This window comes from uncultured Gilvimarinus sp. (genome assembly GCF_963975215.1).
GTDB lineage: Bacteria > Pseudomonadota > Gammaproteobacteria > Pseudomonadales > Cellvibrionaceae > Gilvimarinus.
Map to the genome: position 1 here is coordinate 1 of NZ_CAXBFW010000008.1, position 57671 is coordinate 57671.

The 57671-nt window shown below is 52.6% G+C and carries 46 protein-coding genes (1 of these 46 running past the window's edge); 32 read left to right on the top strand and 14 right to left on the bottom strand.

Annotation, left to right across the window (positions count from 1 at the left end; all coding sequences use genetic code 11):
• The first annotated feature begins 333 nt into the window (after positions 1-333).
• Positions 334-765, top strand: coding sequence for a cytochrome c5 family protein (locus AAC019_RS07425; RefSeq protein ID WP_339898012.1), 432 nt, complete (start codon positions 334-336; stop codon positions 763-765).
• Positions 766-889: 124 nt separating this feature from the next.
• Here the strand turns inward: AAC019_RS07425 and rep are convergent, their stop codons facing one another.
• The gene (gene rep / locus AAC019_RS07430; RefSeq protein WP_339898013.1) at positions 890-2899 is read right to left on the bottom strand and encodes a DNA helicase Rep; all 2010 of its coding nucleotides are present in this window, start codon (positions 2897-2899) and stop codon (positions 890-892) included.
• A gap of 279 nt (positions 2900-3178) precedes the next feature.
• Between rep and AAC019_RS07435 the strand changes: the two genes are divergently transcribed.
• Positions 3179-4924, top strand: coding sequence for an EAL domain-containing protein (locus tag AAC019_RS07435; protein WP_339898014.1), 1746 nt, complete (start codon positions 3179-3181; stop codon positions 4922-4924).
• Here AAC019_RS07435 and AAC019_RS07440 read toward each other — a convergent pair.
• Complete coding sequence (locus AAC019_RS07440; RefSeq protein WP_339898015.1) at positions 4921-6429, bottom strand: YifB family Mg chelatase-like AAA ATPase; 1509 nt, start codon at positions 6427-6429, stop codon at positions 4921-4923. The two genes, AAC019_RS07435 and AAC019_RS07440, sit on opposite strands and share 4 nt — an antisense overlap.
• A 78-nt stretch (positions 6430-6507) precedes the next feature.
• The gene (locus AAC019_RS07445) at positions 6508-6753 is read right to left on the bottom strand and encodes an accessory factor UbiK family protein (RefSeq protein ID WP_339898016.1); all 246 of its coding nucleotides are present in this window, start codon (positions 6751-6753) and stop codon (positions 6508-6510) included.
• A 455-nt stretch (positions 6754-7208) separates the two neighbouring features.
• On the opposite strand from AAC019_RS07445, the gene AAC019_RS07450 reads away from it, so the two are divergent.
• The 3 genes from AAC019_RS07450 to AAC019_RS07460 all read left to right on the top strand — a co-directional run bounded on the left by AAC019_RS07450 (position 7209) and on the right by AAC019_RS07460 (position 9422).
• The gene (locus AAC019_RS07450) at positions 7209-7547 is read left to right on the top strand and encodes a P-II family nitrogen regulator (protein ID WP_339616972.1); all 339 of its coding nucleotides are present in this window, start codon (positions 7209-7211) and stop codon (positions 7545-7547) included.
• A 51-nt stretch (positions 7548-7598) separates the two neighbouring features.
• Positions 7599-8867: an ammonium transporter gene (locus tag AAC019_RS07455; RefSeq protein ID WP_339898017.1), complete on the top strand. Its 1269-nt coding sequence runs from the start codon at positions 7599-7601 to the stop codon at positions 8865-8867.
• A 216-nt stretch (positions 8868-9083) separates the two neighbouring features.
• Positions 9084-9422, top strand: coding sequence for a P-II family nitrogen regulator (locus tag AAC019_RS07460; protein WP_339616974.1), 339 nt, complete (start codon positions 9084-9086; stop codon positions 9420-9422).
• 87 nt (positions 9423-9509) lie between these two features.
• Here the strand turns inward: AAC019_RS07460 and AAC019_RS07465 are convergent, their stop codons facing one another.
• Complete coding sequence (locus AAC019_RS07465) at positions 9510-9845, bottom strand: hypothetical protein (protein ID WP_339898018.1); 336 nt, start codon at positions 9843-9845, stop codon at positions 9510-9512.
• Between the two features lie 413 nt (positions 9846-10258).
• Between AAC019_RS07465 and AAC019_RS07470 the strand changes: the two genes are divergently transcribed.
• Entirely contained in the window at positions 10259-10537 is a 279-nt protein-coding gene (locus AAC019_RS07470) for a hypothetical protein (RefSeq protein ID WP_339898019.1), read from the top strand.
• Positions 10538-10625: 88 nt separating this feature from the next.
• Here the strand turns inward: AAC019_RS07470 and AAC019_RS07475 are convergent, their stop codons facing one another.
• From AAC019_RS07475 to AAC019_RS07485, 3 genes are all read right to left on the bottom strand, one after another.
• Positions 10626-11228, bottom strand: a complete 603-nt coding sequence (locus AAC019_RS07475; RefSeq protein ID WP_339898020.1) for an exopolysaccharide biosynthesis protein — start codon at positions 11226-11228, stop codon at positions 10626-10628.
• A complete protein-coding gene (locus AAC019_RS07480) occupies positions 11225-11428 on the bottom strand; it encodes a CsbD family protein (protein ID WP_339898021.1) in 204 nt (67 codons plus the stop codon). The genes AAC019_RS07475 and AAC019_RS07480 overlap by 4 nt, the downstream gene beginning before the upstream one ends.
• Before the next feature lie 249 nt (positions 11429-11677).
• Positions 11678-12772 carry a GNAT family N-acetyltransferase/peptidase C39 family protein gene (locus AAC019_RS07485; protein WP_339898022.1) on the bottom strand — a complete coding sequence of 365 codons (1095 nt, stop codon included), beginning with the start codon at positions 12770-12772 and terminating at the stop codon, positions 11678-11680.
• A 142-nt stretch (positions 12773-12914) separates the two neighbouring features.
• Here AAC019_RS07485 and AAC019_RS07490 point away from each other — a divergent pair, with 142 nt between their 5' ends.
• Both AAC019_RS07490 and AAC019_RS07495 read left to right on the top strand, forming a co-directional pair.
• The gene (locus AAC019_RS07490; protein WP_339898023.1) at positions 12915-14369 is read left to right on the top strand and encodes a RimK family protein; all 1455 of its coding nucleotides are present in this window, start codon (positions 12915-12917) and stop codon (positions 14367-14369) included.
• A gap of 94 nt (positions 14370-14463) precedes the next feature.
• A complete protein-coding gene (locus AAC019_RS07495; protein ID WP_339898025.1) occupies positions 14464-15495 on the top strand; it encodes a LacI family DNA-binding transcriptional regulator in 1032 nt (343 codons plus the stop codon).
• A 37-nt stretch (positions 15496-15532) separates the two neighbouring features.
• On the opposite strand, the gene AAC019_RS07500 is transcribed toward AAC019_RS07495, so the two are convergent.
• Positions 15533-17038: an MFS transporter gene (locus AAC019_RS07500; protein WP_339898026.1), complete on the bottom strand. Its 1506-nt coding sequence runs from the start codon at positions 17036-17038 to the stop codon at positions 15533-15535.
• A 90-nt stretch (positions 17039-17128) separates the two neighbouring features.
• Positions 17129-19525, bottom strand: coding sequence for a glycoside hydrolase family 15 protein (locus AAC019_RS07505; protein WP_339898028.1), 2397 nt, complete (start codon positions 19523-19525; stop codon positions 17129-17131).
• A 315-nt stretch (positions 19526-19840) separates the two neighbouring features.
• Between AAC019_RS07505 and AAC019_RS07510 the strand changes: the two genes are divergently transcribed.
• The 6 genes from AAC019_RS07510 to AAC019_RS07535 all read left to right on the top strand — a co-directional run bounded on the left by AAC019_RS07510 (position 19841) and on the right by AAC019_RS07535 (position 35325).
• Positions 19841-21478 (top strand): alpha-glucosidase, encoded by a 1638-nt coding sequence (locus AAC019_RS07510; RefSeq protein ID WP_339898030.1) that lies wholly within the window; start codon positions 19841-19843, stop codon positions 21476-21478.
• Positions 21479-21693: 215 nt separating this feature from the next.
• Positions 21694-22032, top strand: coding sequence for a nuclear transport factor 2 family protein (locus tag AAC019_RS07515; RefSeq protein WP_339898033.1), 339 nt, complete (start codon positions 21694-21696; stop codon positions 22030-22032).
• 205 nt (positions 22033-22237) lie between these two features.
• Entirely contained in the window at positions 22238-25033 is a 2796-nt protein-coding gene (locus AAC019_RS07520) for a TonB-dependent receptor (protein ID WP_339898034.1), read from the top strand.
• 100 nt (positions 25034-25133) lie between these two features.
• Positions 25134-26984 carry a glycoside hydrolase family 13 protein gene (locus AAC019_RS07525; protein WP_339898036.1) on the top strand — a complete coding sequence of 617 codons (1851 nt, stop codon included), beginning with the start codon at positions 25134-25136 and terminating at the stop codon, positions 26982-26984.
• A 467-nt stretch (positions 26985-27451) separates the two neighbouring features.
• Complete coding sequence (locus tag AAC019_RS07530) at positions 27452-33916, top strand: starch-binding protein (protein WP_339898037.1); 6465 nt, start codon at positions 27452-27454, stop codon at positions 33914-33916.
• A gap of 17 nt (positions 33917-33933) precedes the next feature.
• Positions 33934-35325 carry a DUF1552 domain-containing protein gene (locus tag AAC019_RS07535; RefSeq protein WP_339898038.1) on the top strand — a complete coding sequence of 464 codons (1392 nt, stop codon included), beginning with the start codon at positions 33934-33936 and terminating at the stop codon, positions 35323-35325.
• A gap of 192 nt (positions 35326-35517) precedes the next feature.
• Here AAC019_RS07535 and xerC read toward each other — a convergent pair whose 3' ends face one another.
• From xerC to lysA, 4 genes are all read right to left on the bottom strand, one after another.
• Positions 35518-36453 (bottom strand): tyrosine recombinase XerC, encoded by a 936-nt coding sequence (gene xerC / locus AAC019_RS07540; protein ID WP_339898040.1) that lies wholly within the window; start codon positions 36451-36453, stop codon positions 35518-35520.
• A gap of 58 nt (positions 36454-36511) precedes the next feature.
• Positions 36512-37177: a DUF484 family protein gene (locus tag AAC019_RS07545; protein ID WP_339898148.1), complete on the bottom strand. Its 666-nt coding sequence runs from the start codon at positions 37175-37177 to the stop codon at positions 36512-36514.
• A gap of 31 nt (positions 37178-37208) precedes the next feature.
• Positions 37209-38039 (bottom strand): diaminopimelate epimerase, encoded by an 831-nt coding sequence (gene dapF, locus AAC019_RS07550; protein ID WP_339898042.1) that lies wholly within the window; start codon positions 38037-38039, stop codon positions 37209-37211.
• Between the two features lie 72 nt (positions 38040-38111).
• Complete coding sequence (gene lysA / locus AAC019_RS07555; RefSeq protein ID WP_339898044.1) at positions 38112-39359, bottom strand: diaminopimelate decarboxylase; 1248 nt, start codon at positions 39357-39359, stop codon at positions 38112-38114.
• Between the two features lie 405 nt (positions 39360-39764).
• Between lysA and AAC019_RS07560 the strand changes: the two genes are divergently transcribed.
• The 9 genes from AAC019_RS07560 (at position 39765) to AAC019_RS07600 (ending at position 48204) form a co-directional block, all read left to right on the top strand.
• Positions 39765-40466, top strand: coding sequence for an ABC transporter ATP-binding protein (locus tag AAC019_RS07560; RefSeq protein ID WP_339898046.1), 702 nt, complete (start codon positions 39765-39767; stop codon positions 40464-40466).
• Positions 40447-41403, top strand: coding sequence for an HlyD family efflux transporter periplasmic adaptor subunit (locus tag AAC019_RS07565; RefSeq protein WP_339898048.1), 957 nt, complete (start codon positions 40447-40449; stop codon positions 41401-41403). The genes AAC019_RS07560 and AAC019_RS07565 overlap by 20 nt, the downstream gene beginning before the upstream one ends.
• A complete protein-coding gene (locus AAC019_RS07570) occupies positions 41400-42575 on the top strand; it encodes an efflux RND transporter periplasmic adaptor subunit (RefSeq protein ID WP_339898050.1) in 1176 nt (391 codons plus the stop codon). The genes AAC019_RS07565 and AAC019_RS07570 overlap by 4 nt, the downstream gene beginning before the upstream one ends.
• Positions 42572-43795, top strand: a complete 1224-nt coding sequence (locus AAC019_RS07575; protein ID WP_339898052.1) for an efflux RND transporter periplasmic adaptor subunit — start codon at positions 42572-42574, stop codon at positions 43793-43795. The genes AAC019_RS07570 and AAC019_RS07575 overlap by 4 nt, the downstream gene beginning before the upstream one ends.
• Positions 43792-45030, top strand: a complete 1239-nt coding sequence (locus AAC019_RS07580; protein WP_339898054.1) for an ABC transporter permease — start codon at positions 43792-43794, stop codon at positions 45028-45030. Before AAC019_RS07575 ends, AAC019_RS07580 begins: the two co-directional genes overlap by 4 nt.
• A gap of 228 nt (positions 45031-45258) precedes the next feature.
• A complete protein-coding gene (locus tag AAC019_RS07585) occupies positions 45259-46014 on the top strand; it encodes a phosphatase PAP2 family protein (protein WP_339898055.1) in 756 nt (251 codons plus the stop codon).
• On the top strand, positions 46011-46802 hold the full coding sequence (locus AAC019_RS07590) for a DUF1206 domain-containing protein (protein WP_339898056.1): 792 nt from the start codon (positions 46011-46013) through the stop codon (positions 46800-46802). The genes AAC019_RS07585 and AAC019_RS07590 overlap by 4 nt, the downstream gene beginning before the upstream one ends.
• A complete protein-coding gene (locus AAC019_RS07595; RefSeq protein WP_339898057.1) occupies positions 46795-47742 on the top strand; it encodes a lipid kinase in 948 nt (315 codons plus the stop codon). Before AAC019_RS07590 ends, AAC019_RS07595 begins: the two co-directional genes overlap by 8 nt.
• 18 nt (positions 47743-47760) lie before the next feature.
• Positions 47761-48204 carry a hypothetical protein gene (locus AAC019_RS07600; protein ID WP_339898058.1) on the top strand — a complete coding sequence of 148 codons (444 nt, stop codon included), beginning with the start codon at positions 47761-47763 and terminating at the stop codon, positions 48202-48204.
• Positions 48205-48287: 83 nt separating this feature from the next.
• Here AAC019_RS07600 and AAC019_RS07605 read toward each other — a convergent pair whose 3' ends face one another.
• Positions 48288-49271 (bottom strand): integron integrase, encoded by a 984-nt coding sequence (locus tag AAC019_RS07605; protein ID WP_339898059.1) that lies wholly within the window; start codon positions 49269-49271, stop codon positions 48288-48290.
• Between the two features lie 338 nt (positions 49272-49609).
• On the opposite strand from AAC019_RS07605, the gene AAC019_RS07610 reads away from it, so the two are divergent.
• The 9 genes from AAC019_RS07610 to AAC019_RS07650 form a co-directional block, all read left to right on the top strand.
• Positions 49610-50194: a hypothetical protein gene (locus tag AAC019_RS07610; RefSeq protein ID WP_339898060.1), complete on the top strand. Its 585-nt coding sequence runs from the start codon at positions 49610-49612 to the stop codon at positions 50192-50194.
• Positions 50195-50207: 13 nt separating this feature from the next.
• A complete protein-coding gene (locus AAC019_RS07615) occupies positions 50208-50594 on the top strand; it encodes a hypothetical protein (RefSeq protein ID WP_339898062.1) in 387 nt (128 codons plus the stop codon).
• Positions 50595-50764: 170 nt separating this feature from the next.
• Positions 50765-51862: a hypothetical protein gene (locus AAC019_RS07620; protein ID WP_339898064.1), complete on the top strand. Its 1098-nt coding sequence runs from the start codon at positions 50765-50767 to the stop codon at positions 51860-51862.
• Positions 51863-51949: 87 nt separating this feature from the next.
• Positions 51950-52423, top strand: a complete 474-nt coding sequence (locus AAC019_RS07625) for a hypothetical protein (protein WP_339898066.1) — start codon at positions 51950-51952, stop codon at positions 52421-52423.
• Between the two features lie 175 nt (positions 52424-52598).
• Positions 52599-54155: an IS1182 family transposase gene (locus tag AAC019_RS07630; RefSeq protein ID WP_339898067.1), complete on the top strand. Its 1557-nt coding sequence runs from the start codon at positions 52599-52601 to the stop codon at positions 54153-54155.
• Between the two features lie 165 nt (positions 54156-54320).
• The gene (locus AAC019_RS07635; RefSeq protein ID WP_339898068.1) at positions 54321-55196 is read left to right on the top strand and encodes an exonuclease domain-containing protein; all 876 of its coding nucleotides are present in this window, start codon (positions 54321-54323) and stop codon (positions 55194-55196) included.
• Positions 55197-55290: 94 nt separating this feature from the next.
• Entirely contained in the window at positions 55291-56142 is an 852-nt protein-coding gene (locus AAC019_RS07640) for a hypothetical protein (protein ID WP_339898069.1), read from the top strand.
• Between the two features lie 312 nt (positions 56143-56454).
• A complete protein-coding gene (locus AAC019_RS07645; RefSeq protein WP_339898070.1) occupies positions 56455-57102 on the top strand; it encodes a DUF2959 domain-containing protein in 648 nt (215 codons plus the stop codon).
• Positions 57103-57227: 125 nt separating this feature from the next.
• On the top strand, positions 57228-57671 hold the start of the coding sequence (locus AAC019_RS07650; protein WP_339898071.1) for a hypothetical protein. The gene runs 777 nt beyond the window's last position; the window shows 444 of its 1221 coding nt (coding positions 1-444); its start codon is at positions 57228-57230; its stop codon lies off the right edge, out of view.

Here is a 57671-nt window from a genome sequence, read left to right on the forward strand (position 1 = left end):
CGGATGCGTAATACTGATTGTTTTAGCAGGTTTAGTGCCTGCGTCTAAATAGTAGCGCTAAACGCGCTACCCGCTACTCCCCTCGCTGTCGCTCGGGCCCGGTCTTTTAGCTTAGCTGAAAGCCGTTCGGCTGCGCACAAAGCAGTGCTTTGTAAAACGCTTGCCTCACCCAGCTGAGCTACGGATGCGTAGAAGGAGCGCATTCTACAACCCTCATCGGCAATCGTCTACGGCTGTGGGCTGGGTTGTTCACCTCGGGGGCGGTTTCTGGCTATAATGGCGCGCCAGAGACCAGAGCAGCATTCAGCGCTGCCGTTAATAGAGGAAGCATCCGTGAGCCAAGCGAAAAAAATGATCGGCCTGATGGTCGTACTGGGAATGGGGCTGTTTGCCTCTGGATTGGCTGTGAGCCAGTCGAATGATGTAAAAAATGAAATTGCCGAGCGGCTTGCGCCGGTAGGCGAGAGCTGTATGTCGGGCGAAGACTGCGCCGCTGCGCCGGTTGCCGCCGCCAGTGAAGGGCCTCGCACGGGCCAGCAGGTTTACGATACCGCGTGTCATACCTGTCACGCGGCGGGTGTTGCCGGTGCGCCCAAGCTGGGCGATAGTGCCGCCTGGGCTGACCGTATTGCCAAGGGCATGGATACCCTGCACGAGCACGCGCTGAAAGGCTTTAACGGTATGCCGGCCATGGGCTTGTGTGCAACTTGCTCGGAAGACGAAGTGATGGCTGCCGTGGATTACATGGTAGAAAACAGCCAGTAATTGTTACCAGCGCCATAAAGCGGGGGCGGTTGACGGATGAGGGTAAACGAACACACTTTCGTACCCCGTACCCCGTACCCCGTACCCCGTACCCCGTACCCCGTACCCCGTACCCCGCACCCCGTCAATCAAACATATTCAGCAAGCTAGAGATGGTCTGTTCGCCAGTGGCTTTCACTTGCTCGGCGGTGGCCGGAGTAAAGCCTTCAAACACAATATCTTCCTGAGGCAGCTCGTCGATAAAGCGGCTCGGGGTCGTCTCGTTAATATCTCCGTACTGCTTGCGCTTACCGGCCAGTGTCAGGGTCATGGTGCGCTGGGCGCGGGTGATACCCACATAGGCCAGGCGGCGCTCTTCTTCGATATTGTCGGTCTCGATGCTATTGCGGTGGGGCAATAGGTCTTCCTCCATGCCGACTAAGTAGACATGCGGGAACTCCAGCCCTTTGGAGGCGTGCAAGGTCATTAGCTGCACCTGATCGAGGGTTTCTTCCTCCTCCTGGCGCTCCAGCATATCGCGCAGTACCAACTTGCTGATGGCGTCGTCGATGGTGAGAGGTTCGCCGTCGTCGTCTCGCTCGAGCATTTTGCGAATTGAGTCGGTTAGGTAGCGGACGTTGTCCATACGCTTTTCAGCGGCCTTAGCGCTGGATGAGTTTTGGTGCAGCCAAGCCTCGTAGTTGATGTCTTCCAGCATTTGTTCGATTCCGGCCACCGGTTCCGGGCCGTTGCAGCGCTCCACCACACGGCTTACCCAGTCGCTAAAGCGGCGCAGGCGCTCGAGGTTTTGTTTGGGCACGTGGCGCTGCAGGGCGATGTCGTCGGCCGCCGCAAACAGGCTTAAGTGGCGCTCGCTGGCAAAGCGGCCCAGCGCTTCGAGCGTGCTGGTGCCGATTTGGCGACGGGGGGTGTTAATAATGCGCAAAAACGCATTGTCGTCGTCCGGGTTTACCAGTAGGCGCAAATACGACATCACGTCTTTAATTTCGGTTTTACCAAAAAACGACGAGCCGCCACTGATTTTGTAGGGCACTTGGTGCTGCTGCAGTTTCATCTCCAACAAGCGACCCTGATGGTTGCCGCGGTACAAAATCGCGTAATCGCTGAACTTGCCGCCGCGGCGCAGTTTATTGGCTAAAATCTCGGTGGCGACGCGCTCGGCCTCGGCGTCTTCACTGGCGCACTTAACTACGCGGATTTCATCCCCCAGACCCATTTCACTCCACAGGGCTTTGTCGTACTCGTGGGGGTTGTGGGCAATCAGGTGGTTGGCGACCCGCAAAATACGGCTGGTCGAGCGGTAATTTTGCTCGAGCTTAATCAGGTGCAGACTGGGAAAGTCTTCTTTTAACAGCACCAGATTCTCGGGTCGGGCACCGCGCCAGGCGTAAATTGATTGGTCGTCGTCGCCTACCACAGTGAGTGCATTGCGGCCGCCCACCAGTTGCTTTACCAGCAAGTACTGGCTGGAGTTAGTGTCTTGGTATTCATCCACCAGCAGGTACTGAATTTTGCGCTGCCAGCGCGATAGCACCTCGGGGTTAGTGTTAAACAGGTGGACCGGCACCAGAATCAAATCGTCAAAATCCACCGCGTTGTAGGCGCGCAGCGCTTGATTGTAGCGCTCGTAAATTCGCACCATGGTCAGCTCGGCGGGGCTCTGGGCAAGCTCTTCGGCCGTCTCGGGGCTAGTGAGGTCGTTCTTCCAGTTAGAGATTTGGTTTTGCACCATATTCAGATGGTCGTTATCCATCTCGCCGTCTTTCATCATCAGCTCTTTTAGCAGGGCGCGGGCGTCCTCGGCGTCAAAGATTGAGAAACCGGGTTTGAAGCCTAAGGTTTTTGCCTCGCGGCGGATGATGTTAAGCCCCAGATTGTGAAAGGTAGACACTGTTAAACCCCGCGCCGCACTGCCTTTTACCAGACCGCCAACACGCTCTTTCATCTCGCGGGCGGCTTTGTTGGTAAAGGTGAGGGCGGCGATGTGTCGCGCGGGTATGTCGCACTTTTCAATTAAGTAGGCGATTTTGCGCGTAATAACCGAGGTTTTACCACTGCCGGCGCCGGCAAGTACCAGACAGGGGCCATCGACGTATAAAACAGCTTCGCGCTGGCGGGGGTTGAGTCGGGTCACGGGGCCTCATTGCTAGCAGGTGGGGGGAGGATATCTGAACGCGACATTGTAGCAATGGCAGGCATGAGTTTAAACGCAATATTCTTTCTGTTGAATGGCGAGTGAATACTAAATCTGTTTGTTCGCTTTTTAAGCAATTTATGTTGATTTAGGCGCTAAATAAGTCATACTAGAGCCTCCATGCACAGTCATATATAGTTAATAATAAAGCCTTCGGTCGCCAATAGTACCGATAATGGCCATTTTAAGACGGAATTTACAGTTGAGCAGGGAACCACAATGACAAGCTACACACGAGTGTTGTTGCTCGGTGACGACGAGCCGCTCGTTCAACGTTTACAAGGATGGCTGGATGCCGCCGCCCCGGAGTGCTACCAGCTGGATGCCCGGCACACTGATGAGGATGGGTTAGCCGCCCTACTCAGTGGCGAGTTCGCGGTAGGGCTGCTGCTGTTTGCCGATCAGACACATGCCGCCCATGCGGTATTAATGGCGGTTAAAAATCAGTTTTGTCCGGTGCCTGTTGTGGCGTTATCTTACACCATGGACTTGGCGCTTGATCGCGAGGCCATCCCCTGCGGTGCGGCCGATTATCTGGCCTTAGATAATGTGAGTGATGTGTTGCTGGAGCGCTCGCTGCGCTACGCCATCGAGCGCAAACGCACCGAGCAAAACCTGGCCCGGCTCGCCCACCACGACCCTCTTACCGACATACCCAACCGCGTGTTGTTTCGCGACCGGCTGGAAAACGCCATTCGCGTTGCGGCGCGCGATCGCACCCGCTTTGCGTTGATGTTTATCGATCTGGACGATTTTAAGGTAGTAAACGACCGCTACGGCCACGACATTGGCGATAGCCTGATTCGCCAGTGCGCCGAGCGATTACAACAACTGTTGCGGCGCAGTGACTCTATGGCTCGCATGGGGGGCGACGAATTTACGCTATTGCTGCTCAATGTAGAAAGCTCGTCAAATATCGCCCATCTGGCGGTTAAAATCATCGAACAGATAAGCACACCCTACGAGATAAATGGCTACCAGCTGGCGGTCGGTTGCAGTGTGGGCGTCGCCTCATACCCCGAGGCTGGCCGCAGTGCCGACGCCCTGTTAAAGAGCGCTGATCTGGCGATGTATCAGGCCAAGCAGCTCGAGGGCAGCAACTTTCGCTTTTTTACCGAAGAAATGAACCGCGATGTGCGCTATCGCATGAGCCTTGAAGAGGATTTGCGCCGCGCGGTGGAAAACCGCGAGCTTTATTTAGAGTATCAACCGCGTTTTGCCGTCAGCAGTGGCAAGGTGGTGGCGTTAGAGGCACTTCTGCGCTGGAACCATCCACAAAAAGGTATTTTAAGCGCCCCCAACTTTATCTCCATCGCCGAGGATACCGGGCTGATTTTTGCCATCGGTTATTGGGCGGTGCGCCAGGCGTGCGATCACTTGCAGCAACTCAAGCGCGACTGCGGCATAGAGTTAAAAATGGCGGTGCGCCTCTCGGCCCGGCAGTTTCGCGATGATGCCATGGTGCAGACCATGGCGAACATTTTTGCCGAAACCGGCGTCAACCCTAAATGCATCGAGTTTGAGCTAACCGAAACAGCGCTGATGGAAAATATCGAGATGGTCAGCTTGTGCATGCGGCCGTTATCGTATTTTGGCGTGACTTTTACCCTGGACGACTTTGGCACCGGCAGCTCGTCATTTTTGCACTTGCAGCGCCTGCCGATTGCCGCGCTTAAAATTGACTCGCAATTTATGGCCGACTTACTGCGCCGGCGCAGCGAGCGACGGCTGGTGGCCGCCATGATCAATCTGGCCCACAACCTGGGCAAAGTCGTGATTGTCGAAGGGGTGGAGTCTGCCAGGCAGCTGCAATGGCTGGTGGATGAGGGATGTGATCAATTGCAGGGGCATTATCTCGGTGCGCCGGCCGCTTATGACAAGTTGGTAGACAGCATCCGCTCGCTGCATCTAGTGGGTGGCAAACCCTCCCGCGCGCTTAACCCAGACGCTAAACCCAAGGGCTAGGGCGCGCGATCCAGCGTCCTAAAGGCCAGTGCCTCGGCCAGCTGTGGCCGGCCGATACTTTCCTGCTGCGCCATATCAGCCAGAGTACGCGCCACTTTTAATACCCGGTAGTAGGATCGGGTCGATAACCCCAGGCGTATAACGGCGGCCTCGAGAAACTGCTGGTCATCGGTGCTAAGTGGGCAAAAGTGCTCGATATCCCTGGAATTCATCTGGGCATTGGACTTCTGTTGCCGCTGCTGTTGCAGCGCGACAGTGCGGCTAACCCGCGCCTGCACGGTAGCGCTAGACTCGCCCGGTGGCGCCTGATTGAGCTCGCTGGGCGGGATATTGTGCACCGGTACATGCAGGTCTATGCGGTCGAGCATCGGCCCCGAGATTTTATTGCGATAGCGCTGGATCTGCTCACTGGTGCAGCGGCAGCGGGTGTCGCCGCCAGCACTGCTGCCGCCGTGATAACCGCAGGGGCATGGGTTCATAGCGGCGATTAACTGAAACCTTGCCGGGTAGCAGGTTTGCGCCCGGGCTCGCGATATACGAATCTCACCGCTCTCCAGTGGCTCGCGCAGCACCTCTAATACCTGGCGCTGAAACTCCGGCAGCTCGTCTAAAAACAACACACCGCCGTGGGCCAGCGAGATCTCCCCCGGGCGAGGTTGCGTGCCTCCGCCGACCAAAGCGGCGGCCGAGGCGGTGTGATGCGGGGCGCGAAAAGGCCGCTCGAGCCAAAACGGCGTGTGCTCGACGCCGCATACCGAATACACGGCTGCCACCTCTAGCGCATCATGCTCGTCGATGGCCGGCAAAATACCCGGTAAGCGACTGGCGAGCATGGTTTTACCCGTGCCGGGTGGGCCAAACATCAAGAGGTTGTGGCCCCCGCTGGCGGCCACCTCGAGGGCCCGCTTGGCTTGTTGCTGACCTTTAACATCGGCCAGCTCCGCTTGCGCGCGGCGCGCGGGCGGGGCGGTAAATTCGGCGCCGGGCAGCTCACTGCGCTGGTGTAGGTGGGCGCACACCCGCAGTAGGTTGTCGGCGCTGTATATGCGTGTATCCCGGGCCAGCGCCGCTTCGGGGGCGTTGGCCGCCGCTACAATCAGTCCGTGCCCGGCGCGTCCGGCCGCCAGTGCCGCCGGCAATGTGCCGGTTACCGGGCGCACCTCGCCCGATAGTGCCAGCTCGCCAATTAACTCGAGCCCGGCCAGTAACTCGCCGGGTACCTGGCCGGAGGCGGCGAGAATACCAATGGCAATGGCTAAATCGTAGCGGCCGCCCTCTTTGGGTAGGTCGGCTGGCGCTAAATTAACGGTAATGCGGCGGGCGGGAAACTCTAAGTGCGAGTTTAAGATCGCGCTGCGTACCCGATCTTTGCTCTCTTTAACGGCGGTTTCAGGCATGCCGACAATCGCCAGCGAGGGCAGCCCGTTGGATAGGTGTACCTCTACCGTAACTGGCGGTGCCTCGACGCCGAGCTGAGCGCGGGTATGAACAATGGCGAGTGACATAGGCAATCCTTGCGTTGATAAGCACCCACATCCAGAGGGTGGCCGAGCGCGCAATGCGCCCAAGTGGTTAGGTAAAACTTAGCGTGCGCTATCGCTGGGGTCAATGTTGCCCTCGAGTTGGGACACCTGTGCCTCTAGTGCCTCCAGGCGGGCGCGGGTGCGGGCCAGTACCGCGGCCTGGGCATCAAAGTCGGCGCGGCTGACTAAATCCATACGGCGTACGACAGATTCGAGCGCGGCCTGCAGCTGCGCCTTGGGCAGCGCGTCGGCACCGGGCAAAGCATTTTGCAGTTCGCTAAAAAGTCGCTGAGTAAACTCTTGCATGTAAAACGCCTGTTGCGGGGGTTAAGCCCCATATTGTACACCCTGAAAAAAACCGGCAGGTTGAATTAAGCGCCTTGTGTTGTGGTGAGCCTTCCGGACGCCGCGTTTGGCGCGCCTTTGTGGTGCAAATTACCCCTGATATTAGGCAAAAAACAAAATAGTGCACAAATGGTGCGCTGCATTTTGGGGGTGGCACGATTTTGGTGCGCAAGCGTGTTTGGGATACGCGATTTAGCGTATATTTTTTCTTCGGCTTTACCTTAACGTCATGATAATAAAGGAAATTTGTTAGTTGGCCTACTCTGTGCAAAGTTGTGATCGAGTACACAGCAAAGGGCGCGGAGTCTCTTTATTGGGTCTACATACTTATCGGGTGGTTAAGGTAATCACCAGATAAGCGTCTTTCCAGTGTTTACCCGCACCTTCGGGTGCGGGATTTTTTAGGAGCACAATAAATGAAATTGGTAACAGCGATTATCAAGCCGTTTAAGCTCGATGTGGTGCGCGAAGCGCTATCCGACATCGGTGTACACGGTATGACAGTCACCGAAGTAAAAGGCTTTGGTCGTCAAAAAGGTCACTCAGAGCTGTATCGCGGCGCCGAGTATGTGGTGGATTTCTTACCTAAAACCAAGGTAGAGATCGCGGTAAAAGAGTCGGACTTAGACTCTGTTGTCGAGGCCATAACCAAGGCTGCTAACAGCGGCAAGATTGGCGATGGCAAGATCTTTGTCTCTCCTCTCGAACAAGTTATTCGGATTCGCACCAGCGAAACCGGCGATCAAGCGATTTAAGACGACTTCTAAGCAGTTAAGAAGATTTTTACAACAAACGGGGATTAAGCAATGGAAAATCAAATTTTTCAGTTGCAGTACGCCATCGATACCTTTTACTTCCTGGTATGTGGTGCACTGGTAATGTGGATGGCCGCCGGCTTCTCCATGCTGGAGGCGGGCTTGGTTCGCGCCAAAAACACCACAGAGATTCTGACCAAAAACGTCGCTCTGTTCGCGATTTCATGCATCATGTACTTAGTGTGCGGTTACGCCATTATGTACGATGGCAGCTTCTTCTTGTCGGGCATTCAGGGTGGTGAAACCCTGGTGGCTGATGCGCTGGCAGCGTCTGCTGAAGAGGGTTTTGAAGGTGGTTCGGTTTACTCCGGTGCCTCGGACTTCTTCTTCCAGGTGGTGTTTGTGGCTACCGCGATGTCTATCGTCTCGGGTGCCGTTGCCGAGCGTATGAAGTTGTGGGCTTTCCTGGCCTTTGCCGTGGTTATGACTGGCTTTATCTACCCAATGGAAGGTAGCTGGACCTGGAACGGTGCCGACGTATTTGGCATGTTCAACCTGGGCGAGCTGGGCTTCTCTGACTTTGCCGGTTCGGGCATTGTTCACATGGCTGGTGCTGCCGCTGCTTTAGCGGGCGTTATTTTACTGGGTGCACGTAAGGGCAAGTACGGTAAAAACGGTGAAATCCACGCCATTACCGGTGCTAACCTGCCGCTGGCTACCTTAGGTACCTTCATCCTGTGGATGGGCTGGTTCGGTTTCAACGGTGGCTCGGTACTAAAACTGGGCGATATTGCCAACGCTAACTCGGTTGCCATGGTGTTCCTGAACACTAACGCTGCCGCCGCTGGTGGTCTGGTTGCCGCGCTGATCGTTGCCCGCATCCTGTTCGGCAAAGCCGACTTAACCATGGCCCTTAACGGCGCTCTGGCGGGTCTGGTTGCTATTACCGCTGAGCCTTCTACCCCGAGTGCACTGGGTGCCACTATCATCGGTGCGGTGGGCGGTATCATCGTAGTCTTCTCAATCATTACGCTGGATAAAATCAAAATCGACGATCCGGTCGGTGCGATCTCTGTCCACGGTGTGGTTGGCTTGTTTGGCCTGCTGGTTGTGCCTTTAACCAACGACGGCTCTACCTTTGTGGGTCAGATCGTGGGTGCTTTGACCATCTTCATCTGGGTGTTCGTTACCAGCCTGATCGTCTGGAGTATCATTAAAGTGATCATCGGTCTGCGCGTTAGCGAAGAAGAAGAGTACGAAGGTGTCGACCTGGCTGAGTGTGGTATGGAAGCCTACCCTGAGTTCACCTCTTCTAAGTAAGAGTATCAGGTGCTAGCTGCCCGGGTTTACCCCGGGCAGTGGCCTAAAAAGTCCTCTCAGAAGTAGATTGTCAGTAAGTTTGGATTGGATGGATGATTTTCCCGCGACTTGCGTGTATCTTTACCCATAGAATTTGGAGGCCCTTTTTTAGGGCACAACCTCAAACCGCTACAGCAAGCTACCTGGCTGAGACCAAGACGAAGAAGGAAATCCATAATGAAACTGATTACTGCTGTCGTTAAACCGTTCAAACTCGACGATGTCCGCACTGGGTTGTCCGAGGTCGGTGTACAGGGTATGACCGTAACCGAAGTGAAAGGCTTCGGTCGGCAGAAAGGCCACACCGAGTTGTACCGTGGTGCTGAATACGTGGTTGATTTTTTGCCTAAAGTTAAAATCGAGCTGGCGGTGGATGATACGTTGGTCGATCAAGCGGTAGAGGCAATCACCAAAGCGGCGCAAACCGGTAAAATTGGTGACGGTAAGATCTTTATCACACCGCTTGAAGAAATTATTCGTATTCGTACCGGTGAGACCGGCAGCGAAGCGATTTAATTTTATAGTGACTTCGCAGCTCCTTTGGGGGTGCGGATAAAAAAACAGCGGCCATTGGCCGCTGTTTTTTTATGGGCGGAAAAAGGCCTACTCTGACTCGTCTGGTGTCTGCTGTTGCAGTGCCCGACGAACCAGCCGTAGATAACGCCGTTGCTGCATTATAAAAAAGAGCGGTAAAACGATCACCAGCATAATAATGGCGGCGGTATCTTGCGATAACTTAAGCGCGGGGGCCAACAGCGCCATAAAGCCAGCCGATCCGGCAAACATCAAAAAAAACTGCACCAGATTGCCCTGCCAGCGCTCGAGCCGGGTGTCCGGGCCAAAGGCGATGGCTTTGGCCCGGTTGAGGCGCTGCTCTTGCTCGGGCACAGAGAGCCCGGCAAGTTCGGGGAAGTATTTGAGTTCGCGTGCAGTTGCCATGACAGATCTCTTAGGCCTAATAATCAGTAGCCGTGCAGTGTAACGGGTTAGTGTGCTGGCTGCCAAATAAATACCGCCCGAGCTTATTGTCGGGGCGGGGTGATCGGCAAAAGTCAGTTGCAGTACTGGATTATGCCCGCATAAGACCGGGATACTGATCACGCTTTGGACGGGATAACAGTAAATAACAAAAACGAAAGCTCGCTCTTGCGTTAATAAAAAACTGAACTAAAAAAAGCAAAAAAACCCTTTAACCAAGAGCGTTTCTTGCGCTATAAAGGCAACAACCCACACATATAAACGTCAGCTCTGTGGCGGTTTCCTGGAGCTCTTAAAAAGGCGAGGGTTTAAAAGTTGTGGGTGAATTTTTTGTTTTGGCATGGATAAGACATACGGTTTGAGAGGTGTTATTTATGGCGAGTCAATACGAGCTAAACGAAAGTCGTGACTTAGACGACGATAGTGATATCGACGTTGATGATAGCGACGAGGTCAGTGCGAGCGATGACGGCAAGGCTCAGCCGCAAGAAGATTTTAATATTGCGTCACGTGAGCGGGTAAGGTCAGAGCTACAAGCACAGATCGAGGCGTTTTTGGCCAATGGAGGAAAAATTAACGAGGTGCCTAATCGCGTCGCTAGCTCAGACCGGCCCAGCAAACCGGCGAGTGAATTTTCCGGCCGCTTAATGTAAAGAAAAATGCCCACCTCTTGTGGGCATTTTTATACTTGGCTAACGGCTAACGGCTAACGGCTAACGGCTAACGGCTAACGGCTAACGGCTAAATAAACCGTATCACCAGCCAGCCGCCAGCTATCGCGCTTAATATTAAGCCCAGTATAATAAGCAAGCCGTCGCGTGCGACCAGCCCCAGTGCTAGCAGCACCATTATCCCCGATGGGATTGCTGCGGCAAACGGAATTGGTCCCAAAGGAATCAGCGATAACGCCAGTACAATAGCAATAACCGCTATCACTCGGTTGCCTGTGTCGCCGGTCATAAAACCGTAACGTGGCTTTATTGCGCGATCAATACGCCGGGTGACCGGGCGGGATTTATCCAGAAGTTTTGTAAAGCGTTGGCGCGACACGTTGGCGCGCGCCAAGCGTTGGGGTATCCAAGGGCGGCTGGCACCGGCCAGCAACTGCCCGGCAATCAACACAATTAAAATAGCCGCAACAATAGGGACGCCGGGGATACCCCCGGTGGGTAGCAACGTAATCAGAGCCGGCAGTAGCAGCAGCGGGCCAAAGCCACGGCCTTTAACGCCGCTAAGAATATCGCCGACACTCAGCGTTTCGCCACTGCCGGATTCCTCGATTAAATCAATGGTACCTGTGAGGTTATCTTGCCCGACAGCGGCTTGCTCACTGTGGTTGCTCATTGCTCGTACTTGGTCGACCATTCGTTGACTTCGCGCTCGGCCTCTTGCTGAGTAATACCGTAGCGTTCTTTTACCGCACCGATAAGCTTGTCGCGCTTACCCACAATACGGTCAATATCGTCGTCGGTGAGTTTACCCCACTGCTCTTGTGCGGCGCCTTTCATTTTTTGCCAGTTACCTTCTAGCTGAAAAGTATTCATAACCGTCTCCTAATATTTTTGCTAAAAAAGCCTGTGGCAATACAGACTATACGATGGACTTTGCAAACATCGAACCAAAATAATAAGACGCCAGAAACATTGAGATTTATCAATAGCTTGCGCAGAGCTGAGCGAAAACCAACGAGTTTGAGAGCGCCGCGGGCTCATCCACGCATGACCCCCTGAGAGAATTTTACAATCCGGGTGGGTGGTGTGGTTAATTTTACAAGGCTTAACGGCGTTGTAACCTTAGCGCCGCTCGCGCAATAAAACCGCGGCGCGATAGCCTTTTTTACCGTAACCTAACACCCGGTTAAGCTGATCGAGCGCCAGCGGCAAGTTGGCATTATCGAGGGCGCTGCGATGATCCTGTGAGTCTACATCCGGATCGTGTAAATACGCAAATTGGTTGTCCATGGCCGATAACCACACCCAGTGGGGCGCTTTGTTACGGTTTAATTGCCAGGTGCTGATTAACAGTAAAATGCTGTAGCCGGCGTCTATTTGCTCACGCAGTGCGCCGGAGTTAATAGCGCACACGTCACTCGGAATGTGGGCTTGTTGCAGCTTTGCCACGTGATCGTTATGAATCAGCTCGACCAATTGTTTTTTATGCTCACCACGTACACTGTCGATAAACGCCGCTTGGCTGCTCGATTGTAATAGGCGCACCTCAAAACCGCGCGTATGCAACGCGAGTGCTAAGCCGTGTGGCGAGCAGCCACCGTGACCGCGGGTCATATAAACCGTGGTCGCTTCACGCCATAGGTTAATTTCATCGATACGGCTGTATTGGCTGTCGGGGCGCAGCGCTTGCATGGCCATAATGGCCGCCGCCGGGCCACAGGTAAACTCGGTGGTTTGCGGATAAAAGTTGACGCTGGCGCTGGCGCGAGTATTGCGCTCCAGACGCTTTTCAAGTTGCAGCGCATCTGCGCCGTTTTCGTAGTAGCCGGCCAACTGCTTGATGGGGTGAAACCCCAGCGAGCGGTACAGGCCGATGGCGGCTTGATTGGTATCGGCCACCTCCAGACGCAAAAATAACGCATCGCGATCCCGGGCACAGGTTTCGGCCGCCGCCATTAAGGCGCGTGCGAGGCCGCCCCCGCGGGCGTCAGGGGCAACTGCCAGCGAATAAATGCGGGCCAACGAGGTTCCGCGGCGAAACAAAATCAATGCGTAGGCCCGTACGGGCTCGTCAATCACCAGCAGTTGATTTTGCTCGGTATCGAGAAAATGTCTAAAGCTACGCCGGCTGATGCGATCGCCGCTAAAGCTTGAGTTCTCAAGCGCAACAAGCGCGTCCAGATCGGACAGTTGGGCCGGGCGAACAGTCGGGTTCATAGATGTCTCAATTGCCGGTTAGCGCCGCGCCAACCTTTACAGTAAAAGGGCAAAATAATACTTGCCAATTGCCGCGATTTTGCCACACTTGCGCCGCTGCGCAATGTAATTTTTGCGCTTATTTAAGGTGACTAGACTTCCCATGACGCAATTGAAAATCATTGTTGAAAAGGCTTCCGATTGGGCCGGCCTTTACCCTTCGGCCGACGTAGTATTGGCCAACGATTACCTCGTTGAGGCCGATACCCGCCAGCGTTGTCGGGTGATCAACCTGTGCCGCCAGTACGATTACCTCTCGACCGGTTACTATTGCTCGCTGTTGGCCGAGGCGCGCGGTCACAAAGTGGTGCCCTCGGTAAAGACACTGAGGGACTTATCTAAGCGTCAATGGCAAGAAGTGCTAGCCCTTAATGTAAAGATAGATGAAAAAATTAATGCCATTGCCGGCACCAGCGATTCGCTCTCGCTGTTGGTGTGCTTTGGCAAAACCGATGTCGAGCCTTTGGCTGAATTGGCCCGGGCACTGTTTGAGCAAATTGCCGCACCGATTTTGCGGGTGCGCTTTAAGCGCAAAAGTAGTTGGCAGATACAATCGCTCGAGACCGTGCCCTTAGGCCAGCTGCAAGAGCGCGAGCAAACCCTGTTTGCCGATGCACTGGATAGCTTTAGCCGGCTTATTTGGCGCAAGCCCCGTGCCCGTAAAGAGTACAAATACGATTTGGCGATTTTGGTCGACAACCAAGAGCCTATGCCCCCGAGTAACTCCACCGCGATTAAGCGGTTTATTAAGGCGGCCGCTAAGCAGGGCATTATGGCCGAGACCATTGGCCGGGGCGATATTAATCGCCTCAGTGAATTTGACGCGCTGTTTATTCGGGCGACTACCTCGGTGAATCACTTTACCTATCGTTTTGCTCGCCGGGCTCAGGCCGAGGGGCTGGTGGTTATCGATGACCCGGACTCGATTTTGCGTTGCACCAATAAAGTGTATTTAACGCAATTACTGACAACCCACCGGTTACCGATGCCACCCACGCGGATTTTAAGCCGCGCCGATATGGGCCGCGAGCAGGAGCTGATCGACGAGCTGGGTTTGCCGGTGGTGGTAAAAATTCCCGACGGTTCATTCTCTGTGGGAGTCAAAAAAGCCGGTAGCCGTGAAGAGCTGGCTGAGGTGATGAAAGATATGTTTCAGGGAAGCGCTTTGTTGCTGGCGCAGAGCTACCTGTACACCGAGTTCGATTGGCGCATTGGTGTGTTGGCCGGCCAGCCGATATACGCCTGCCGTTACTTTATGGCTAAAAATCACTGGCAGATCTACAACCATTCCAGCAAAGGTACCGCCTCTGGCAGCTTTGATGCCATGGGTACTTTTGAGGTGCCAAAACCCGTGCTTAAAGCGGCGGTGGCGGCCAGCAAGTTAATCGGCGATGGCTTTTACGGGGTGGATTTAAAGCAAAACGGCAATGATATTTCGATTATCGAGGTGAACGACAACCCATCCATCGACTCGGCGGTAGAGGATAAATACCTCGGCCTGGAGTTGTACGATGTCATTATGAACGAGTTTAAGCGCCGTTTAGACGAGCGCGGTTAACCCGCACAGACGTGCGCCGGTTGTGGTTGCCGGCGCGGATTTACGCTAGTATCTCAGGCGAGCCTTTATAACGATAACATGCCGGAAAACCCTGATGAGCGAACGCAAACCCACCTCTTTTGATATTGCCTACCGCGCAGGCGTCTCGCAGGCGACGGTTTCCCGGGCGCTGCGCGATAGCCCGCTGGTAAACGAAGAAACCCGCCGCCGGGTCCAGGAAATCGCCCGGGAGCTTAATTACAAGGTCGATAAAAACGCGCGCAATTTGCGCTCGCAAAAGACCCGCACCGTGGCGTTACTGCTGAACGAGGATCACGGCACGGGTGATTCTTTGATCAACCCTTTCTTTTTATCGATGGTGGCCAGCATTATCAGCGCAACTGCCGATCGCAATTACGATTTACTGGTGTCGTTTCAGCAGTTTAGCGAGGATTGGCACGCCGATTACGAGGACGCCAACCGCGCCGACGGTATTATCTTTTTAGGTTATGGCGATTACACCACCTACGTAAAAAAACTGAACCACCTGGATGAACAGGATGCCCACTATATAACCTGGGGGCCCGTGTTACCGGGGCAACCGGGGGTATCCATCGGCTGCGATAACTACAATGGTGCGCGCAAAGCGGTGGCGCATTTGCTGAGTTTAGGCCGTCGCGATATTGCGTTTGTGGGCGGCATTGGCGAGGGCAGCCCAGAGTTTAAACGCCGTTACGAAGGTTATTGTCAGGCTCTGGCGGATGCCGGTATTACGGTTAACCCGGCGCTGCAAATTGATGCCGAGACCTCAGAGGATGCCGGTTATCACGCGGCACTGGCGTTGCACGAGCGCGGTTTGCGCTTTGATGCGGTGTTTGGTGCGAGTGATTTAATCGCTATTGGCGCCATGAAGGCCGTAGAAGAGGCGGGCAAGACGATCCCCGACGATGTTGCCATTATGGGCTTTGACGATATTCCCATGGCGGCCTATACCCACCCGCCGTTATCAACGGTACAGCAAAACACCAAGCTCGCGGGTGAGCTGCTGGTGGATAGCCTGTTAAAGCTGATGGAGGGCGAAAAACTCGAATCGTTTTTGATTCCGGCCGAGCTGGTTATCCGCGGCTCTTGCGGGGGCAAGCGTTAAAGAGGGCGTGTGGCGCCCTCACGATGCTCGGCTAAGGTTATTCCTGGTCGTCTACCAACAGCGTAAAACCGGCGGCGAGAATAAAGCACACGCCGCCCAGCACCAGCGCGTAAATGCTTTGACCTTCAAACACGACCCCAACCAATAACCCCAGCACGCTGGCGGCTAAAATCTGCGGTATCACGATAAAGAAGTTAAAGATCCCCATATACACACCCATTTTTTGTCCCGGCAGGGCGCACGACAGCATGGCGTAGGGCATCGAGATAATAGAGGCCCAGGCGAAGCCAACCCCCACCATCGATAACAGCAGCCAGCTAGGGTCGCGAATAACCACAAACGACATAAAACCAACGGCGCCCAGCAGTAGGTTAATAGCATGGGTCTGTTTGCGGCCCAGCTTGCGCGACATTAGCGGGATGATAAACGCGGCTAACATGGCAAAGCCGTTGTAAGAGCCTTGCAGCACGCCAGACCAATCGGCCCCTTTGTTGTAGAGCGCGCCGCTGGTGTCGCTGGCACCAAAGTGAAAACTGGCAATAGCGGGGGTGATGTAGATCCACATGGCAAACAGTGCAAACCACGAAAAAAACTGCACCACAGCCAGCTGCACCATAGTGCGCGGCATATGAAACAAATCGTGGGTAACGTGATACACACCGTGATCGGTATGGCCGTTGCTTTGCAGCCAGCTCGCCAGCAGCTGCAGTAAACCGAACACCGCAATACCACCGGCCAGAATGTATAACTCGGCATTAAGCGCAAGCGCATAAATAAGCGCGGCACTAACGATGCCCCCGGCACACCAGAGGGCGCCGTCTTTTAAATAGCGCGCGGCCGGGCGATGCACCCGATCGGCGAGCGACTCGACTTGCCCCTCCTCGGCATTAAACGCGGCCAGTTGTTCCGGCGAGTACTCGCGGCTGGTGAAGATGGTCCAGCCCATGGCCAGCAGCAATACCACGCCGCCCAAGGTGAACGAGAAAATCACCGAATCGGGCACAATGCCGGGTGCGGCTGTGTTGCTCATACCCCAAACGTTAGCCAGCAGCCACGGCAGCATAGAGGCGATCACCGAGCCCACCCCGATAAAAAACGCCTGCATCACAAAACCCAGGGTGCGCTGGCGCTGCGGCAGCATATCGCCGACAAAGGCGCGAAACGGCTCCATCGAAATATTAATCGAGGCGTCCATAATCCACAGCATGCCGGCTGCCATCCACAGCGTAGGCGAGTGGGGCATGACAAACAGCGCGCCACTGGTGAGTAGGGCGCCGATTAAAAAATAGGGCCGGCGCCGGCCAAAGCGGTTCCAGGTTTTATCCGAAAAGTAGCCGACAATGGGTTGCACCAATAAGCCGGTAAGGGGTGCGGCGACCCACAAAATGGGCAGCTCGTCGATCTCGGCGCCCAGGGTTTGAAAGATGCGGCTGACGTTGGCATTTTGCAGGGCAAAACCAAATTGGATGCCGATAAAGCCAAAGCACATGTTCCAAATTTGCCAGAAGCTAAGCTCCGGGCGGGACTTAACGGCTTGGGTCATAACGTTCTCATTATTTGTTATTGGTTGTTATCGCGGGGCGCGCATGACGCCCCCGAAGGTCGATCTTACCTTAGTTTGTCAGGCTTGGGCCTACTCAGCGTAGCGCGCCTCTACCGCCGGGTAGTGATCCCACACCTGACGGTCGTTGAGCGAGCGCAACAATTTAATGTACTCGGCGTGGGTCCAGGCAAGCGGCGTGGCCGAGTTTGTGCCCTGACCTTTAGCGTACTGATAGGTGCTGTTATCGCCCACGCCGTCCCACACCTGCTCGGGTAGCATCAGCCCCTCGTTGGCAAAGCCCTCTAGCGCGCCGGCGTAAGTCTCCTTTAAGCCCGCGATGGCGGCGCTGTCGTTATTGGCTAAGGCGTAGGCCAGCTCATAGTGGCCGCGCTCGCCGGTTAAAAAGGGCCATACGCGGCCGCGCTGATCACTGTGGTTACTGCCGCCCTCGGCGTAGCCGGCACCGTTACTGGTGCGCTCGCCGTAACCGTCGCCACCGTAGCGGCGCCATCCGGAAAAGGCTTTGCCATCGCGGTTAAAGGTGTATTTAACCCGCAGGTAGTCGGGTAGCTGGCTGCTGTCGACTTCGTCCAGCGACTGGCGCACGGCGCTGTCGGTGGCCGGCAACACGCCATAGCGCACCAGCTCTAAAAAGCCCGGGTCGACAATCTCGCTCTCGTTGAGTGCCCCCTGTCCGTTGCGCTCCATCAAGCGGCCGGCGTCGTCCGGATCCTGGTTGCGGTTGATACGCAAAAAGTACTGACTGTCGGAGTCAGAGCCGGCCAAAGCGCCGGCGCGGGTAAAGGTGAGTGGCTTAAGTTGAGCGGCGTACTCATCGGCCTTGGCTAAATAATGCTGGGCGCGCTCGGGTTCACCGGCGAGCTCAGCCAGTTCGGCGGCGCTCACCAGCCCGGCGATAACCGCCGCCGTGGTGGAGGGCGAGTAGCCCTCTTGCTCTTCCCAGCGCTCCTGCTGGGTAAAGGGCGGCTGGATGTTGGCCGTGTTCCAGCCGAGCGAGATATCGCCGCCGTCAGCCAAAAAGTCGGCGGCAGGGCGCAGCATGTCGTGATACCACTGGGTGGCTTCGGTATCGCTTAACACGCCGTCTTGCCACAGGCGCCAGCCGAGCATAATGGGCATGGCGGTCTGATCCAGTTGCACGGCAAACCACTCGAGCGTGCCGTCGACGTGGGTTTTTTGTAAAAACCAACCGGGGGCACCTTGGTAGCCCGGGGTTTCTGGCCCCACCTGAACTTTCTTCAGATAGCGAAACGCCACCTCAGGGGTCGCGGTATCGCCCAGCGCCAAAAAGGCCATCGCCACCTGGTAAAAATCCCGTGGCCATACGGCTTTGTAGCCGGTGGATGACTCAGTCGCTGGTACTACGTCGCCCCAGGGGTTAGACAGCGAGGCGATTAAGGCGCCGGCGTGGGTTTTGTCCTCCTGGGCTTTTAGTACCATGGCGCTGGCGTAGGCGAGCTTGCCGCCGTCGGTGGCGCCGGCGGCCAGCTCGGGCAGTGCGTCGAGGCTGGCAAGGTAGTCCTGCCAGCCAATCGCCTCGCCCTCACCGTGATAGTCCGCCAGCACCTGAGCAAAGCCGCGGCTCATAGAGGCATCGGCCTGTTCTTTGGCGGCGCTGTCACTATTGCCAAAGCCCAGGGCAAAGTCCCACTGGGCGCTGGCGTTACTTAACGTAGGTAGTGTCAGGGCAATGCTGACATTGCCGGGGGTAGTGCCGGTGCTAGGGTAAAACTCATTGCGCGTGCCGTCGGCTAAATCACTGAGTAAATCGGAGCGGCCCACAAAACCCACCGACCCTTGCACCTCGGCTTGGGTGGTAACCACCATGCTGGTGTCCCCCTCGCTGGCGTACCAGTACTGCCCTTCACCGTGGGCGGTGTCGCCCGTGCCGGTATTGCCAATGTGCGGGTTGAGCACCAAGTGGGCCGTGATGTCGTCGGCCATGGCACTAAAAGTCACCCGTTGCAGTAGCGTGTTATGCGCGGGGTCGGTGACGATGTGTTTTTCAATTTTGTACTTACCGTCTTTATCGGTGTTGACGATTTTATAAGCCAGCGAGGTAGGCCGGCCGTCGCTGTCGGTGTGTAAATATTCGATGTGGCTATCGGTGGCGGTTTGCTCTAAGTCGACAAATCCCGGACCGGTCACGACAAACTGCATGTCTTTTAACTGAGCCTCGTGAATCAAGCCGTACATGGTTTCGGTGACCACGCCCTGGGCAATGGAGAACCACACCTTAGACACGCTACCTGTTGCGGCCTGATCACTGTACTGGCCGTTGTGGTATTGCTCGTAGCTGGTGCCAATACCGGTTTTACCCGAGTAGGCCCAGGTGGGGGAGGCGCCCGGTGCTCCCGGTGCGGCTGCCGCGCTGGTATCGGGTTGGCTGGGTATGTCATTACAGGCGCTTAAGGTGGCTACGGCGATGCAGCCCACTAAGTAGGGAAGTCGTTTAGCAAAAGTCATGATACATCTCTCTTATCGTTTATAGCTCGCTCCGGGCCTTGGCGCTGTGTAACACGCAGCTGGGGCATAAAACAGGGCGATTGCAGACCAAGATAATCGAGCCCATAGAGAGCGGCAACCAAATACATACGTATTCATCGGCTTTTCGCGTTGCATACGAATGCATTGGCTTGCGTGGCTTCCGGCGGGTGAATTAGTCTTTTTACAGCCTGTGAAAGGTGGGCGAGATGCGCTATGGCAGCGGCCCAACATTGACAATAACGAATGCCGGAAGCTCGAGTCGAGCCCAACGGATCCGAAATTTTAGGAAGTATCATGCAAAACTCTCCCTGGTGGCGTGGCGCCATTATCTATCAGGTTTACCCCCGCTCACTGATGGACAGCAATGGCGATGGTGTGGGTGATATTGCCGGCATCATCAGCAAGCTCGATTATATTGCCAGCCTTGGGGTGGATGCGATTTGGGTGTCGCCGTTTTTCCGCTCGCCCATGAAAGACTTTGGTTACGACATTAGTGACTACCGCGACGTCGACCCGCTGTTTGGCACATTAGACGATATCGATCGCTTAATTGCCGAGGCGCACCAGCGCGGCATCAAGCTGATTATCGATCAGGTGTTGAGTCACACCTCTGATCAGCACGCGTGGTTTTTAGAGAGCCGGGAGTCGAAAGATAACCCCAAAGCCGATTGGTATGTGTGGGCCGATCCCAGTGAAGATGGAACCCCGCCCAATAACTGGCTGGCTATTTTTGGTGGCAGCGCCTGGGAGTGGGAGCCGCGCCGCGAGCAATACTATTTGCACAACTTTTTAAAAAGTCAGCCCGATCTTAATTTTCATAACCCCGCGGTGCGCGCGCAAATTTTATCCGAGGTAGAGTTTTGGCTTAAGCGCGGTATTGATGGTTTACGCCTGGATGCGATTAACTTTTGCTTTCACGATCAACAGCTGCGCAACAACCCGGCAAAGCCTGCCGCCGAGCGCAAAGGCCGGGGTTTTAGCGAAGATAACCCCTATGCATTTCAGCGCCATATTTACGACAACACCCGCCCCGAAAATATCGAGTTTATGCAAGAAATTCGCGGCTTGATGGATCGCTACCCGGGCACGGTAACCTTAGGTGAGATCTCCTCGGAAGATTCTCTGGCCACTATGGCGGAATACACTCAGGGCGATAAGCGCTTGCATATGAGCTACAGCTTTGAGCTGTTATCCGATGAGTTTTCGGCCGCCTATATCCGCAATACGGTAGAGACCCTTGAGCAGGGGCTGGGCGAGGGCTGGCCCTGTTGGGCTATTGGTAATCACGACGTCTCGCGGGTGTTAACCCGCTGGGGCGGCGAGCATGGCCCGGCGGCTTTGGCAAAGGTACTTAACGCTATGTTGTTTTCTTTGCGCGGTAGTATTTGCAGCTACCAGGGCGAAGAGCTGGGCTTAACGGAAGCGCCTATCGAGCAGCATCAGCTGCAAGACCCCTACGGCATTACCTTTTGGCCGCGCTTTAAAGGGCGCGACGGGTGCCGCACGCCAATGCCCTGGTCGGATACGACTCACGGCGGTTTTAGTGACTCTACCCCCTGGCTGCCCGTGCCACAGGAGCATTTAGCACAAGCCGTCTCACTGCAGGACAGCGCCGCCGACTCGGTACTTAATGCCTACCGCCGTTTTACCGCATGGCGCAAACAACAGCCGGCATTGCTGTGGGGCGATATTCAGTTTTACGACTTAGGTAACGATATTCTCGCTTTTACGCGCGCATCGGCCGAGCAGACACTGTTGGCGGTGTTTAATTTGTCGGATACCGAGGTGCGTATCCAGCTGCCATCGGAGTTACGTGAAAAGGTATCGGGCACTGCGACCAAAGGACATGGGTTTACGGCCAAACAATTCGAAGGTGTGTTGGTATTACCGGCTTTTGAAGCCTATTTTAATGACTTAAATGCCAGTGCTTGATTTTGGCGAGGGTCGAAATAGTGCAGTCTTGCCTGCTGGGACGCGGAAAGATATAGCTGGCCACGACTTGGTGTATGAGAGTTGTGGTAATGAGGTGGTTCTGTCGAGCTTTGGTGGTTATTTACCTTGCGAGGAGGACTATAGCGGCGCATGAGGAAGCGGTGGTGCTGTTTCTTTCGGTCAGTATCTCGCAATGAGTACAGGGGGGATAGGCATTGATTCACCGTGAGTTATTTTTACTTTATCTGAGCCACTATGCAAGTCGCGACATAGGCCACGTGGCTGCAATGCTCGCCGAGAATGTACTGCTGCGAGACTGGAAAATATCGGTCAGAGGCAAAGAGGCCGTGATTCACGAAACGCGGCGTAATTTTCAGTCCAGCACCAATATTGATATTGAGACGTTGAGACTCTACTCATCCGAATCTGCGGTTATTGGTGAGCTGAAAATAACGATAGATGATTCTGACCCTTTGTACGTAACGGATATTATACATTTTGATGAGGATGGAAAGATCCAATCAATTCGCGCTTATATCGGTCGCTCTGATTAAACGGCGAATCCGACCATAGTCGGCAATAGAGCGAGGGAATTCTCTATCGAAGTTTCATGGCGTCATTTTATCCATCCATTCAAGACGTTCCGTATTGAGCTTTGCATACGTATTCATAGGTTTTTGTTGAATAATTCCTGATCTATGTGTGCTTAGATGTAGCTTAAATAAAAATTTATAATGAATAATTCCTGAGGTGGTTAAAATGACTAAAAAACAATTCAGTCCTTTGCTGGCTATGGTTTCGTCTCTGACATTGTTGGCGGGTTCACAAATGGTATATGCGCAACAAGGCGGCAGCCAAAACGAAGCGCTTCTCGAAGAGGTTGTTGTTAAAGGCTTTCGCGTTAGTGTTGCCAGCTCTGTCGATGAAAAGCGTGATGCTGACACCATTGTCGAAGCAATATCTGCTGACGAGCTTGGCGTGCTTCCCGATACCTCTATTGGTGATGCATTGGCTCGATTGCCTGGGGTAACTTTATTGCGCGCCGGTGGCCAAGCAGGGCGAATTAATATTCGTGGGTTAACCGGCGACTTTGTACAAACCACACTAAATGGGCGAGAGCAAACCGCTACCAGTGGTTCGCGTCAAGTGGAGTTTGATCAGTATCCTGCGGAACTGATCTCCGGGGCAAAAGTGTATAAATCTCCCAAGGCCTCGTTAATTGAAGGTGGTGTGGCAGGCACAGTAGAAATGCAAACTGCGACCCCGCTGAACAATACTGAAGAGCATTCATTTAATGTGAATGTGCGAGGCAGCTATAATGACCGCGCTGATGAAGCCGTAGGTGCCGAAGACTATGGCTACCGCTTTAGCGCCGCATATCAAGGTAAGTATGCCGAGGATACCGTCGGTATTGCACTGGGTTATTCGCGCATGACGGCTCCTTACGTCAATACTCAGTTTGCCGGATTTGCTTATACCAACTCATGGGACGTGAACAATGACGGCCAGGATAACTCGGTAAGTGAAGGTTTTGAAATGCAGCAGCGTGGCGGCGAAGAGGTTCGCGATGGCTACGTGGCAACTATTCAGTGGGAGCCGAGTGAAAACTTTACCTTAAAAGGCGATGTTTTCTATAGCACTTTTGACTCCGAGGCATTTGCGCGCGGTTTCCGGGTAAAAACCTTGGCCAATGGTGAACTTACTGACTTAACCATCCAACCCAATGGTGCCATCACTGGTGCCACCATAACACCGTGGCCGGATAACGATTATTTTGGTATTCAAACCACGAATGACGATGAGTCCCGCTATCGGGAGTCGCTCTCTGGCGGTATTAACGCTGAGTGGCGCGATGGTCCCTGGACGGTAGCGTTAGATGTTTCTCACTCTGAAGCCGATCAAACCTTTACTAATGCCGTTACCTGGACTATGCCATTTGAGGATGTGAGTGCAATCAACCCCATTCCCGATCAGGATTTATCGGTGAGTTACCTGTTGCACGGCCAGGATGTGCCCGATATTAGCTTTTCCAATGCGGCGGATTACACCAATATAGGTAAAATGGGCTTGGCCAAAGTTGGTGTTTACCCTTATGAAAACACCGATGAGCTGGACGCCTTTAAGGCCGATGTCCAGTATGACCTGAATAATAGCTCGTTTTTCTCATCGATTGAGCTTGGCATACGCTACTCGGAACGTACCTACAGTGCTGATCGCAGTGTGTTTGAATATGGCAATGACTTTGGTTTAAATGCCACGGTAACGCCAGATCAGCCGGCCTTGGCATTAAACAGTGATACGGCCAGTGTGGTTGATTTTACCAATGAGCTTGCGGGGTTTCCAAGTTTTTTAAGGGTGGACGCGATGGCCGTATTGGCCGAAAACGGCATTACCCCCCACCCAGTAAAAGACTGGAATCACAATTGGACTCTTATCCAATCAGGCGAGGTCTACGAAGATGTGTTGGCCGGCTACCTTCAGGCGAACATCGACACCGAGCTAATGGGTAAAACACTAACGGGTAATATTGGTTTGCGAGTGGTAGAGACGGATCAAAGCAGCTCCGGATTGCAGCAGCTGCAAGGCGAAGAGGCGGGCACTGGTCCGGATATTATCGATGGTAACGGTGTTATTAGCAATGATTACCTGCCAGTGGTTCGCGGGAAGAAATTCACCGATTATTTACCTTCTATTAACTTAAGTTACCACCTGACCGAAGATGACTATCTGCGCTTTGGCGCGGCAAAAGTATTGGGGCGTGCGCCGTTGCAAAAACTTAAATCCGGTGGTGGTTCATGGGTGGCCGACGGTAAATTTAATATGTGGGGTAATACCAGTCCGTTTTTGGATCCGTTCTACGCTACGCAATACGACCTGTCGTACGAGCATTATTTCTCCGATAGCTCGGGTAACGTTTTTGCAGCTTTGTTCTACAAAGACATTGAATCTTTTATTGAAAATTCAACCATTTACGATTATCCCTTTGCGGAAAATGGTATTTTGGTCCCAACCGATCCCGCCACTGGGCAGCCCTACGCCAATGGAGAATATCAAACTGCCGTTAATAACGATGAAGGCGGCTATATTCGAGGTGTTGAGCTAGGCTATAATCAAACCTTTGATTTTTTGCCGGGAGCCCTTAAGGGGTTAGGTTTTACCGGTAGCTATTCTTATACTGAGAGTGAGGTCGAAAACACCATATCGAGTGGTGCGGTAGGCTGGGATGCTACCTTACCTGGGCTTGCACCCAATGTTTTTACTGGCACTATTTTCTATGATTACGAAGGCTTCTCGACACGCTTGTCGGTGAATTATCGCGATGCATTTGTCAACGAAGAAGTTATGGCTGAAGACCCACAAAATGTTTACTATGCCGAAGAGACTATTCTTAATTATCAGGCGTCTTATTCGTTTGATAGTGGTTTAAGTGTCGAGTTTCAGGTGAGTAACCTAACCGATGAGCCTTCGCTCACCTATTTTGGTGAGCCGGCACAAACCGGTAATATCAACTATTATGGTCGTCAGGTGTTTGCCGGAGTTAGTTACTCATTCTAGTTGATAAAAGGCATTCGTTGATTAACATTGTGTGGTAATTTGTTGGCCGGCCTGAGTTACTCTCGGTCGGCTTTTTTATGTATCAACAAAAGGAAATAGCATGCGAGCCTTTGTTCTGTTACTAGCGCTTTTGCCCTTAATGGCTGGGGCGGATATTGTTGATCGGGTAGAGCCACCATCCTGGTGGGTGGGTATGCACAGCAGCAAGTTGCAGCTATTGGTGCACGGCGATGGTCTAGGTGACTTAACGCCCAAGCTCGATTATCCAGGGGCAGAGATTGTGGAGGTCCATCAGGCCGATAGCCCCAACTACCTATTTATAGATTTACGTATTGATCCGGATGCCGAGCCCGGCCGTTTGGCGTTGGAGTTTTATCGGGACGAAGATTTAGCCGCTACCTGGCGTTATCCATTAATGAGTCGCGCAGAGCAATCAGCCGAGCGGCAGGGTTTTTCAGGCAAAGACGTGATTTACCTGGTAACCCCCGATCGCTTCGCCAACGGTGACCCAAGCAATGATACGCTTGAGGGTTATACCGATGGCTTGCATCGCGACGATCCGGGTGGCCGCCACGGTGGTGACCTGGCCGGTATTATTCAGAATTTAGATTACATTAGCGAGATGGGCTTTACCCAGCTTTGGCTTAACCCAGTGCTCGAGAATGCCCAGCCCGAATACTCTTACCACGGCTACGCCACCACTGATTTTTATCGGGTCGACCCGCGGTTTGGCAGCAACGAGCAATACCTGGCTCTTTCGCAAAAAGCGCGAGAGCAGGGGGTAGGCCTTATTATGGACGTGGTGTTAAATCACAGCGGCTCTAACCATTGGTGGATGCAGGACAAACCCTTTAACGACTGGATAAACTTTGACGGTAAGTTCTCCGCTACCAGCCATCGGCGCACTACCTTGCGCGACCCCCATGCCGCCCCAAGCGATACCCGCCAGTTTAACGATGGTTGGTTTGTACCCACCATGCCCGACCTTAATCAGCGCAATGAATTTTTGGCGCAATACCTGATACAAAACAGTCTTTGGTGGATTGAGTACGCCGATTTAAGCGGCATAAGAGTGGACACTTACTCGTATCCCGAGCCATCTTTTTTGCTCGACTGGGGCAAGCGAGTAATGGAGGAGTACCCCAACTTAAATATCGTCGGAGAAGAATGGTCCAATAATCCAGCGGTTGTTTCCTACTGGCAGAGCGGTAAAGAAAACCCCGACGGGTTTGAGCCTATGTTACCCAGCCTAATGGATTTTCCGTTGCAGACGGCTATGGTAAACGCGCTTAACGACGAAGAGGCGTGGGGCACCGGGGTGATCGAGCTGTACGAAGCACTAAGTAATGATTTTTTATACCCCGACCCAGATAATTTAGTCGTGTTTGCCGATAACCACGATATGAGCCGTATTTATACGCAGCTAAATGAAGATTACGCGCTTTGGCAGCAGGCAATGGTGTATTTGCTCACCACTCGTGGCATCCCGCAGATCTATTACGGTACTGAGATTCTAATGACTAACCCAGGCACGGACGATCACGGTGTTATTCGTTCAGATTTTCCCGGCGGGTGGCCCGGTGACGGGGCAAATGCCTTTAATGGCTCTGGCCTGAGTAAAAAGGCGAAACAGGCACAAGACTTCTTGCGCACTTTGTTAACATGGCGAAAAAGTAATAAAGCAATTACCGAAGGTCGGCTGATTCATTATGCCCCGAACGAGGGTGTTTATGTGTACTTTAACCTCGCCGATGATTCACAGGTAATGACGATACTCAACCACAATGATGAGCCGAAAGAGCTTAAGCTGGATCGGTTCGCCGATATTCTAATGAGTGCCGATCAAGGGTTTGATGTTTTAAAAAATGCATCAATTGCGCTAGAAGGGTCCCTGCCGCTTGATGCTATGGATGCCAGAATTATTACTGTGTCGCCCGGTAGCAAACCGTAAACGACATCCAACCTTAATTGTGCCGGGCGTAACGCCATTTTCAATGGGTGCCCGGCTAATTTCCTGTCGCATTATCCAGTTAAAATGTTAAGCCGCATCACAAAGTGTTACCAATAGGTTTCACTGCATACGTATTCATATTGAACAATATCTGCTCTGTTACTAGTCTTGATAACAACCTGATGATTAGACCTAAATCGTAGCCACTAATAATAACGAGGGCTCGCATGAAGTGTTATCTGACAATATTGAGATTGTTCTCTTTTCGGCTTCACTCAAGCTGACTATCTCCAAAAAATTCTAGCAATTATTCGCGCGCATAACTGATCGACAGTCTCTGTCGAGACGGGTTTGTCGTGCCCAATATAATGGCCGGAATTTTCTAAGTATCTTTGCTCTGCTGGTATTGAGCGTGTTCTTGAAAAATAACGTGAAATCACGTTGATAATAATGGCTGGATGAACGCTATGATTGGCAATAATAAATGTGTCGTTGGCGAACCTATTAAAAAAATATTTTGTTGGTTTGTGTGTGTGGCTCTGCTGGGTTTGTCGGCGAGCTCATTCTCGCAACAGTGGGATAACGCGTACTTTCGTGGTACGCCTAATAATTGGGGTGCTGACGAACTTACCTTTAATAGCGATACCCAGCTTTGGGAGACTATTCAGGATTTCTCGGGCGACAACCCGAGATTTAAAATCACAAGATCGGTCAGCTGGGATGAGTCATATCCAGAGGAAGACTTTTACGTCGAAGAAGGTCGTTACCGTATTCTTTTTAGCGACACAACTTACGAGGTGTCGGTTACCGAAGTAGCACGGGATAATACGACCATCAATAAGCTTGTGTGTTACGACAATGCCTTACAATTTAACACAGGCTTCGTCTATTTCTGGAACCCCACCCCATCGGGCGCCATGGTGGATTTGAACGCTTGGCCAGGCTACCCGATGGCTAACAACAATAATCACTTATGTTATGACCTATCGGAGATAGTCTCCGGAGGCGTCCTTCCCGAAACCGTTAATCTAATTTTTAACAATAATGCAGGTAGCCAAACACAAGACCTGGTGCTCAGCGGCGATTCCTGTTACCGCAATAATCAGTGGCTAAGTTTAGCCGAGTGTGGTGTCGGTGTTGATGAGTTTTCTATCAGTGTCGGCGAGGATGTTACTGTTGACTGGGGCGAAGTAATAACGCTTGAAGCCATTTCAGACAACGGTGATATTGCCGCGGTTGAGTGGGCCAGTGAGGCGTGGAGTGGAGTGCTTGAGGGCAACCCAATAAGCTCCCAGGCGTTTCTTTCTTCCGGCAGCTTTACAGTAAATGCAACAGCACTCTCAAATACCGATGCTTTGGCCTCTGACGATTTTTTGTTAACGGTTAACCCCAAGCCCGATTCAGTAAATGCCAATAGTGTTTGCTTTGCCAATCCGGATAATTATGCCTTGCCCCATGTGTATTTTTGGGGCGCAGTGCCTGAGGCAAGTATGACGGAAGCTCCGCCTTGGCCTGGCGAGCCAATGGCAATGATAGGGGACAACTACTGTTTTGATTTTTCAGATTATTTAGTCAGTGCGTTTCCAGAGTCCATTAATATTATATTTAACGACGGTGGCTCTCAACAAACTGAAGATTTAACGTACCTCGGTAATAGCTGCTATACCGCTCAGGGCTGGAGTGACTTGGCGGCGTGCGATTTAATGCTGGGCGAGCCTGTGCCACAGGCAAATGCAGGTGCCGATCAGGTTGTCTCGCTCGGCGAGAGTATCGAGCTATCGGCTAGTGCGTCCACGGGAGAGTATCAGCAGGCCATTTGGAGCAGCGCCCTTTGGAGCGAGGATCTGACGGGTGAGTTAACGACTACCCCGGTATTTAGCGCCGCGGGGGATTTCAGCATAACCTTAACGCTGGTAACGGCCGGCGGTGATACCGTGAGCGATACACTGCAGGTCACCGTGTTAGAGGCTAACGGTAACCACGGCATGCGCAATCGGCCGGTTATGGAACAAGCGCACGCGTTTCCTGTTGAGGGCAATGTTTCTCAAGGTAACTACCGTTTCGAGGTGGCCTACCCAAACCTTGTTAATCAGTTTATGGCACCGGTTATGATAACCGCAGATCCGGTGAGTGGTTTGTTGTTTGTGGTGGATAAACCCGGTGTTATTTACGCGTTCCCCGATAGCGAAAGCGTAACCCCCCAAGATGTTAAAACGGTGTTGGATATTTCGTCAGAGGTTAAAAACTACCACGAGCAAGGGCTATTGAGTATTGCCTTTGACCCTGATTACGCCAGTAATGGCTACCTGTATGGCTACTATATTTACGGTGAAAGTGATGATGAGCGTGAAGCCAATGGTCAGTTTGGCGATGCCATTTTAAAACGCTGGCGCGTGGCTGACCCTTATAACCCCAGTGGTATTGTGCCCGGCTCGGGTGTCGAGCTACTGCGTATTGCCCAGCCCGGCCCCGACCATAAAGGCGGAATGCTACAGTTTCATCCGGAGTCGAATTACCTGTACCTAAGTGTGGGCGACGGCGCTTACGGCCACAGCGCTATTACCTCGTACCCAGAAGACCCCCGAACTAATAATAATGCGCAGGTAACCAGCAATTTGTTGGGCTCCATAATTCGTATTAACCCACTCGATCAGCCCATAAATGGCAAGTACTACGATGTGCCCAGTGATAACCCGTTTGTAGGTGTCGCGGGTTTTCGCCCCGAAATTTGGTCCTATGGTCACCGCAACCCCTGGCGCTGGGCGTTTGACTCTGAAGCACCTTACACTTTGTGGGAGACAGAGGTAGGCCAGGCGGGGTTTGAAGAGGTCAACCTAATTGAGAGAGGCAAAAATTATGGTTGGCCCGTGTGCGAAGGCACGACCAATCGCGGCGACTTAGGGGGCGATAGCAGTAAAGATTGCAGTGTTGATTTTGCGCCTCCCAGAGAGGGCTATAACCATCCGGTAGGGCGCTCTATTATCGGTGGTTTTGTCTATCGCGGTAACAGTTTACCCGGGCTAAATGGTCGGTTCGTGTTTGGTGATTATGTCACTAAAAAAATCTGGGCGGTCGCCGATGGTGAAGCCAAGCAGTTGGTGACGGATGCCTTCCCGGAAAATATTGCCTCGTTTGGTACCGGCGTGGGAGGAGAGTCGTTGTTAGTCTCCACCTACGGCGTCGAATACGGCGGCAACTCAACCATTTATCGTCTGTTAGACGATGACGCCGAGCGGGCGACGATTCCCGCCAGGTTATCGGATACCGGGCTATTTGATTCCCTGCAGCCATTAGTTCCTAAAACAGGGGTCATGGAATATAAAGTAAATACCGACGGTTGGTTTGATGGCGCCAGCGTGCGGCACTTTATGGTGATTGCCGAAGGTGAGGCCATAGATTTTTCCGCAACCGACGATTGGGAGCTTCCGGCGGGTTCGGTTCTGGTTAAACACAAAACACTGGAGCTTAGTGACGGTAATCAGGCACCGTTTACTACGTCGGTACTGTTTCGGCAAAACAATGGTAAGTGGCAAGCGGCTAATTACTACTGGAACGATAACGACACCGACGCGACCCTTGTTACTGAGACGGCCAATGTTAGTAATACCGATGCAGAAGGCCGTGACCGGGCCGTGCAATCCTCGGCCGATTGCGGGTCCTGTCATACCGGTAACGGGAGTCGCGAGCCATTGGCGATTCACACCCGCCAGTTGAACCGTAACTTTGACTACTCAGGTGTTGTCGATAATCAGCTGGATGCTTTTAACCATGTCGACTTGTTTAGCGAAGCGATTGACGCCTCGGACAGCTATGACCGCTTTGTCGCCATAGATGATTCCGACGCAAGCGAGTTGCAGCGCGCTAAATCTTATCTCGCCACTAACTGCGCGCACTGTCACTCCAGCACGTTTATGGACTTACGCTTTGACACGCCGTTGGCCGATATGAAGTTGTTGAATGTTCAAACCAACGGTGGGCAATACCGACTTAAACCTTTTAGCCCCGCCGATAGCCTGTTGCATATTTACCAGGTAACCGACAGCAACCGCATGCCCAAGGGCACCCTTTACACCAACCCTACAGCGGATACCTTTTTTCGCGATTGGATAACCGCCGCCGGTGCGCAAACAACCGGGCTGCAGGTGTCGGTAACCGATACTCTCAACCCTGGTGACACTGTTAGCGCCACGGTTGCCGCGTTATTTGATAATGGGTTTAGCGCACCTGTGGATGAAGTTACCACGGCCGTCACTAGCAATCCGGGCATCTTGTCGGTCGAGTCTGTCTCCGGTCACGAGATCAACTTGCGCGCACACAGTACCGGCTCGGCGACGCTAACGGTGCAGGCGGAGGGTTTTAATCAAACCATTACCATCGATGTGGTGGAGCTGGATACCGGTATCACCAGTATTGCCATTGCCCCCGGTGAGGTTAGCCTAAGCGATACACAACAGCTTGTCGTGTACGGCGTTGCCGCAGACGGCACCAAGGCCAATGTTTACGACCGTGCGAGCTGGCACGTTAGCAGCGGCAATAACGCGGTAACCGTTGATAATCAAGGGCTCTTAACGCGTATTAATCCCGGCCCGGCAACGGTGACCGCACAGGTGGGCGATCTGAGCGCGAGTGTCGAGGTTAGTGAACCGGTCGGCGATTTATGGCTGCGTCACGACAACAGCGATAATTGGGCCGCCGTGTATGTATATCTTTGGGTCACTATCGATGGCGTTGACCAGCCGCTAATGGAGTGGCCCGGTGTGGCGATGGATAACACCGATGGCGATTGGTGGCGCTATAGTATCGCGCCCGATCAGTTACCGGATGGTACGCTAAACGCTATATTCAACGATGGTGACGGAGGCAATCAAACCGCTGACTTAAACAATATTACAGAGTCGGTTAGCTACACCAATGGTCAATTACAACCCTGGGATACCAGCGGCATTAACCAAGGGATTTATCGCGTGGCCGTGATTGGCGGCACGACTGAAAACAATGAGCGGGATTTTTCAGTCGGATCTCTGGTGACTGTTACGGCCGATGCGGCGCCACTGGGAACCGAGTTTACCGGTTGGCAGGGCGACGGTGCGGCTTTTATTGTTGGGCCGGTTAGCAACAAAGTCGTGCAGCTGCTTATTCCGGATCACAATGTGTCGCTGCAAGCGCTCTTTACCGGAGGCGACGACTCCTACCAGTTGGGGCGGGATTTTTACGCGGCCCAGTGCGCTAGCTGTCATGGCGATGATGGCAGCGGTGGCGTGGCTAAAGCTATCGATGCCTTAGACGATACCTGGAGTCAGTCCTTGTTGGCCAATTACATCGCCGATTTTATGCCTATGGATAACTCCGCGAGTTGCGACGGCACTAACGAGGGAGACTGCGCACTGGAGATTGCCCGGATGGTTATCGATGGGGCGTGGCAACAGCAGTTGTGTGACGGCACTGAATGCGAAGGCGATGCGATTGATGCTCGCAACCTTCGGTTGCTGACCAAAACCGAGTATCTCAATAGTGTTCGGGACGTATTCAATATTAACTTCTCGGCCGAGATTATGAATACCGTGCCCGCAGATGGGCGCTATCGTAACTTTACGACGGCGTCTTATTTGTCATCGGGGTATGATCGTACGCTGGGTTATCAAATGGTCGCCAAAGAGCTGGCCGAGCAAGCCATCGCTCGCTATACCTTTAACGGCTTAGAAAACAATTGCCAGGATGCGCGCTGCGCGGTGAGCGGTTTTGGCAAACGTTTGTTTCGCCGGCCGCTGTCCGGCTCTGAGGTGGATGCCTATACGGCGCTTTATGCCGATGAGGATGGCGGCCGACGGGCGTTGCAAGCTATGTTGATGTCGCCACACTTTATGTACCGCTCGGAGCTTGGCTTACTTAATGCGGAGTCGGGCCTATACGAGCTGTCACCTTTTGAAGTGGTCACTTCACTGGCATATATCTTCTGGGCGAGCACACCCGATGCGACTCTGTTAGCGGCCGCCAGCGAAGGCGATTTGGACCTTAGCAGCCTTTTAAGCTACGTACTGAATGATGCCCGTGCCGAGCAAGGCTTGCGTCGTTTTATCGGCGGCTGGCTGATCAACAATCAGTATCCCTTCCCCGCCATTAGCAACCCCGATTTAGTGGTGGCGTTAAAAGAGGAGACGGTGCGTTTTGTACTGGAGAATATTGAATCCAATATGCCGTTTTCGGAGTTGCTGCTGGCCGGTTACACCCAAGCCAATGACTTGGTGGCAAGCCACTACAACCTGGAAGGTGACGGGACTGGGTGGGGGGAGCGCAACTACAATGCCGACGATCCGCGCGCTGGTGCAGGGCTATTGGGCCACGCTAGTTTCTTAGCCTCGCGTACCAATACGGTAAATCCGTCTCCGATAAAGCGTGGGGTTTTTGTACGCGAGATGCTTATGTGTCAGGAATTTCCGCCGCCGGCGGCAGCCAATTTTGACGTAACCTTTGAAGACGATGACAGCAACCGCGAGGCCACCGCACGTCACACCAGTGAGCCGGCTTGTCGCGCCTGCCATCAGTTTATCGACGGGGTTGGCTTTGGCTTTGAGCGTTACGACAGTCAGGGTTTATACCGGGTTATAGAAACCCTGGGCAACGGTCAAACTCAAGAGATTGACGCCAGCGGCTCGATTAAAAGCTTGTACTCGCCAGAGACTGTAATGGACCCGGACAGCGAGGCCGTGCCGTACCACTCGATTGCCGAGTTGGCTGAGTTGATTGCCGGTAGTGGGCAGGGTGAGGCTTGTTTTGCCCGTCAATTCTATCGCTATGTGGTGGGCCGTGAGGAGAGCGAGTTAAGCGATGAAATCATTATTCGCTCTTACAGCCAGGATCTTCGTAACGGTGGTGGCATGCGCGACATGCTAAAAGATCTGGTGTTATCCGATAGCTTTACCAAACGCCGCTAAGCGATAGGAGAATTAACATGACAACAAGAATCAATCGGTCCCGGCGTAAACTGTTAATTAATATGGCGCGTACCGGAGCATTGTTACCCGTTGTTGGGCAAATGTTAGGTCAGAGCGTTTACGCCCAATCGGGTCAGGCAAAGCGAGTATTGTTTTTGTATTACCCCAACGGCGTAGTGCCTTATAACTGGCGCCCGGCCCAGTTTGATGGCGGTATCAGTAGTGGCTCCGGCGAGCTGAGTTTTGGTTTGGGGCCGCTGGCTAATTGGTACGATCGCTTAGTGGTGTTAAAAAACCTGACGCTGGATATCGGCGCCGGCGCCGGTGCCCACTACAACGATATGCGCGGCATCCTTACAGGCAATAATCAAATCAGTACCGCCAGTGCCAGCATCGATCATTTAATTGCCGAGCAATTGGGCAGTGAAGGGGTGCTCAGCCTTGGGGTTCGCACGGGGCCCAAATCCGATATCATGATCTCTAAGCCGCGTAACGTGGCAACGACCGAGCGGCCTATCCCGAATAATGACCCCCGCGATGTTGCCGCAAAATTAGCGCTGGGTATTGGTAACGGCGACACCCCGCAAACCGACGAAATGCAGCGTGTGTATGAAACCATACTGTCGGACTTTGACTCGCTTGCCAATGCCACGCTCGACAGTGTTCGCCGCGATAAGCTGGCGATTCATGAGAACGCTCTGAAACGCTTAAAAGATCAGGCCGGTGTGCAGCTGGGTGAGTGCGCCTTTAATACCGATGTACTGGCCGATCCGTTTGCAAACTCTACCCAGGCACTGAGTCAAACCGAATGGCAAATGTTTCCGCATTTATGCCGCGCGCAAATTGATAATATCGTCGGGGCGTTTTCGTGTGGTTTGCACCGGGTGGCAACCTTACAGTTATCAAAAGGCGACGAAAACGGCAACCTGGTTAATTACTCTTACGATGAATGTTGGCAAATGGCGCAGCTGGCCATCGACCAGGGAATCAAACCTTCACAAAATGCCGGCACCGTAGCACCCATGACGCGCTGGTATAACGAGTTTGCCAGCCACAGTGCATCGCACCGGCCCGGCGACGTTCCCCACACGGCGCAGGTGCGCTGGTACCACTCGTTGCTGGCCTATACCCTGGAGCAGTTAAACAATAAAGGGTTGCTGGACGACACCCTGGTGGTGATGTTCTCCGAGGTGGGCGATGGCTCTCAGCACGGAGGTGCGGCGGGCTCGGTCACGTTAGCCGGTGGCGCAGGCGGCGCGCTAAGTACCGGGCGAATAATTCATTGCGGCAATGGCAGCAATGAAAGTCCACAGCGCATTTGGGGTACGCATCAACTGTTTGGCGATGTCGCGCGCTTGATGGGCGTAAATTCATTGCCTGAAGCGCACTGGAGCGGCGGCGTGGTGTAAGCGCGGCGTTAACGTAAGTGCATACGTATTCAGGCGGCGACAACGTGTGTATACGTATGCATAGTGTTGAACTGCAAGGCTAAGCTGACTACTCTAAAAATCTGCATTCATTCCGGTGGATGACATACATGGGCTCTTCTCTGTATTGTGTTAGCGCGGCTATTGGCCGCGCTTTTTTTTGCCCGTTCGTTTTTAATCGCTATCGTCATCTTTGTTGCGGCGACGCTGCGCGCGCGGGTGAGCGCTGTCGTACACTTTGGCCAAGTGCTGAAAATCCAGGTGGGTGTAGACTTGAGTGGTAGAGATATTGGCGTGACCTAATAGCTCTTGCACCAGCCGTAAGTCTGAGCTGGATTCGAGCATGTGGCTGGCAAACGAGTGGCGCAGCATATGCGGATGCACCGGTTGCCCCATACCCTGGCGCAAACTGATTTGCTCGAGCCGTGCCTGCACACTGCGGTGGCTGATACGGTTGCCCCGCTGGCTCACAAACAAGGCCGGCTCGGTGGCGTTAGCGTGCAGCTCCCTGACGCTTAAATAGCGCTTAACCGCAGCAACGGCAAAGCGCCCCACCGGCAACTCGCGCTGCTTGTTGCCTTTACCCGTTACCCGGATACTGGCGCCGGCCAAATCAATATCCTTAACGTTGCTGCTTACCAGCTCTGCCAACCGCAACCCCGATGAGTACATCAACTCGACCATGGCGCCATCGCGCAGGCTGATAAAGTCGTCGCCGTCCAACTGAACGAATTGCCCGGCCTGATCTACATCGAGGGTTTTAGGTAACTTTTTAGGCGACTTGGGTGCCTGCAAGCCTTCGGCGGGGTTGGCCTCAAGCCAGCCGCGCTTGATGGCAAAGCGAAAAAAACTGCGCAGCGCCGAGAGCCAGCGCGCCAATGTTTTGCCACCGCTGCCGCTGCGGTGTTGTTGCGCTAACAGCAGGCGAATTTCCTGGTGGTTGATGGCATCCAGAGACTGCAGGTTGCGTGTGTGGGCGTAATCTTGCAGCTTGCGTAAATCGCGGCGGTAGGCATCAAGGGTGCGTTCCGAGAGCTGCTTCTCGATTTTTAGAAATTGGCTAAAGGCTTCGACTTCGCGCGCCAGTGGCAGTGCTTCGGGTGTGAGCATAAGCCTCTCTTAAAGCCGGTTAACAGGCTGTGGGTTGCACGCGCCGCCCGGCGCCGCTTTACGCCTGAGGTAAGTAGCGCGGCAACAAGCGGTTTAGCACCTCGGCAATATAAGCCAAAAACAGCGTGCCCATACTGGAGCGGTAATATTTAGGGTCGCGGTTGCCAATAACCAAAAGGCCAAACGTTTGGCCGTTGGTCAGCGGTACCGTGGCCGCCGAGCCCACTTGCATGGCGGCATCGCCAAACAAGTACGCTTTTTCTTTGTCACCCAGCTTACCGCAAAAGGAGCGATTACTTTTAAGCAGTGCACCGATGTTATCGCGCGCCTCTTGCAGGCTGACCACGCGCGCCTGCGAGCCGCCAATGGCGTCGGCACTGCCAAACAACAAGGTGCGGGTGTAGTGAATACCAAACTCTTTGTCAAAACTGTAGTGCAGCGCGTCGATAATATCGCCTAAATCTTGCCCCTCGAGCAGCTCCAAAATTAACCGTTTGGTTTTATCAAACAGGCGGTCGTTGTCGCGGGCGTTATCCAATAAATGGCTCAGGCGGTGACGCATATCCATGTTGCGATCGCGTAAAACGGCCACTTGCCGCTCCACCAGGGAGATGGCCGTGCCGCTATCGTGGGGCAGCTCGATCTCGGCCAAAAGCGCCGGGTGCTCGGAGAAAAACTGTGGGTGCGCCATTAAGTAACGCACCACATCCGAGGCGCTGGGCATAGGGGGCGTGTTGTTGCTGTTATCCGTCATCTTAAATTTTGACCTGTCCGTGAAATACGCTGGTCGCCGGGCCGGTCATAATTACTGGCTGACCTTCTCCGGCCCATTGAATCTGTAGGTGGCCACCGGGCAGCTCGACATCGACACACTCATCCAGAATGCCGCGCAGCCTGCCGGCCACCACCGCCGCGCACGCGCCGGTGCCACAGGCAAGGGTCTCGCCGGCGCCGCGCTCGTACACCCGCAGCTTAATAGCGCCGGCGTTTAACACCTGCATAAAGCCGGCGTTAACGCGGCGCGGAAAGCGCGGGTGCGATTCGATTAGCGGCCCCAAGCTTGCCACCGGGGCGCTGTTAACGTCGTCCACCACATACACCGCGTGAGGGTTGCCCATGGATACGGCCGATACGCTGATGTCGTGGTCGCCCACGCTTAGCGGATACACCACGGCGCGGTTATCGGCGTTAAAGGGGATCTCGGCCGGCGTTAATACCGGCACACCCATATCGACGCTGACATTGTCGTGCTCGTCGACGGTGAGCACCATCACCCCAGAGGCGGTTTGCACCCGAATCACGTTTTTACCGGTGAGGCGGCGATCGCGCACAAAGCGCGCAAAACAGCGCGCGCCATTGCCGCAGTTTTCCACTTCAGAGCCGTCGGCATTAAAAATGCGATAGCAGAAGTCGACATCCGGCGAGTTGGGTACCTCAACCAGCAACACCTGATCGCAGCCGATACCAAAATTGCGGTCGGCCAGCGCCCGCACCTTGTCGGCGCTCAGGCGAATTTTCTGGCTGATGCCGTCGATGACAACAAAGTCGTTGCCAAGGCCGTGCATTTTTGTAAACCGCAATCGCATAGGGATTCCTGATGCTTAATTAAAAGACAGGGCATTTTATCGTAATTGGCCCGTCTTTGCTCACTGGCTGCGCTATTGCTCGACGATGTGCTCGCCGCGAATCATATCGACAAAGCTTTCGCGCTCGCGAATCACGTGGATTTGGTCGCCGTCGACCAAAATCTCTACCGCCCGGGCGCGAGTGTTGTAGTTTGAGGCCATGGTAAAACCGTAGGCACCGGCCGACATCACCGCCAGATAATCACCGGGGGCGAGGGCTAAATCGCGGTCTTTGCCTAAAAAATCGCCGGTTTCGCACACCGGGCCTACCAAGTCCCAGCGTTTTACCTCGCCGCTCGACGGCGCCAGCGGTCGAATGTCTTGCCAGGCTTGGTACAGCGCCGGGCGGATATTGTCGTTCATGGCGGCATCGATAATGGCAAAGTTGTGCGCTTCGGTGGGCTTTAGGTAAAGCACCTTAGTCAGCAGCACACCGGCATTGGCGGCAATCGAGCGGCCCGGCTCAAACATCAGCGCCAGCTCGCGGTCGCCGATTTTGGCTTTAATGGCCTCCATATAGATGGCCACCTCGGGTGGCTGTTCGTCGCGGTAAGTCACACCCAGGCCGCCGCCCAAATCTAAGTGGCTAACGTGGATGCCGTCGGCGCTAAGGCTATCGACCAGCACCAGCAGCCGGTCCAGCGCATCCAAAAATGGGTCTAACTCGGTCAGCTGCGAGCCAATGTGGCAATCGATGCCCTGAATATCAATATTGGGCAGCTCGGCGGCGCGGCGGTAAACCGCCGGGGCACGGTTAATATCAATGCCAAACTTGTTCTCTTTAAGCCCGGTGGAGATATACGGATGGGTCTTGGCGTCGACATCGGGGTTTACCCGCAGCGAGACCCGCGCGGTTTGGTTCTTCTCTGTGGCGACCTGGCTTAACAGCTCCAGCTCCGCCTCGGACTCGACGTTAAAGCAGTGAATACCCACCGCCAGCGCTTTGGCCATCTCGGCGGCGGTTTTGCCCACGCCCGAGAACACAATACGCTTGGGGTCGCCACCGGCGGTTAGTACCCGCTCCAGCTCGCCGCCCGAGACGATGTCAAAACCCGCCCCTAAACGGGCCAACAGGTTAAGTAGCGCAATGTTAGAGTTGGCCTTAACGGCGTAGCAAATCATGCCGGGGTGCTGGCCCAGCGCCTGGGCATACGCCAGGTAATGCTGGGTAAAAGCGGCGCGGCTATAGACGTACGCGGGGGTGCCGTACTGTTCGGCGATGTCGCTTAAGCGCACATCCTCGGCATACAGCTGGCCGCTGCGCTCGGTAAAAAAGGACATAGAATTCTCTCTTGGGCTATTCAGCTGGCTCTTCCTGCGGGGCGGGATCTTCAGCGGGCAAGTACAGTGGGCCCTGCTGACCACAGCCGGTGCTGAGGCAGATCAAGGCGGTAGCACATAAAAGCCCTAGATACGTCATAGGTCGAAACGTCTTAGCTAGATACATCATAGACAGGTCACTGGTTTCTGGGCGAACAAAGCGGCTAGTATAACCGCCGGCTCTGATGGGAACAATTAGGCGATACGCGCTGGTCGCGCATAGGCCGCGCTTCTTTGCACTTCCTTTCTTGCGACGCATTAGACTACATTGTAAAAAAGGACTCGGTGGCCGATACCTTACTGCCTTACCAGGGGCAATACTCCAATAATCGGGTAACTTGCGGCGCACCTTATAGGACGGATGTTTTGACTCAGACCATTATCGAGCTCGAAGAGCTACGCAAAGAGTACCGCAGCGGAGAAATCTCCGTGGCGGCTCTGCAGGGCGTGAGCTTTGCCATCGCCGAGAACGAATTTATCGCCATTATGGGCCCCTCGGGCTCGGGTAAATCCACCTTAATGAACATTTTAGGCTGCCTTGATCAGCCGACCTCCGGGCGCTACCGCCTGGGCGGGCGCGAGGTTAGCAGTATGAGCGATGACGAACTGGCCGCCGTACGCAACCGCGATATCGGCTTTGTGTTTCAGTCGTTTCACTTATTGCCGCGGCTCAATATCGTGCGCAATGTGATGCTGCCGCTTAAGTACTCCGACATCGAGCCGGCCGAGGCGCGCCAGCGCGCCCGGGACATGCTGGCGCGGGTTAATCTCGAAAACCGGCTGGAGCACGTCCCCAACGAATTGTCCGGTGGCCAGCGCCAGCGCGTGGCGATTGCCCGCGCCCTGGTCAATCGCCCCAAGATTATTTTTGCCGATGAACCGACCGGCAACCTCGACAGTAAAACCTCGGTGGAGATCATGGAGCTTTTTACCGAGCTACACCGCGCCGGGCAAACCATTATTTTGGTGACGCACGAGCCCGAGATTGCCGAGTACGCGCAAAAAGTGATTCATATGCGCGACGGTCAAATAGAAAAGGTAGACGTTAATGCGCCCCGCACTGTGTAGTTTATTGTTGGCACTCATTGGCCTGCAGGCGTGGGCCGAGCCGCTGCTGTTAAGCGGCGAAGTGGCCGCGCGCGATTCGCAAATGCTTGTCGCCCCGGAAACCGATGAGTGGATTGTGCAAATTGCCTGGATGGTAGAGGAGGGCACCCGGGTGGAGCCTGGTGATGCCGTGGTGCAATACGATTCGGCCAGTGTGGCGGCCAACCTTGAGCAATTAGAGGCTGGGCTGCGCACAGCCAAAGCCGAGGGGCGGCGCAATGACTTAATACAAGATTTGGCACTGCGCGAGGCGCAGAACTTATACGATGTGGCCGTGCTAACGCTAAAAAAAGCGGAGCTTGATGCCGGCATCCCCAGTGAGCTGCTCAGCGAGTTACAGTACGAGCAATATCGCCTGGCGCTGACTCAGGCCATTAACGACGAGGTGGAAACCCGCAAAGCGCTCGAGGTAAAAAAATCCGACGTTATCGCCGAAAAACAGCGCAGCCAGGTAGAAATCTCTGGCGCGCAAAACGAGTTGCGCCGCGTGCAGTTAATGCTTGACGGCATGACTCAATACAGCGCCCGCGCCGGTACCGCGATGTATGTCGACCATCCCTGGACGCGCAATAAAATTCGCCAGGGTGACTCGGTAGAGCGCGGCTTTAGTGTGCTGGAGGTTCCCTCAACCGACGATCTACATGTGCGCGCCTGGTTGAATGAAGTGGACATTGCCCAAGTGCATGAAGCGCAACAGGTGAGTATTGGTTTTGATGCTCGCCCCGAGCTTAAAGTGCCGGGCGTAATCGAGCGTATTGGCAAGCAAGCCGAGGCCAAAAATCACTGGGGCGACTCGGGCTATATCGATGTGGACATCCGTTTTGATAATAAAGCGTCACTGGGCCTGTTGCCCGGCATGAGTGTGTTGGTAGAAGTAAGCGCTGAGGATTCGCCATGAAGCAGCTGTCGCGTTTGCTTAGTGCCGTTATGGTAGCCGGCTTATTAAGTGCCTGTGGCACTAGCGATGTGCCGACACTGACGGTAAAAAAAGCCGATATCCCTCTGGCCATTCAAACCACCGGCGAGCTGGCCTCCGCCCGCACCATCGAGATAGGGCCGCCCAAAGTAAAATACACCTGGCAATACAAATTATCGTATTTGATTCCCGAGGGCACCTGGGTAAAAGCGGGCGAGCGCATCATGGCGTTTGATGCCCAGCAGCAACACTCGCGCCTGCGCGATTTGCAAAATGCGCTGGCCACCGAGCAACAGCGGTTAGCGAGTCAGGCGCTGGACAGCAAACAAGAGCGCGAGCAGCTAGAGCTGGATCTGGCCGAGGCAAAAATGGAGCTGGAGAAAGCCACGCTTAAATCGAGCAACGTGGATGATTTGATGGCGCGGCTGGAGGTCGAGAAATTGCGTATCGACCGACAAATTGCCGAGCTGAACTACGCCATGGTCGATTACCGCCGCGCCAATCGCATTAGCCAGATGGCGGTTGACCGGGAAATTACCGAAACCGAAGTGTCGCGGCTTAGCTCTGAGGTAAACGAGCAACAGCAGGCGATAGAAGAAATGAGTATCGAGGCTCCGCGGTCGGGCATTGTGGTTTACAAACCCAACAACGACGGCGACAAACCCGCCGAGGGCGATCAGTTTTCGGTGATTCAAAAAGTCATTGAGTTACCCGATCTGGACACCTTGATTATCGAAACCACGGTGGACGAGCAGATTGCGCACAAGGTGGCAACCGGCGACCGGGTAGAGATCAAGCTGGATGCAGTGCCCGAGCGCACATTTACCGGCAAAGTTGAATCGTTGGGCCGCATTGTGCGGTTAAAGTCTCGCCGTGAGCCCAGTAAAGTGTTTGATGCCGTTGTCAGTATTGATGACCCGGACACCGATGCTATGCGCCCCGGTATGGCGGCGCGCTTGTCCATTGTCCAGCGCGTGGAATCCGATGCGGTAGCGGTGCCGCAACACGCGTTAATGTACCGCGACGATAAAGCCTACGTACGCTTACAAGGCCTTGCCGGTGAGCGCGAGCAAGAGGTTACCGTGGCGGCGCGACAAGGGGGCGAGGCCATTATTACCGAGGGGCTGGACGATGGCGATGAGGTGATTTTGTGAGTGGATATAAACACATTAAAAGCTCGCTTCAGCTGAGTGTTATAAGCGCATTAGTGGCGGGGCTAATGGCCTGCTCCAAAGCGCCGGAGTCGACCACCCTAACCATGACCGTTAACCCCAGGCCTTTTGAATTTAGCGTGCCGGCCAAGGGCGAGCTGATCTCGGCCGAAGAGGTGACCATTAATGCCCCGTCGGGTAACCGGGGGCGTTTGACTCTGGCCTGGATGAAAGAAGAAAACAGCCGCGTTAACGCCGGTGATGTGGTGGCCCGTTTTGATGGCACCGAGCACGAGCTGGAAAAACAGCGCGCCGAGCTGGAGCTGGAAAAAAACTCTCTATCGCGCGATGTTACCTCCCGCGGTTTAGATCAAAGTCAGTTTGCGATTGTGCAGCAGGCCGGCGAAGTCGCGCAAGAAAAAGCCATGGTCGAGCGCTTTAGTGTCGATGATCTAGCCGTGTACTCAAAAAACGAAATTATCGATCAGCTGCTTAGTAAAGATTATTTGGCGGCGCAGCAAATATACCTGGACTGGCGTCAGAGCTCGCAGCAAACGCAAGGTGAGGCACAGTTAGAGTTGCTGAGCCTTGAGGGCAAAAACTACCAGGATAAAATCAAATTGCGTCAGGGCGCATTAGCGCATTTAGAGGTGTTGGCGCCCGTCGATGGTATTTTGATTCACGCCAAAAACTGGCGCGGAGAAAAAGTCCGCGCCGGGCAAACATTGTGGCCTGGCTCTAAGCTTGGCTCGATCCCAAGCCTAGAGAAATTACAGGCGCGCCTTTACGTGCTAGAGACCGAGGCGGCCGGCATTGAGCTTGGTCAGCGTGCGGACATTGTGTTGGATGCCTATGCCGATCGGCCACTGAGCGGCAAAGTTGTGGCGCTGGCCAATATTGCCGCGCCGCGCGATACCCGCAGCCCCACTAAATATTTTGAGGTGACGGTAGCGCTGGATCAATCCGACCCGAGCTTTATGCGCCCGGGGCAAAAGCTTGAGGGCAACGTTCGGGTGGCCTTTAAAGATAACGCGTTAAGTATCCCCAATCAGGCAGTGTTTAAAGATGAGCACGCGTCGTGGGTGTATGTAATGCGTGGCGGTGGGTTTGCGCGGCAAGTGATTACTACCGGCTTGCGCAGCCTGACCCAGACGGAGGTTGTCGACGGTATTGCCGCGGGCGACCGGGTGGCGCTGTTAAAACCGGCGGGAGAAACCCTGTGAAAAAATTAAAAGAAAGTTTTCTCGAAGCGCTGGAGCAATTGTGGTTTCACCGTTTGCGTACCTTTTTAACGTTGCTGGGCATGATTTTTGGTGTGGGGGCGGTAATCGCCATGGTCAGTGTGGGCGAGGGCGCCGAGAAAGAGGCGCTTGCGCTGATCGAATCCATGGGGCTGCGCAATGTGCTGGTGGAAGAAAAAGCAATTTATGGCGAGCGACTGCGCGACGTACGCAAACACTCAGTAGGGTTGTCGCTACAGGATGTGCGCGCCAGTATGGAGACTTTACCCTTTGCCTTAAACTACAGCGCCGAGAAAAAAATTGAGGTGTACGCGCTGTTTAGTCGCAACGCCGACAGTGACAGCGAAGTGCTGGGGGTGACCCCAAGTTTAAGTGAGCTGGGCAGTTTAGCGGTAGAGCGCGGCCGCTGGCTAACCGATGACGACAACCGCTATTACCGCCAGGTGGTGGTGATCGGTACGGCGGTAGCCAATCAGCTGTTTCCCCGCGGTAATGCCGTCGGCCAAACCATAAAGGTTAATCACTTGTGGTTGGAAGTGGTGGGCGTGTTAAAAAGCAAAAACCTGAGTAAAGACAATTTTCAGGGCGTGCAATTATCCGGTGAAAATAACCGCATTTATATGCCGCTAGAGACGGCGTTAAAGCGCTTTGATTTTCGCGATATGGCCTCAGAGATTGACGCCTTTCGGGTTGAGTTGAGCCCCGGTGTTAGCCCCCAGGCGGCCGCTAAAAATTTAGCGCACCTGCTGGATCGGCGGCACGGCCAGGAGCAAGACTACAATATTGTGGTGCCGGCGGAGTTGCTTAACCAGCACGAACAAACCCAGCGTATCTTTAATATTATTATGTCCTGTGTCGCTGGCATTTCGCTGCTGGTGGGCGGCATTGGCATTATGAATATTATGCTCGCAACCGTGCTAGAGCGCACTAACGAGATCGGCTTGCTGCGCGCCGTTGGCGCGACCGAAAAAAACGTCCGCGACCAATTTATTATCGAGAGTGTCACAATTGCCGGTATTGGTGGGCTACTGGGTATTGTTTTAGGCTTTAGCCTGGCGGCGGTAATCTCCACGTTTGCCGGCTGGCCCGTGGCATGGTCGCTTAATGCGGTGGTGGTGGCCGTGCTGTTTTGTACCGCGACGGGTTTGATTTTTGGCATCTACCCCGCCATTAAAGCATCCCAGCTGGATCCCATCACCGCGCTGCAACACGATTAACCTCTGGCGCTGGCCTCGCGGTCGGCGCCTGCTTTTTGTGTTTCGGGTTTGTTGCTCTCGGCAACGTTTTGCAAACTCTACTCCCGGCCGCCTTAATTTACACAACGCTTACCTGCTTACACCGCGCCAGCCCGCACCGCACGGGCCCGCGCTGATGGCGCTGATTTTGCTATAGCCTATAGTTCTAAGATTCAGTAAACGCTTACAACGGATAATAGGTTAGTGGGGATGATGGGATTCAATCGATTTTTTACCTGGCTTGGCAGCCGCGAGCTCACGGTTATGTGTGTGGTGTTTGCCCTGCTGGCGTCTATTTGGGTGTTTGCCGAAATTGCCGATGAGGTGACCGACGGTGAAACCCACGAGTTTGACCGCAGTGTGTTGCTGATGATGCGCACGGCCGACGATGTGTCTGACCCTATTGGCCCCGGCTGGGCCGAAGAAATGGGCCGGGATATCACCGCCTTAGGGGGTAATGTTGTACTGACGTTGTTGACCTTCGTGGTGATGGGCTATCTGGTGTTGTGTCAGCGCCGTCGTCTGGCCCTGGTGGTACTGGTGGCCTCGTTAGGCTCGCTAGGCGCCAATACGCTGCTTAAAGATTCTTATGAGCGCGACCGACCGGACTTAGTCCCACACGGCGCCGAGGTTTATACCGCAAGCTTCCCCAGCGGCCACTCGATGGTGGCGGCCGCGACTTATTTAACACTGGGCGCTTTGCTGGCGCGGGCCGAAAAACGTCGCCGGTTAAAAGCCTACTATTTGCTGGTGGCTTTAACCATTACGCTGCTGGTTGGTATAAGCCGTGTTTATTTGGGCGTGCATTGGCCCACCGATGTATTAGCCGGCTGGACGGCGGGCGCCGGCTGGGCGCTGCTGTGCTGGCTGTTGGCGGGCTGGCTGCAAAGGCGCGGGCAGGTAGAGCCTGAATCTGATAACCCCACGGCCTTAGATGGTCCCACCTCGAATAAGGTTACGCAATGAACACCCTGACGGATAGTGCGAGTCGTATTTCGGCAATCGGTGTGCTGGCGCGTATGGGCTACGCCGCCCGGGCGCTGGTGTATTTGGTGGTGGGGTCGCTGGCGATACTCACCGCCGTCGGCCTGGGAGGTGAAACCACCGACAGCCGCGGCGCAGTGCGCGAAATCGCCGAACAGCCCTTTGGCAAGGTGCTGCTGATTTTACTGGTGCTGGGTTTGCTGGGCTACGTTATTTGGCGTGCTACCCAGGCCCTGACAGACAGTGATGATCACGGCACCTCAGCGAAAGGCTTGGGCGTACGCGCCGGCCTGTTAATCAGTGCCGGCACGCACGCGGCACTCGCGCTATTTACCGTTAAGCTCATCTGGTCCGGTAGCGACGATAGCAGCGGCCAGCCGACCTGGTTGTCCAGCGATGCGGGGCTTTGGTTTTTGGCCGCCGTCGGGGTAGGCATGGCAATAGCCGGTATCGCGCACATGGTTAAAGGCTGGAAGGTCGGTTATCAAAAGTTTATGCGCTTGCCGCCTTCGCAGGTCGTGTGGATGCAGCCACTGTGCCGGTTTGGCTTGGTGGCTCGCGGCGCGGTATTGATTTTGATTGGCGCTATTCTGGCCCGCTCTGCGATTGTCGCCCATAGCTCGGACGTTAAAGGTATCGCCGATGCGTTGCACGCACTGCGCGATACGGCCTATGGCGCCTGGCTGCTAGGGGTAGTGGCGGCGGGGTTAGTCGCCTTTGGTTGTTACAGTTTATTAGAGGCGATCTACCGTCGTATTGACGATGAATAAGCAAACTATGGAACATAAGCCAATACACAACGCCTTACGGAACGCTTTACTGATTGTTAACCCAAAAGCGCGTCAGGGCGCCGAGGCGCAGCTGGACGAAGGCATTGCCCAGCTTGAGCAGGCGGGTATTAAGGTCGAGCGGTTCGCCTCCGACGGGCCGGAACAAAGCCGTCAGGCCGTATTGGAGCGCAAAAACACGCTGGACTTGGTGATTGTTGGCGGCGGTGACGGCACTATTAGCTCCATGGCAGGCACCTTACACGAGTGTCAGGTGCCCCTGGCGGTGCTGCCGTTGGGTACGGCAAATGATTTGGCGCGCTCGCTGGGTTTGACGGGCGAGCTGCCAGAGGCTTTTGCGGTGATCGCCGAAGGGCATCGCCGGCGCATTGATTTGGGTGTGGTTAACGAGCACTATTTTTTTAATGTGGCGCACCTGGGCCTTGGGGTTAAAGTCACCGAAGAGCTCACCCAAGACGTAAAAAAACATTGGGGCGTGCTGAGCTATTTAAAAGCGTTTGTTGCGGCGCTCGCGCGGGTTAAACAATTTAAGGCCAGCTTGTCGGTCGATGGCGTGCACTACCATCAGCGGTCCATTCAAATGGCGATTGGCAACGGTCGCTACTATGGTGGCGGCAACGTTGTGGATGAAAACACCCGCATCGACGATGGTAAGTTGTCGCTCTACAGTTTGCGCCCGCAAACCGTCTGGGAGTTACTAACCCTCGCCCCGCTGTTACGCGATGGTCGGCAGCGTTACAATAACCGCGTGTTTAACGTTCAGGCCCGGCAAATAGACATTAATACCGGTCGCAAACGTATGGCGATTCACGCCGATGGCGAGCCGGTTGCACACACCCCGGCAAAATTTTATGTGCTGCCCCGGGCGCTCGAGGTGCTGGCGCCTAAGCCCCATGAGCCAGAGCCGCACAGTGATGAATGATTTAACAGGATGCCTACCATGAGTGTATTGCGCACTGAACTGCAAGTTGCCCTTAACGATTTACACGTCGCCGTAATGGAAAGCGCGGATCACTACCGCTACGCGGCCGAATTTGTCGCAGACGAGCTAACCGGCAAGCTGTTTGAAACCCTGGCCGAGGCGCGCGACCTACTCGCGGACGAGGCCGAAGAGGCCATTCGCGATAGCGGCGATCTGCCCTCCGTACCCGATGCCGACCGCGAAACCGGCGAGCAATTATTGCAACGGTTAGAGGCAGTATTCTCGGCCGATGAAGCGGCGGATGTTATAGCGCAGCGACTTGAAGGGGAAAATGAGTTCGAGCAATTAATAAAAGCGCCCGAGATGGAGGTGATAGACAAAGATTACCCCACGTTGCGACGCGCTTGTTTACAAAGTATTGATGTGGCGCGGGAGAAGCTTAAAACCGCGCCCGCCGCTTAAGCGCGCCTACTACCTTGCGCGCATCGGCACAGTGAGCCCACATGGCATGGCTTAGCGTGGCCGTTGGGCTGCCAAGATGTTTCTCACTCGTCGACCGGGCTCGAAATCCCTCGCTGCTCAATGCCCACTACATGAGTATAAATTTGAGTCGTTTCTAGGCTCGTGTGCCCCAGCAGCTCCTGAATGTTGCGCAAGTCCGCACCCGAGCGCAGCAGCTGCGTGGCAAAACTGTGGCGGAAGGTATGACATCCCGCCTTCTTATGAATCTTGCTGGTCAAAACAGCTTTTTTAACCATACGTTGAATTTGCTGCTCGCCTAAATGGTGCCTTCTTTCTTTTCCAGAGCGCGGGTCAATAGAGCGGTGCCCCGCAGGAAACACATACTGCCACGCCGGCTCAGTCGCGGCACTCGGGTATTTTCTAGCTAATGCATCGGGTAAATAAACCTCCCCAAACCCCTCGGTTAAATCTTCCGAGTGGATTTTTAATGCCGAGTCGATTTGTTTATTTAAAGGTCCAATCAAAGACCTCGGCAATAGCGTGCGGCGCCACTTTCGGCCTTTTGTCTCACGGGCAATAATGCAGTTATTAGCAAAATCAATATCCTGAATCCTCAGTCGCATTGTCTCCATTACCCGCAGGCCCGAGCCATACATAAGCGAGGCACACAGCCAAGCCGCCCCAGATAGCTGGCTGAGTACCATTAACGCCTCATCGTGACTCAAAACAGTCGGTAGTGTTTTGGGGCGGCGGCTGGTAGAGAAACTGAGTTGCCCCAGTGGTTTGTTCAAGAACTGGTTGTACAAGAATGCTAAAGCATTAAGCGCCGTTTTTTGCGTGTTAATAGAGCACAATCGTTTATTGGCAAGGTGGCTTAAATACCGGTCTATATCGTTTGGTAATAGATCCTCTGGTCTCGCCATATTCTGAAAGCGTATAAAGTCGACTACCCATGTACAGTAAGTTTGCTCCGTTTTATAGCTCAACCCCTTGGCCCTGATAAATACCCGTAATCGATCCATAAAACGCACTGGATTGGCTGGAACTTCTCTAGGAATATCTCGCATATAACCTCCGTGTTGCTGTTATTATATACAGTAGTCGGTATGTACGGTCTATTCAAATAGTAGCTATAGCTACATAGGGAGCCTATCAAGCTCGGTTATTGGTAGGTATCGGAAATAACCTTTATTTATCAACAGGTTGCAGTGTACCGTTTTGCCAAAAATAAGCCCCCTTTTAGTACGGTCTATTTTTGGCTGAAATATAATCAACCTTTTCTGTAGGTTTGACTTGGCGGGGGCTTCGGGGTAGTTTCAGTTGAAATTCAATAAAGGATAGGCTCCTTGGTGCCGGAATTTCCGGAGGGAGCCTATTAAAATGTTAGCCTCATTGGAGAGAAAACATGGGAATACAGGTAAACGGAAGTCTTGTTCATTGGAATTATTTCATAGCATTGGAACAAGATTTAGCAAAAGTATCGAGATTTATCGAGTTTTCTGAAGCTAACTTCAATGCCTATTCCATAGAGTTGGCGCATTTACTTTTGGCTGCTTCATCTGAAGTCGACGTGGTGTTGAAGGCGCTTTGTAACTTGAAGAATCCTGCAATAGACCACCAGAACATAAATCAGTACCGAGAGACTATCAAAGCAGGTCTTCCCGATCTGATAGTAGAGAGGTGTTTTATAAACCGCTACGGCCTTGACCTTGAGCCTTGGTCAAACTGGCAGGGAGAACAAAATCCAATTTGGTGGCGCAGCTATAACAGAGTAAAGCATCAGCGAGACGAGCATTTTAGCGAAGCAAACTTAAAAAATACCATTAATGCAGTTTCTGGTCTTAGCTTGGTGGTTTTATATTATTATCGTGAATTATTTAGTCAAAATTGTCCCGTCAGTTTTAAGGATGTCACTAGAAAGTTAAAGCCAGAGCCTACCTTAATAGAGTTCAATAGTGGCTATGTATATCACAATCTCATTGTGAGCTAACAAGTTGCTCCATTTGACGCAGCGGTCTACGTTCCTTTTTGTGCATTCGCTTGCGCTCAGTGTTGCACAAAAATCCACTACAACCGCTGCGCAAATGAGCAAGGCGTTAAGGTTCAGTATGGCTCGGTACTTCGTACACAACGGATATTGCGGTTGGTCTTATGGTTCGCCGAGCAATCCTAAGCTGGTGAGCGTCGAGGATGCGGCTGAAATTATGCGGAGAGCTAATCTAAGTTCTGATGAGGTGTCATTGGTTCTGCCTCCCGCGCAATATGCTAATGAAGATGAACTTATGTTTCATCTCACCGGAAATAATCGTTTTATTTTCTTTGGTGAAATCGAAGTATGTGCAGATGTAGATCATGAGAAAGTTACTACTCCTTTGGACATACAGTGGTAAAAACCTTAACAATCGCAGGCAGTTTGCTACGGCCCTTCGGGCCTTCGCGGGACGCCCAATGCTATGCATATTTTGTGCGGGTCGCTGCGCTCCCAGTTTCGCACAAAATATGCATAGCATTGGTCGCCCCTGCTGCGGGCGTTAAGCATCCAATTTGAATCTGAGAATTTATGAATAGTTCTAAGCATCCATTAAAGCCTGATGAAACAATTCATAAGATACTTATTTCAACTACTAGCAGGATGGTTGGCGAGTTTGTAAGTGATGATATTTTGATTTCTCATGCTTGGCAGAATTTCACAAATTCATCTGGTGCAATCAGGATGGAGGAAAATCCGGTATCTAGATCAGGTTTTATTATTGCCTTTCAAACTGAGCCGCATAGAAGAGAAGTTGGCGTTGTGATTCCTGATTACTCTCCTGTTGGAGAGATTGTGTGTTCATACTTATCAGTATTATTTGGAAAACGGTTTGACTGTCATGGGTTGGTAGAAGGCAGTGGTTCTTTCAATACCCCTGATCTTTCTGCATATAGCAGCATTTGTAATCCAAGGCTGCCGTTCAACACGCATAAACAACGAAGCTGCTTCAAAATCCCGTTAAATCTTTCTAATTTTTCTCCTTTGTCGAGAATTTTTACAAGCTCAGATATTGATCCTTCATTCCAAGCAAAATTAAATGCTGCGTGTAAATTCTATATGCAAGCACTTCAGACTGTAGAGTATGAGCCTGAAGTGGCATATCTACACTTAATTACATCAGGGGAAATACTTGCAGCATTTTTTAAATATGAAAAGGAAGAGATGTTAGATCAACAGATATTGGGTGCTCTAAACACTATTGAGAATGATCTTGAGAACGGAAGGAAGATATCTAGACTGCTCTCGAGTCGGCTATTAGGAATAAAGAGCGGGTTTGTGAAGGCTCTCTGTTCGTTAGTTGATCAGCGGTTTTTTGAGTCTAGGGAATCCGATGTGGAGTTTGGGTTTTTTAAGGCTGATCTAATTGAGCGAAGTATCGGAGCAGCATACGATTTACGTAGCAAGTACGTTCATACTGGAGTCCCTTTTGGAGGCTGGATTCAGCCTAACAGGCATCACGCTGATCTCCAGTTTGGCCGCCCCGTAGTTGGTGATAGGGAATTTTCAAAAGTACTGGAGAAGGCCCCAACGTTTTTAGGCTTAGAACGTTTCATTCGATATTGTCTGTTAAATTTCATTGCATCAAATGGTTTTCCAGAAATCATGGAATATCGAGAAAATGCTTAACAAGCGCAATCACTCGGACAATTTTTCGCTGCGCTGAAAATTGTCCGGTGTTGCGAGCGTTAGTGTTCACACGGTAGCAAGTATCATATGGATGACGAGATATTTATCGCAAAGTATATCGCCGGTAAAGTGGATACCGACGATTTAGTAGAATTTGCTAATAAAAAACTAGCTAGCGGTGTTTATTCTGACCACCTACTTAATATTTTGGACGAAACTCCAAAAGTATGGGTTCCTATATCAAACTATTTCGAAAAAGCTGTAATAGATTTGGGATACGAAATCCCGTCATTTGATGACGCCATCTGGGTCTTGGTTAAGTATCATATAACCCTGATTAGCAAGGGTAATGTTTGCCCTGCCAAACAGTTTCAAGAAATGCTAAAAGATATAGAAAGGTTTAGCTTGCACGATGGCATCAAAGAATATGTTGGTGATAATATCGGTATATCTCGTATGTATGCCTGGTATCATGAAGACCATTGCAGCCCTGAACAAATTGACTCTGAAATATTTGAAGAAAGCTTAAAATGGGTACTAGAGTATAGTGAAAAACACTAACAAACAGCTCCAGTTGACGTTTTGGTCTTCGCTTCGTTTTGGCATGGCTTCGCCATTTTACGCCAAAACTTCACTACAACCAAAACTCAACTGAGCTGGGCGTTGAGACTGTAGAAAAACTCCAAAAAATAGGTGTTTTTTGCTAAAATTGGCCATCGCATTAGGGATCATTGCCATGCCAAACTTCAAAAAGTATAACTACAGCCAAGATGCCATGGTTGTGATTAATTTCGAAGAGCAAATTCAGCCAAATACTTTTGAATTTACGTTACACCACCTGATCGATCAACATATCGACCTCTCCGCTTTTCACGAACATTATAATAACGATGCCGGTGGTCGCTCGGCGTATGACCCCGCCATTCTTCTAAAGATTATTTTGTTCGCCTATGCCAAAGGCATTACGTCGAGCCGAGAGATTCAGTGGCAGTGCGAGCATAATATTACTTTCAAAGCCCTGTCCTGCGACTCAGTCCCTCATTTTACCGGCATTGCCAGCTTTGTAAGCCGCTACCCGGAGGCGATAGAGTCTGTCTTTGAGCAGATTCTTTTGGTGTGTGACGAGCAGGGACTTCTGGGCAATGAGTTGTTCGCCATTGATGGCTGTAAAATGTCATCCAATGCCGCGAAGGAGCACTCCGGCACCTTGCCTGAGCTGGAGGTCAAGCGTGACAAAATACAACGGAAAATTCGAGCGTGTCTCAAAGAACATAAAAAGCTGGATGGCCGAAAGCCCGCCGAGCGAGAAAGAAAAAAGCAGCTGGAAAGCGCATCAGCGACGCTCGGGCAGGAGTTTGAAAGGATCAACCAGTTTCTAAAGACGGCAACCCCACGGATGGGGCAAGGTAAAAAACCGAAAGAAGTCAAAAGTAATATTACCGATAATGAATCGGCCAAAATGACCACCAGTAAGGGCACTATTCAAGGCTATAATGGTGTGGCGGCGGTGGATAAGAAACACCAAATCATTATTGAAGCGCAAGCGTTTGGCGAAGGCCAGGAGCACCACACACTAGAGCCCATGCTCACCGGCATTAAACAACGCTACGCCCGTACCGGCATCAGCCCGGACATTCTCAAAGATCAAGCGATCATTACCGCCGACACCGGCTTCTCGAACGATGCGAACAATGAATACCTTCGCCGTGAAGGTGTTAATGCGTATATTCCCGACAATCAGTTCCGCTCACGAGACAAGATCTTCGCCCAACAGAAAGACAAATACGGCAAGCGCCACCGAGACACCCTAAAAGGCACTAAGTCTGTTATTCCTTCTAGCGAATTCGACTTCGACAGAAAGCGAAAGACCTGCCGTTGCCCGCAGGGTAATGACATGTGGCTGAGCCACGAAACGGTGGAATCGACCGGTAAGCGAAAGGTGTTTTTCCAAGGTAAGCTGACCGATTGTCGAGATTGCCCGATTAAAGCATCTTGCATGCGTAACCCAGACTCAGCGAATACCCGAGAAGGCGCTGGCCGTCAGGTATCTTTTACATGGACCAACGGACGAACCGCTACGGATTGGATGAAGCGACGAGTGGACAGCCGAGAAGGAAAGGCGATTTACGGCCACCGCATGTCCACAGTGGAGCCTGTGTTCGGCAACATAGGGACCAATAAACGACTGAATCGTTTCTCACTTCGTGGGAAAACGAAAGTACAGGGGCAATGGCGGCTGTTTTGCTTGGTACATAATATTGAAAAGCTAATGAATTACGGTGCGATTGCTTAACCACAGCCTTATCCACAACCACCTAGGCTGCACCGCGCAGAATAGGTGATTATGTTAATCGGATGTGGTTGAATGGTGATCAAACAAAAATCAAAGAAGACGGCTGTAGAGATGCTTGTGAAAAACGTATTTCTACGGTCTCGTTATGCAATTTAAGGATTAGTCATGGAGTTTGTAGCAATTGACGTGGAAACTGCAAATGCAGATATGGCTTCAATCTGCCAAATTGGATTGGCGAAATACAAAGATGGAATGCTGGTAGAGGAATGGTCTTCGTTAGTCGACCCTGAGGACTATTTTGATTTTATAAATGTCAACATTCACGGAATCTCTGAAGATGACGTCGTTGGCGCGCCTAAATTTCCTGATGTATTTCAGAAGTTATCCGATTTTTTAACTGGTGTAATTTGTGTAAGCCATACACACTTCGATCGAGTTTCAGTTGGTCGAGCGATAAATAAATATTCGTTGAGTTCAATTAATACCGTATGGCTTGATTCTGCAAGGGTGGCTCGTCGTGTATGGGAAGAGTGCGCATGGAGTGGGTATGGATTATCTAATGTTTGTAAAATTATTGGCTATGAATTTAAGCACCATGATGCACTAGAAGATGCAAAGGCTTCGGGCCAAGTATTAATTTCTGCTATTGATAAGACAGGTTTAGATCTTGATGCTTGGTTTAAACGTGTTTCCCAACCAATAGACCCTGCTAGTTCATCAAGCGGAGCAGCAATCAAGAGAGATGGCAACCCTGAAGGAGAGCTTTACGGAGAAGTAATGGTATTTACCGGCGCATTGGAAATTCCACGCAAAGAGGCAGCTGATCTTGCGGCGTCCATTGGCTGCACAGTCGCACCAGGTGTTACCAAAAAAACTACTTTGCTGGTCGTTGGTGATCAGGATGTTACCAAGCTCTCAGGGAAGTCGAAGAGTTCAAAGCACTTGAAAGCTGAAGAGCTTGTAGAAAAAGGTCACACTATACGGATAATTAGAGAAAGCGATTTTAAAGAGTTGGTTGCTCAAGCTCATGAAACCGAATAAAAAATCCATTAAATTCACTCCCTACGGTCACCGGACGATCGCAAGCTCGGGCCGTTTATGGAAGCGTTAAGTTTCCAAGTGAGATATCTCCAGCATGGATCAATTGTTCAGTAATAGGGAAATCGCCGTATCAGTTTGGATACTGATATTCTTTTCTTTGGCATTTACTAAGAAAGAGGTTAGATCGTCTGCCAAAGCAGTTGTACTTGGATTCTGCAACTCCAAGATACTTTCACTTTTCATCCTTATGGGGGCTTATACCTATTTTATTGTTGATTTCTTAAGTGGTGTTGGAATTTGGAGTTTAGACCAACTCAAAAATACCATTTTATGGTTTGTTTTTGTTGCATCAACAGAACTCTTTAAAGCAAATAAAATTCACAGTGAAGACGGCTATTTCAGAGGCTCCATTAAAGGGCACTTCAAGTTGCTCACTGTCTTCGAGTTTATTGTTGCTTTTCACTGCTTTAGTTTGATCGCTGAAATTATAATAGTACCAGTGACTTCAGTATTAGTAATGCTTCTAGCATATTCAGAAATAAAAGAAGAGTATAAGCCTGTAGAGAGAGTCATGAACTTCATCCTTTCAGCTTTTGGAGTGTTTTTACTAATATATGGGGCGTACTTTATAAGCACAAATTTTGGGGATTTTGCAAAACACAAAACCATGATGGACTTCGTTATTCCAATCATTTTATCCACCCTATTGCTTCCATTTATATATGTCGTCTCCATATTCCAGCTTTATGAGCAGATTCTGGTAAGAGTGAACATCTACACTGACGACAGGTTTTATAGATTATACGCAAAAGTCAAAGCACTAATTCACTTCAATCGTGACCACAAAAATCTCAATAGCTGGCTGGCTTATGCCTGTGCAAGTGACTTTGAGAGTAGAAAATCCATTAATGAATCTATATTTAGCTATCACAAGAGAGAGCTGTGAAGGGGGAGAGGCTCAAGCCTTTGAATTTTGACCCCGTTGATAACATAAGTCGGTCGAAACATAGAGACCCAGGGGCGATCCATACTCATTACCCATCGCTTAACGCAAGTAATCCCGCACTTCCAGCCTCGTGCTAGTATCGCCATCTGGATGGTACAAATCCTGCTTGATTAATGTTCTTATTTACGAGTTGCCTTAAATTGCCCGCTTAGCAGCGCTCAAAGAGCAATATTCACAATCTTAGTGCTCTTTTGACAATTCGTTAGGCCAAATCAGTGGGCCTTTAACCAATCACGCTATAGGTAAATGTGCATGTTAATAAATCGTTGGATTCTCAGTTCTTTTCTGGTCGTCACTCTGGCGGGTTGTCAGTCAATGTATTACGGGGCGATGGAGAAAGCCGGTGTTCACAAGCGCGATATCATGATTGATCGCGTGGAGTCGGCGCAAGAGGCGCAAACCGATGCCAAAGAGCAGTTTGAGTCCGCCCTGGAGCAATACCAATCGATTATCAAGATTGAAGATCAGGATCTTGTGGAGCGTTACGAGAAGCTCAATGACGAATACGAAGACAGTAAAGCGGCCGCTGAGGCGGTGTCCGAGCGAATTAATTCGGTCGACGATGTGTCCGACGCATTATTTGATGAGTGGGAAGATGAAATTGAACTCTACAGCAGTGCTAACCTTAAGCGGCAGAGTGAAGCCAAGCTAAGTCAGACCAAAAAACAGTATAAACAACTCATTAAGGCCATGCGTAGCGCAGAGGCGCGCATGGATCCGGTATTACAGGTCTTTCAGGATCAAGTGTTGTTTTTGAAGCATAACCTGAATGCGCGTGCTATTGACTCGCTACAGGGTGAGCTGGGAAATGTAAACACTGAGGTTGCTGAGCTTATTAAAGAAATGGAAAAATCCATTGCTGAATCGAAGGCGTTTATTGGCAGCCTTAAGAACGAGTAAAGCACTTTTGTCAGGGCCATATCTTGAGAAAAATGGGACACGAGAAAAAATGGGACATCCACTCATTGGAATAGCTTAGGTTACCCGCGGCTATTCCAAATCAGTGGGCACTATAGGAGTTTTTCATGGATCGCCCGTCGCCCGATCAGGCCAGCTCCACATTGGCCCCTATTGAAATTGGCTTGGTCATTATTGGCCGTGTGGATCGGATTGATAAGCAGGCCATTCAGTCTGCGCGCGAGCAGCTGTTAGCTTGGCTACAATCTCAGTTCCCCCAGTTTGCGTGGCGGATTAATGCGGTTCAGCGGGAGGAAGTGCCGCTGAGTATTCGCCAGGAGCCCTCGGCTTTGTTGCGCGATGGCAGTGATCTGCGAGATGCCGAAGGCTGGGATTTTGCCATTTTGTTTACCGCCGCGGATTTAACCTGCCGTTACAAACCTTATTCTATCGCTGTGACCTCCAGCGCGCTGGACTTAGCCGTAGTGTCTACCAACCGGATTGATCCGCATGCCTTTGATGCTGAGGTAGACGAAAACGAGCGAATAAGCACAGTGGCGCAACGCTTAACC

Bases quoted from the DNA above. Each gene is read 5' to 3' on its own strand.
- AAC019_RS07435 (WP_339898014.1), top strand. From the start codon at position 3,179: ATGACAAGCTACACACGAGTGTTGTTGCTCGGTGACGACGAGCCGCTC.
- AAC019_RS07440 (WP_339898015.1), bottom strand. From the start codon at position 6,429: ATGTCACTCGCCATTGTTCATACCCGCGCTCAGCTCGGCGTCGAGGCA.
- AAC019_RS07445 (WP_339898016.1), bottom strand. From the start codon at position 6,753: ATGCAAGAGTTTACTCAGCGACTTTTTAGCGAACTGCAAAATGCTTTG.
- AAC019_RS07450 (WP_339616972.1), top strand. From the start codon at position 7,209: ATGAAATTGGTAACAGCGATTATCAAGCCGTTTAAGCTCGATGTGGTG.
- AAC019_RS07455 (WP_339898017.1), top strand. From the start codon at position 7,599: ATGGAAAATCAAATTTTTCAGTTGCAGTACGCCATCGATACCTTTTAC.
- AAC019_RS07460 (WP_339616974.1), top strand. From the start codon at position 9,084: ATGAAACTGATTACTGCTGTCGTTAAACCGTTCAAACTCGACGATGTC.
- AAC019_RS07465 (WP_339898018.1), bottom strand. From the start codon at position 9,845: ATGGCAACTGCACGCGAACTCAAATACTTCCCCGAACTTGCCGGGCTC.
- AAC019_RS07470 (WP_339898019.1), top strand. From the start codon at position 10,259: ATGGCGAGTCAATACGAGCTAAACGAAAGTCGTGACTTAGACGACGAT.
- AAC019_RS07475 (WP_339898020.1), bottom strand. From the start codon at position 11,228: ATGAGCAACCACAGTGAGCAAGCCGCTGTCGGGCAAGATAACCTCACA.
- AAC019_RS07480 (WP_339898021.1), bottom strand. From the start codon at position 11,428: ATGAATACTTTTCAGCTAGAAGGTAACTGGCAAAAAATGAAAGGCGCC.
- AAC019_RS07485 (WP_339898022.1), bottom strand. From the start codon at position 12,772: ATGAACCCGACTGTTCGCCCGGCCCAACTGTCCGATCTGGACGCGCTT.
- AAC019_RS07490 (WP_339898023.1), top strand. From the start codon at position 12,915: ATGACGCAATTGAAAATCATTGTTGAAAAGGCTTCCGATTGGGCCGGC.
- AAC019_RS07495 (WP_339898025.1), top strand. From the start codon at position 14,464: ATGAGCGAACGCAAACCCACCTCTTTTGATATTGCCTACCGCGCAGGC.
- AAC019_RS07500 (WP_339898026.1), bottom strand. From the start codon at position 17,038: ATGACCCAAGCCGTTAAGTCCCGCCCGGAGCTTAGCTTCTGGCAAATT.
- AAC019_RS07505 (WP_339898028.1), bottom strand. From the start codon at position 19,525: ATGACTTTTGCTAAACGACTTCCCTACTTAGTGGGCTGCATCGCCGTA.
- AAC019_RS07510 (WP_339898030.1), top strand. From the start codon at position 19,841: ATGCAAAACTCTCCCTGGTGGCGTGGCGCCATTATCTATCAGGTTTAC.
- AAC019_RS07520 (WP_339898034.1), top strand. From the start codon at position 22,238: ATGACTAAAAAACAATTCAGTCCTTTGCTGGCTATGGTTTCGTCTCTG.
- AAC019_RS07525 (WP_339898036.1), top strand. From the start codon at position 25,134: ATGCGAGCCTTTGTTCTGTTACTAGCGCTTTTGCCCTTAATGGCTGGG.
- AAC019_RS07530 (WP_339898037.1), top strand. From the start codon at position 27,452: ATGATTGGCAATAATAAATGTGTCGTTGGCGAACCTATTAAAAAAATA.
- AAC019_RS07535 (WP_339898038.1), top strand. From the start codon at position 33,934: ATGACAACAAGAATCAATCGGTCCCGGCGTAAACTGTTAATTAATATG.
- xerC (WP_339898040.1), bottom strand. From the start codon at position 36,453: ATGCTCACACCCGAAGCACTGCCACTGGCGCGCGAAGTCGAAGCCTTT.
- AAC019_RS07545 (WP_339898148.1), bottom strand. From the start codon at position 37,177: ATGCCCAGCGCCTCGGATGTGGTGCGTTACTTAATGGCGCACCCACAG.
- dapF (WP_339898042.1), bottom strand. From the start codon at position 38,039: ATGCGATTGCGGTTTACAAAAATGCACGGCCTTGGCAACGACTTTGTT.
- lysA (WP_339898044.1), bottom strand. From the start codon at position 39,359: ATGTCCTTTTTTACCGAGCGCAGCGGCCAGCTGTATGCCGAGGATGTG.
- AAC019_RS07565 (WP_339898048.1), top strand. From the start codon at position 40,447: ATGCGCCCCGCACTGTGTAGTTTATTGTTGGCACTCATTGGCCTGCAG.
- AAC019_RS07570 (WP_339898050.1), top strand. From the start codon at position 41,400: ATGAAGCAGCTGTCGCGTTTGCTTAGTGCCGTTATGGTAGCCGGCTTA.
- AAC019_RS07585 (WP_339898055.1), top strand. From the start codon at position 45,259: ATGATGGGATTCAATCGATTTTTTACCTGGCTTGGCAGCCGCGAGCTC.
- AAC019_RS07590 (WP_339898056.1), top strand. From the start codon at position 46,011: ATGAACACCCTGACGGATAGTGCGAGTCGTATTTCGGCAATCGGTGTG.
- AAC019_RS07595 (WP_339898057.1), top strand. From the start codon at position 46,795: ATGAATAAGCAAACTATGGAACATAAGCCAATACACAACGCCTTACGG.
- AAC019_RS07600 (WP_339898058.1), top strand. From the start codon at position 47,761: ATGAGTGTATTGCGCACTGAACTGCAAGTTGCCCTTAACGATTTACAC.
- AAC019_RS07605 (WP_339898059.1), bottom strand. From the start codon at position 49,271: ATGCGAGATATTCCTAGAGAAGTTCCAGCCAATCCAGTGCGTTTTATG.
- AAC019_RS07610 (WP_339898060.1), top strand. From the start codon at position 49,610: ATGGGAATACAGGTAAACGGAAGTCTTGTTCATTGGAATTATTTCATA.
- AAC019_RS07620 (WP_339898064.1), top strand. From the start codon at position 50,765: ATGAATAGTTCTAAGCATCCATTAAAGCCTGATGAAACAATTCATAAG.
- AAC019_RS07625 (WP_339898066.1), top strand. From the start codon at position 51,950: ATGGATGACGAGATATTTATCGCAAAGTATATCGCCGGTAAAGTGGAT.
- AAC019_RS07630 (WP_339898067.1), top strand. From the start codon at position 52,599: ATGCCAAACTTCAAAAAGTATAACTACAGCCAAGATGCCATGGTTGTG.
- AAC019_RS07635 (WP_339898068.1), top strand. From the start codon at position 54,321: ATGGAGTTTGTAGCAATTGACGTGGAAACTGCAAATGCAGATATGGCT.
- AAC019_RS07640 (WP_339898069.1), top strand. From the start codon at position 55,291: ATGGATCAATTGTTCAGTAATAGGGAAATCGCCGTATCAGTTTGGATA.
- AAC019_RS07645 (WP_339898070.1), top strand. From the start codon at position 56,455: ATGTTAATAAATCGTTGGATTCTCAGTTCTTTTCTGGTCGTCACTCTG.